Below are 56,684 nucleotides of genomic sequence, written 5' to 3'. Positions count from 1 at the left end.
CAAGGTCAACCTGCTGCACGCCATCGTTTCCTTCTTTTTCAACACGGTGCTTGTGGCAGCGGCGGTCAATGTCGCTGTCGCGCTCGGCCAGTAATCAGCTCAAAAAACCACGGGAATTGTCATGGAAACGCTATCGATCGCCAGGAGTTTTGAAGGCACGCAGGGAGTCTATCGCCATCGCAGCGATGCCTGCCAGTGCGACATGACCTTCGCGGTGTTTCTGCCGCCGCAGGCCAAGGATGGTCCGGTGCCGGTGCTGTGGTATCTCTCGGGTCTCACCTGCACCCACCAGAACGTCATGGACAAGGGTGAGTATCGCCGGGCGGCGGCCGAGCACGGCGTTGCCATCGTCTGCCCGGATACCAGTCCGCGCGGCGATCACGTGCCTGATGAAAAGGACAATTGGCAGTTCGGGTCAGGCGCCGGTTTTTATCTCGATGCGACCGAGGCGCCCTATGCCGACAACTACCGCATGGCGAGCTATATCGCGCAGGAACTGCCGGCGCTGATCGCCGCCAATTTTCCCGTCGATATGGCGCGGCAGGGTATTTTGGGCCATTCCATGGGCGGGCATGGCGCCATCACGCTGGCGCTGAAACACCCCGGACGTTACCGCTCCGTTTCCGCCTTTGCCCCCATCGCCCGGCCGGGTGTCGCGGGCTGGTCGCGTCCGGCCTTTGAAAAATATCTCGGCACCGACGAGACGGCGTGGCGTGCCTATGACAGCGTGCTGCTGATCGAGGATGGTCACAGGCTGCCGGAACTACTGGTGGATCAGGGCAAGGCTGATGGTTTTCTCGACGACGGCCTGCGGCCATGGCTCCTGGAAGAGGCGTGCCGGCAGGCCAATATTCCGCTGACGCTCAACATGCGCGATGGTTACGACCATTCCTATTTCTTCATTTCCACCTTCATGGCCGATCACGTCGCCTGGCATGCGGCGCGGCTCGGTTAGGCCACGGTCTTACGGGCGCAGCGTCCTTGCCATGCGCGGGTCGCCGGCAAAGATCGCGCGGCTGAAACCCAGCCGGATGTCCGGCTGGTCGCAGATGGCTTTGACGCCATAATCGGAAAACACCAGTCGCCACGTCGTCGTGTGCGTGGGGCGCGGCATGGCAAAGGCGCCGCAGGAGAGCAGCGCCAGATTGGCGCCGCCCGCGGGGTCGCGCACCGACTGGTAGCGGATGATCTCGATGCCCGCCTGATGCGCCGCGTCGGCCAGCGCAAGGCAGGCCGTATAGTCGGTCAGGTGCGCCCAATGCTCCGCATGCCGGGCAAAGGGCTGGGCCAGCAGATCGATACCGCGCTTCGTCGCATAGCGGCTCTCGAAAGCGGTGAATTCCAGTGCATTGCGCGGCCAGGGCGTCCCCGGGCTCTCGCTGAAGAACAAGAGCCGGTAGAATGCCGTCTCGGCGACGGCCGTTTCAACCACTTCGCTGGCATAGAACACGCCGGGGGAATAGCCCTCGCGCCGGAAGCGTGAATTGCCGGGATAGCGGCCATAGCGAAAGGGCGTTGCCAGGAGATAATCGAGCCGGGCGCAATCCGGCGGCAGGGGCGGCTTGGTCGCTTCGATCTCGTCCTCAAGCAAAGCCTGCTCGTCGAGCGTATCGACAAGTTTCATGGTGGAAACGCGGTGTTGCGCCTCAACGAGACGCCAGCAGGCGCCATGCCGGTCGCGCGCCTCAGATCGGAGCGCGTCGGGCGTCCAGATAGGCAAGGACATGGGCGAGACCGTCAATGGTTTTGATGCGGTTGAGCGGCTTGCCCCCCAGCATGCTGTTGTCGGTGCGGATCCACTGCCGGGCGACGCTGTCGTCACCGCCGACAATGGCGTCCAGCGAACGGTAGAGCCGGATGAAAAGCAGCGCCAGCTCATAACTCTTGCCGGTGAGCGGCGTGCCATCCTCGCTGCGCTTCAGGCGCGATATGCTGGGCTCCGACAGGCCGACCACGGTCGACAGTTCCTTGGCGGTCAGCCCGAGCAGTTCGGACGACCGCAGCAAAGCCTTGGAAACAACGGCGGTCTTGCTGGTGTGTTCCGGTGTGCGTTGGGTGAGTGCCGACATGTCTATACCTTTCATCTGAAAGGAATGTAGCTTTAATTTCAGATGAAATCAATAGGCAGAGATTTTGGTTGTCTGGAAGCCATTCCCTACCGCCTTGCCGAAACCGCCATGGGCAAGCCGCCATCGGGCTGCGTGGTCAGTTTCTGCACCGGCCATGGCTTTGCCGTGCCCACCGTATCGAAACGGTATCTGTGCAGCAGCGTTGCCAGCGCGATGATGGCCTCTTGCAGCGCAAAGCTGGCGCCGATGCACACGCGCGGTCCGGCGCCGAACGGCAGGTACTGGAAACGGTCGATTTTATCGCGGTTTTCCGGATGGAAGCGCGAGGGCACGAAGGCTTCGGGATTGTCCCAGTAGAGGCGATGGCGATGCACCGTCCATGGCATGACCAGAATGGCTGACCCCTTGGGAATATGCAGATCCTTGTACTGATCGTCCTCCACCGGCTCGCGATTGATCGAAGGCGCCGGCGGGTAGAGGCGCATGGCTTCCTCAAAGGCGGCCCGCGTGAAGGGCAGGGCATTCAGCCAGTCATGCGGCGCCGGCAGCGGGTCCTGCTGCATGAAGGCGTCGATTTCCTGCTCGATCAGATCGCGTTCCCATGGCGCCTGTGCCAGCAGATAGAGCGTCCAGCCCAATGCGCGTGCCGTGGTTTCATGCCCGGCGCCGATGAAGGTGATGATATTGTCTTCGATCTCGGCGCGCGACAGCCCGTCCGGCCCTTCCGCGCGCAGCAGCAGCGTCAGGAAATCGTTGGGGACGGCGTCGCCATCCCGGTCCATGCGCGCCTTGCGCAGGACGATCGTCTCGGCAACGATCTTGCGGAAGAAGGCCAGCGCCCTGCGGCCGCGGATCTGGGTGAAGCGCGGCAGCCAGCTCGGCGCACCGAGGAGGTCCAGCGGATCGACGCGCCCCATTGTCTCGAACAGGCGGTCGACTTCATGGGCGAATTCGTCGGGTTCACCGGCAATTTCGCCGGAAAACAGGGTTTCCGCCAGGATATCATAGGTGAGCATCGTCATGTCGCGGGACACATCGACGGTGCCTGCAACGCTTTCATAGCGTTCGGCAAAGCTTTCCGTGGTCCGCTTCATCGCTTCGGCAAAACCGTTGATGTGGCGCGGAGTAAAAACGGGCGCCATGGCCCTGCGCGAGCGTTTCCAGGTCTCGCCTTCGGCTGTCAGCAGCCCGTCGCGCAGGATCGGGCGCAGGATGCGCTGGCGCACCGCCGCCATCTTGTAATTCTTGGCATTGTCGACGAGGACGTGGCGGATCAGACCGGGATCATTGGCGATGATCGTGTGCTGGAAGGCCCAGTCGATGGATACCCATGGTTCGTTGTAGGACGGCTCTCCCCACAATTCGAGCGGATTGCGGTAAATGGTGCGGATCAGCTCGATCGTGCCGACCGGGCCCGTGCGCGGCACCGGTGCGGGGGGAATGAATGCGGTTCTGACAGTGTCCATGTGGCGGCCTCCAGACCCACGATGTGGGGATGTTGTTTCCCGATGTCCAGCCATCCAACCCCGATTCCTGCAATGTCCTGGCCCTTCGCCGGTTCGCCATCGGCTTATCGACCAATGGCTAATTGACGAGGTAGGGTCGGGCAGGGTGTACTCATCCCATGCACCGCCATTTTTGTGAGACAGTCGAAACGACTGGCCGAAAATCAGATTTGTTATCAGTTTTATCTCATTATATCAATAGCTTAAGTATTTTATCGATTTTTATTATGAGGTTGTGACCATGGCTTTCCGCCTGTACTGGCCCCTGCTGGCGGTGTTTCTCGTCTCCTGCAGTGGCGGCTCCGATTCCGAAAAATCCGCTTCAACCGCCTCGTCAGGAACTTTTACCGCCCCCAAGCCCGTGCAGCCGGTGCCCGGGAGTGCCGTCTTTGCCTATGAGCCTTACGATGCGGTTGAGCGCCTTGCCGTGAGCGAAACGCCCTCCAGCAAGGCGCAGACGATCAACCTCAAGGGGAGTGTGATTCCGTTCACCGCAACCGCCGGTCATATGATCGCCTATGACTGGGAAAGTGCCCCGCCGAAGCCGGTTGATCTGGCGCGACTCGATGCGCAAGCCGCCATTTTCTATACGGCCTATACGCGTGACGACCTGCCGCGCGAAACCCGCCCGGTCACCTTCGTGTTCAATGGCGGGCCGGGCGGCGCTTCTGCGGATCTGGACCTTGATTTTCTTGGACCGAAGAAAATCGATACGGTGTCACCGGAACTGAAGCTGCTCGATAATCCCGATACGCTGCTCGACAAAACCGATCTTGTGTTTGTCGATCCGGTTGGAACGGGTTATTCCGCAGCGATCCGGCCGTATGAAAACGCGGATTTCTGGGGCGTCGACAGCGACGCCAAGGTCCTGCGTGACTTTATCACCCGTTACATCAACCTCACCGGCCGGCAAAGCTCGCCGAAATATATTTACGGTGTATCCTATGGCGGTGTGCGTGCGCCGATCATCGGGCGCCGCCTCATCGAAAGCGGCAGTCGCGATTATACGGCTGGCCCGGACGGCAAGCCGGCCAATATCCTGGCCGGATTGATCCTGAACTCGCCGATGCTGGACTTTAAAACAGACTGCCGCCAATCCAACTTCTCCTGCGGGGGAGCGCTGCCGACCTACGCCATGATTGCCGCCTATCACGGCAAACCCGCCGGACGTCAGGATCTGACGACCGAGGATCTGAAAACGGCCGATCCAGCAACTGCGGCGTCAAAGATCGCGAGATTTCTGTCGGATGTCCGCACATTTGCCATCACCTTCAACAGCCTGTATCCGGCCGTATTCCCGGGCGTTTCGCAAGCGGCTTCTGAGCGAATCCAATGGGACGCCTACCTCAAGGCACCCAACTGGTCCGTTTCGGACGCAGGTCAACCCAATGCTGAAGATTTCCTCAATAGGCTCTACTCGCTTACCGGCATAGGCAAACCGTACCAGAAAGGGAATGTGTCCAAGGACAATCCCTGGATCGAAACGCCCAACCTCAATCCCATGCAATTCCTTGAAAAGTTCGATCCGGTGCAGGGTAAGCTTGTCATCAATGACGGACGGGAGTTTTTGTCCAGACAGGCAATCGATCCCTCGCTGGATCGGGCCGATATTTATTATGATTTCATAAAAACCTATCAGGCCGGTTTCATGAACTACAGGTCGACGTCGCCTTATCTGGGTCTCAACGGAGGCATCATCGATAACTGGAATTTTGAACCTGATCCAAGGCTGTCTGGTGCCGAAGGCAGGTTGGGAACCAGTCTTCCGGATATGGCTTTTTCCTTGACCTTGAACCCCAGCCTGAAGGTTCTCATCCAGCACGGCTATTACGACCTCAACACCGTGTTTCATCAGACGGAACTGAACATAACGCGCGCTGGCTTGGCGGCCAAGGTACCGGTCAAAACCTATGAGGGCGGTCACGGCGTTCCGTCCGGCAAGACCCGTTCCTATGAGCGTGTCATGCAGGATCTCGATGCATTCTATGCCCAGCCCCAGACGAACATGATTGCCGGATTGAATGCACCCCGCGTGGAAAGGGATGGCCATGAGTAAGTTTGCTTTGTCGATGGTCACGGTTTTGCTCGCTGTCAGCGCACAAGCACCGGGCTCCCATGCCGGGGATTCCATCAGTTTGACTCGGCCGGATCCGGACATGCGGGCGCGCGCGCTGCGCGCCATTCCTCCGCATGACCAGCCGGGACAGGGAAATCCGGAGCCGATCACGCCGGAGGGCGTGGACAGCGCCATCGACCGCCGTATCCGTTCTCTGTTCGACCGGGCGGCTGACCCTGCCACGCAGCGTGTCACCGTCGCTTCGGCGGAAAAAGCCGGTGTGGGCTATTTTTCCGATCATTTCCGGGAAATCGATCGCGATGAAACCGGCAGTCTCGACTTCGCCGAGGTCAAGGCGTTTTTCGACGCCCAGTCTCCCATTGCAAGGCCGGCGCCGACCGGAATCCAGATTATCAGGTAGCGTGCACCGCTGTGTTCCGGTCCGTGGCGTGCCGCCCGGAATGAATTGCGCGAGAAGGCGGGCCGGGCTCAGCCTTAATCTGTGCCATAGTGCAAGGTTCAGGCACGGATTTCCGCGTCGATCAGGCGTTTTTTAGCCATGATCCGTGGATAGCCTATAGGCTAAGAATTGGAAAAACGTACATTAACCACTATATCTAGGTTTGCAGCCGGGCATGATTCGCCCGGGTCCTTCACGCCAGTTCACGGCGCCAAGAAAAGATTGAATTTATATGAGTGATACACCTGAGATGACGACCGGAACTTCACCGGAATATGGTGCAGATTCTATCAAGGTTCTCAAGGGGTTGGATGCTGTCCGCAAACGCCCGGGTATGTATATCGGCGATACGGACGATGGTTCCGGCTTGCACCACATGGTCTATGAAGTCGTCGACAACGCCATTGACGAGGCGCTAGCCGGTCATGCGACGCGCGTCACTGTCACGCTCAATCCCGACGGGTCCTGCACCGTCACGGACAACGGACGCGGAATTCCCACGGATATGCACGAGGAAGGCGTCTCCGCAGCCGAGGTCATCATGACCCAACTGCACGCCGGCGGTAAGTTCGATCAGAACTCCTACAAGGTGTCGGGCGGTCTGCATGGCGTGGGTGTTTCCGTGGTCAACGCCCTGTCGGTCTGGCTGCGCCTCAAGATTCGCCGTCAGGGCAAAATCCATGAAATGAGTTTCACCCATGGCGTTGCCGATGCTCCGCTGCGGGAAATCGGCGAGTCCAATGGCGAGACCGGCACGGAAGTGTCGTTCCTGCCCTCGACCGACACATTCACCATGGTCGAGTTCGATTTCAAGACGCTGGAACATCGTCTGCGCGAACTGGCTTTCCTGAATTCCGGTGTTCGCATTCTTCTGGCTGACCGCCGCCATGCCGATCCGGTCGAGCTCGAGCTGTTTTATGAGGGCGGGCTGACGGCCTACGTCAAATACCTCGATCGCACCAAAAAGGAACTGGTCAGCGAACCGATCTATATTCGCGGTGAACGCGATGACACCACGGTGGAAGTCGCCATGTGGTGGAATGACAGCTATCACGAGAATGTTCTGTGCTTCACCAACAACATTCCGCAGCGCGATGGCGGGACGCATCTCGCCGGTTTCCGCGGTGCGCTGACGCGCCAGATGACGGGCTATGCCGAAAACACCGGGCAGGCGAAAAAGGCAAAGGTATCGCTGACCGGCGATGATTGCCGTGAAGGTCTGACCGCCGTTCTCTCCGTCAAGGTGCCGGACCCGAAATTCTCGTCGCAGACCAAGGACAAGCTCGTTTCATCCGAAGTGCGCGCGGTCGTCGAAAGTCTCGTCAACGAGGCCTTGTCGAGCTGGCTGGAAGAACATCCCGCCGAAGGCAAGGTTCTGGTGGAAAAGGTCATTCAGGCTGCATCCGCCCGTGAAGCTGCCCGCAAGGCGCGCGACATCACCCGCAAGAATTCGCTGAGCATCAGCTCGCTGCCCGGCAAGCTTGCCGATTGCCAGGAACGCGATCCGGCCAAGTCGGAAATCTTCATCGTCGAGGGCGATTCCGCCGGTGGTTCGGCCAAGGGCGGCCGCTCGCGCCAGAACCAGGCGATCCTGCCGCTGCGCGGCAAGATCCTGAACGTCGAGCGTGTCAAACTCGACCGCATGCTCTCCTCCGATCAGATCGGCACGCTGATCCTGGCGCTGGGAACCAGCATCGGCAAGGACGAGTTCAACCCGGACAAGCTGCGTTACCACAAGATCATCATCATGACCGACGCCGACGTCGACGGGGCGCATATTCGCACGCTGCTGCTGACATTCTTCTTCCGCCAGATGCCGGAACTGATCGAGCGCGGCCATATCTATATCGCCCAGCCGCCGCTTTATAAGGTGTCGCGCGGCAAATCCTCGCAATACATCAAGAATGAAGCGGCCTTCGAGGAGTTCCTGATTGATTCAGGCCTTGAAGAAGCATCGCTGGAGTTGACCGGCGGCGAAGTGCGGGCCGGTACCGATCTGCGGTCTGTCATCAATGATGCGCTGGCTGTCCGTCATCTGCTGCTGGGTCTCAACACCCGCTACGACCGTGCCGTCGTCGAGCAGGCGACCATTGCCGGCGCGCTCAATCCGGAAGCCATTTCCGATACGCCGCGTGCCGAGCTTTTGGTGAAGGAAGTCGCTGCCCGCCTCGACCTGATCGCCGAAGAGACCGAAAAAGGCTGGACCGGCCGGCTTGCAACCCCGGATGACGGTGTCGACGGCTATGTCCTGGAGCGTTCGCTGCGCGGCGTCAAGGAAACCGTGACGCTCGACATGGCCTTGATCGGTTCGGCCGATGCACGCCAGCTCGACCGCTATTCCCCGCGCCTGCAGGAAGTCTACGGCAAGCCGCCTGTCCTGCGCCGCAAGGAAAAGTCCGAATCCCTGGCCGGACCGATTGCCCTGCTCGAGGCGGTCTTTGCCACGGGCCGCAAGGGCCTGTCGCTGCAGCGTTACAAGGGACTGGGGGAAATGAACGCCGATCAATTGTGGGAAACCACGCTTGATCCCAATGCCCGTTCGCTGTTGCAGGTCAAGGTCAATGACGCGACGGACGCCGACAGCCTGTTCTCAAGGCTGATGGGCGATGATGTCGAGCCGCGCCGCGAGTTCATTCAGGACAATGCGCTCAGCGTTGCCAATCTGGACGTCTGATCCCGGACAATAGTCCCGGCTGCGGGCGTTGCCGTCAGGCCACCGCCCGCAGGTCAAAATCGGCGTGAATGATGTCGAACGGCACGCAAACCTTTGCATCCTCGGTACGTTCGACAAGACCCCAATGGATCAAGGCTGTTACATCGTCGTGAACCCGCTTCACATCGCGCCGGAGCGAGCGGGCAAGACCGCGAATGCTGGACGGACCTATCTTTTGCAAATGCTCGATCAGTTCCCAGCGTTTGGGCGTGATGATTGAAAACAGTTGGGCCGGCGAACTGAAAGTGAATGTCGCAACCGGATCGGCGCTTCCCTTGTTCCAGATGTTGGTAAATTCCTTGGCAGCGTCACGCATGACGGCGTTCGTATCGCTGCAGATCTGGATCGCTGCCCGTCTCATTGAGGTATTCTCCTGTCAATTTCCGAATAAAAATTGGTGATCAACGCCTCGACGGAGATGAAGCGATACGGATATTCCCGCCCATCGAGATGGCAGGGATCGCCTTTCCTCTCTCATTGTCGTATCCGACAATCCGCCTGCCGTGCCGACCCCAGAAAAGCCGGTATTTGTAAGGATGCACGCTTCCTTTGACCGGTATGGGAACGGACCAGATTATCATCTCCATGATGGAGCCATCAGCGAATATGCTCTTGTGCCGGTAGATCAGTTTGGCGCCGATGTTGTCAATCATGCCAACGCGCCCCCCCGTTGTCAATCATGCCAACGCTCTGGCAATATTTCACCTTCCTATGGGTAGCAAGTTGGCAATCCGCAGCCACGATCCACAGGTTGCAACCCGTCCGCATGGGCGGCCCGGCACAAATGGGGTTGCTCTTATACTTTTGTACAATTCCTATCTTGCCTGTTCCTCTGCGACATGATCTTTTGTCCAAGAAGAAGCACGCAGCACCGGACGTTGATGAAACGATTTATCGGTGGGCGTGCCTTGTTGGGTAACCTGAGTGGGAATTGAAATGCAGCCTGTCTTTGATGGTCACAACGATGTGCTTTACCGGTTGTGGAAACATTCAAAAGACGGCGCCGACCCGGTCCGCGAATTCATTGAAGGCACCACCTCAGGCCATATCGACAAGAGCCGCGCCCTGAAGGGCGGGCTCGTTGGCGGCCTGTGCGCCATCTATGTTCCGTCAGGCGATCTTGCCTTCAAGGCGCCCGATGCCAAGGGGCATTATTTTACGCCGCTCGCTGCGCCGCTCGAGCGTGCACCCTCCCTCGACATCTCCCTGGAAATGGCCTCGATTGCGCTGCGTCTGGAACAGGCCGGCGGATGGAAGCTGTGCCGTTCCACCGCCGATATCGAGGAGTCGGTGGCCAACGACCAGTTTGCCGCCGTTCTGCACATCGAGGGCTGCGAAGCGATCGATGCCGATCTGGCCGCACTCGAGGTTTTCTATGCGGCGGGGCTGCGCTCGCTCGGGCCGGTCTGGAGCCGCAACAATGTTTTCGCGCACGGCGTTCCCTTCGCCTATCCGTCAGACCCGGATACCGGTCCCGGTCTGACGGCGGCGGGCGAGGATCTGGTCAGGGCGTGCAACCGCCTCGGCATTCTCGTTGATCTTGCCCATATCACGGAAAAGGGCTTCTGGGATGTCGCCCGGATCAGCGATCAGCCGTTGGTTGCCAGCCATTCCAATGTTCACGCGCTCACGCCGATCGCACGCAATCTGACGGACAAGCAGTTCGATGCCATTCGCGAGCGCAAGGGGCTGGTTGGCCTGAACTATGCGGTCGCGATGCTGCGTCCGGACGCCCGCGAGAATGCCGATACGCCGCTCAGCGATATGGTTCGCCACATCGACTATATGGTCAATCGCATGGGAATCGACTGCGTGGCCCTTGGCTCGGATTTTGATGGTGCTAAAATCCCCAGCGAAATCACTGATGCGGCGGGCAATCAGGCGCTTGTCAAAGCGCTGGCGGACGCTGGATATTCAAATGAGGATCTTGCAAAGATTTGCTACGGAAACTGGATGCGTATCCTGCGGTCCGCTTGGCATGAAACGAACTGAAACAACACAAAAAACAGGGGTGACTATTATGTTGATCAACCAGTTAAACGCGAAATTCCGGCTGCTTGTCGGAAGTGCGGCGCTCTCCGCGCTCGTGATATCCGGCGTGCCTGCATGGGCCGCAACGCCAGCCGATACGCTGGTCGAAGCTTTTGCCATCGACGATGTGATTACACTTGATCCGGGCGAGGCCTTCGAGCTCACCATGGGCGAGATCAACGGCAATACCTATGACAAGCTGGTGCGCCTCGACATCAATGACCCCTCGAAGATCATTCCGGACGTTGCCGAGAGCTGGACGGTTTCCGACGATGGCCTGACCTATACGTTCAAGCTGAAGCCGGGCCTGAAATTTGCTTCCGGCAATCCACTGACGGCTGAAGACGTCGCCTATTCCTTCGAGCGCGCCATCAAGATCGACAAGAGCCCCGCCTTCATCCTCACCCAGTTCGGCCTGAAGCCGGACAATGTCACCGAAAAGGCCAAGGCAACGGATCCGAGCACCTTCGTTTTCACCGTCGACCAGCCCTATGCCCCGAGCTTCGTGCTCAACTGCCTGACATCGACGGTTGCATCCGTCGTCGACAAGAAGCTTGTCTCGCAGCATGTGGTCGACAATGACTACGGCAATGCCTGGATGAAGACCAATTATGCCGGTTCCGGCCCGATGAAGATCCGTGACTGGCGCGCCAACGAAATCCTCGTTCTGGAGCGCAACGACAATTATCACGGCACCAAGGCGCCGCTCAATCGCGTGATCTACCGCCATGTCAAGGAAAGCGCCACGCAGCGCCTGCTCCTGGAAAAGGGCGATATCGACGTTGCCCGCAATCTGGAGCCGAACGATCTGGAACAGGTGGTCAAGAACAGCGACATCAAGACGACCAGCGCAGCCAAGGGCACGATCTATTATTTCAGCCTCAACCAGAAGAATGCGAACCTGGCCAAGCCGGAAGTGCGTGAAGCGCTGAAATACCTCGTCGATTATGACGCCATCGGCGAAAAGCTGATCAAGGGCATCGGCGAAATCCACCAGACCTTCCTGCCGAAGGGCATTTTGGGCGAGCTGGACGAAAAGCCCTATTCCCTCAACGTGGCGAAGGCCAAGGAACTTCTGGCAAAGGCCGGCCTGAAGGATGGTTTCTCGGTGACGATGGATGTGCGTAACGGCCAGCCGGTGACGGGCATTGCCGAATCCGTGCAGCAGACCTTTGCCCAGGGCGGCGTGAAGCTGGAGATCATTCCCGGCGACGGCAAGCAGACGCTGACCAAATACCGCGCCCGCACCCATGATATCTATATCGGTCAGTGGGGCGTGGATTACTGGGATCCGAACTCCAATGCGGAAACCTTCACCAGCAATCCGGACAATGCCGATACGGGCACCAACAAGACGCTCGCATGGCGCAATGCCTGGGATGTGCCGGATCTGACCAAGGAAACCAAGTCGGCCCTGCTGGAACGCGATACTGCCAAGCGCGCCAAGACCTATGAGGATCTGCAGAAGAAGGTTCTGGCAACCAGCCCGTTCGTTCTCCTGTTCCAGCAGACGGAAGTTGCCGGTATCCGCTCGAATCTCAAGGGTTTCAAGCTCGGACCATCTTTCGATACCAATTACGTTTTCACCGTATCGAAATGATCAGGGCAAGCGCCCAAGGCTGAAATTATGACGACCACCGAAACACAACTGGAGGCCAGGCGTTCAGGCGCCTGGGCCTCCGGCCTTGCCATTGCTATTGGCCGCTTCGTGCTGATTGGCGCGATCACGTTCCTCGGCCTTCTCGCCGTGACCTTCTTTATCGGACGGGTCATTCCCATCGATCCCGCCCTGGCGATCGTCGGCGATCGGGCTCCGGCCCATGTGGTCGAGCGCGTGCGTGAGGAATATGGCCTGAACCTGCCGCTCTATGAGCAGTTTTTCATCTATGTGAAAGGCGCGCTGCAGGGTAATTTTGGCAATTCGGTCTTGACCTCCAATCCTGTCATGACCGACATCCGCCGGGTGTTTCCCGCCACCATGGAGCTTGCCACGTTCGGCACGCTCATCGGCACGCTTTTCGGCGTACCGCTTGGGGTCCTTGCCGCGGTCAAACGTGGCAGCCTGATCGACCAGATCGTGCGTCTTATCGGCCTTATCGGCTATTCCATGCCGATCTTCTGGCTTGGATTGCTGGCGTTGCTGGTCTTTTACGCCAAGCTTGGCTGGACTTCGGGGCCGGGCCGCATCGACGTCATCTATGAATACACCTTTACGCCCATCACCGGCTTTTATCTTCTCGACGCAGTGCTTCAAGGCAATTGGGACGCCTTCTGGAATATCTTCTCATTCATCATCCTGCCCGCTTCGCTGCTTGGTTATTTCTCGCTTGCCTATATCAGCCGCATGACCCGCAGTTTCATGCTCAATGAGCTGGAACAGGAATATATCGTTGCCGCCCGTGCCAAGGGCCTGTCGGAAACCCGCATCATCTGGGCCCACGCCTTGCGCAACGCCGCCGTGCCACTGGTGACGGTCATTGCCCTGTCCTATGCCAATTTGCTTGAAGGTTCAGTCCTGACCGAAACCGTCTTCTCGTGGCCGGGCCTCGGCCTGTACATCACCAATTCCCTGCAAAACGCGGATATGAACGCGGTCCTTGGCGGCACCATCATCATTGGCGCAGTGTTCATTGCCATCAATCTCCTGTCTGATCTTCTGTATCAGGCGCTTGACCCACGGACGCGCGCACGATGAGCCAGACAATCCATACACCGCCTCCACCCATGTCACGCCGTCAATGGCTGATGAGTGACCGTCCGCAATCGCGCTTGCAGGCAAGGCTTGGCCGCGCCTATCTGGTGTGGGGCCGCTTCGCCAGCAACCGGCTGGCGCTTGCCGGCCTTGCCATTATCGTCGCCCTGCTGGTGGTTGCAGCTTTGGCCAATGTTCTTGCGCCACATTCACCCGTTATCGGCGACCTGCGCAATGCGCGCCTGTTGCCACCCGGTGGTGATTATTGGCTCGGCACCGATGATCAGGGCCGTGATATTCTCTCACGCCTCATCTATGGCTCGCGCCTCACACTCTATGTCGTGATACTCGTAGCGATCATCGCAGCACCCATTGGCCTGATCGTCGGCACTGCCGCGGGTTATGCGGGAGGCTGGGTCGATTCCATCCTCATGCGCCTCACCGATATTTTTCTGGCCTTCCCAAAGCTTATTCTTGCGCTTGCGCTGGTCGCAGCCCTGGGACCTGGCATCGAAAATGCGGTCTTTGCCATCGCCGTGACGTCCTGGCCACCCTATGCGCGTATCGCGCGGGCCGAAACACTGACGATTCGCAATTCCGACTATATTGCAGCTGTCCGCCTGATGGGGGCCTCGCCGGTCCGCATCGTCCTGCGGCACATCATGCCGCTCTGCCTGTCGTCGCTGATTGTCCGTGTGACGTTGGATATGGCCGGTATCATCCTGATTGCCGCGGGTCTTGGCTTTCTTGGTCTCGGCGCTCAGCCGCCATTGCCGGAATGGGGGGCGATGATTGCGTCGGGCCGCCGTTTCATCATGGATCAGTGGTGGGTTGCCGCAGCACCGGGCTTTGCCATCCTGATCGTCAGCCTTGGCTTCAATCTGTTGGGCGATGGCCTGCGCGATGCGCTTGATCCGCGAGGCAACAACCAATGAGCACCCTTTTGACTGTCAAGGACCTGCGGGTCCAGTTTCCGACCCGGACGGGTGTGGTCGATGCCGTACGCGGCGTATCCTTTACGCTCGGCCGCGAACGTCTCGGTATCGTCGGCGAATCCGGTTCGGGCAAGTCCCAGACCGGGCGCGCCATCATGGGGCTGACACCGCCGCATGCGAAAATTACCGCGGAGACGTTGAATTTCGATGGCATCGACCTGCTGAAAGTCTCGGCTGCCGAACGGCGGTCGCTGCGCGGCAACCGGATTGCCATGATTTTGCAGGACCCGAAATATTCGCTCAATCCGGTCATGAGCATCGGGCGGCAGATCGTCGAGACGCTGCGCACCCACGAACGGGTCAGCAAATCCGAGGCGCGCAAGCGCGCGCTCGACATGCTGGCCGCCGTGCAGATCCGCGATCCCGAGCGCGTCTTTGATCTCCATCCGCACGAGGTTTCGGGCGGCATGGGGCAGCGCGCCATGATTGCCATGATGTTGATCACCGGCCCGGAACTGCTGATCGCCGATGAACCGACCTCGGCGCTCGACGTGACTGTCCAGCTGGATGTTCTTGCCATCCTCGACAATCTGGTGCGCGATCGCGGCATGGGGCTGATCTTCATTTCGCACGATCTGCGGCTGGTCTCGTCGTTCTGCGACCGGGTCATCGTCATGTATGCGGGCCATATCGTCGAGGAGATCGCCGCCAAGGACCTGCACAATGCCAAACATCCCTATACGCAGGGGCTTCTGAACTGCATGCCGAAAATTGGTGCCGATACCCATCCTCTCCCTGTCCTTGATCGCAAGCCGGAGTGGGCGGCATGACGACATCTCCTGCCAAAGCGCTTGTCGTCGACAAGCTTGAAGTCACGTTCGACCGTTTCCGTGCCTTGCGGGGTGTCAGCCTCGATGTGATGCCGGGTGAATCCTTCGGGCTCGTCGGTGAATCAGGCTCCGGAAAATCGACATTGCTGCGGGCGGTTGCCGGGCTTGCGCCGACCAGCGGCGGCTCGATCACCGTGAACGGCAAGCTGCTGGACAAGAAGCGCACCAAGGCGTTCTATCGTGAAGTGCAGATGGTGTTCCAGGACCCCTATGGTTCGCTGCACCCGCGCCAGACCGTCGACCGGCTTCTGCTGGAACCACTGGCGGTCCACGGATTTACCGACATTGAAAAGCGAATCCTGCGCGCGCTCGACGAGGTGGGTCTCGGCTCCAGCTTCCGCTTCCGCTACTCGCATCAGCTGTCCGGCGGCCAGCGCCAGCGTGTCGCTATCGCCCGGGCATTGATCCTGGAGCCGTCGATCCTGCTGCTCGATGAACCAACGTCGGCGCTCGATGCATCCGTACAGGCCGAAGTGCTGAACCTGCTGGAACAGATACGCCGCGACCGCAAGCTGACCTTCCTGATGGTCAGTCACGATCTGGCGGTGGTCACCCACATGTGCGACCGGCTGATGGTCATGCAGAGCGGTGCCGAGGTGGAGCGCCTTTCCGCCGCCGATCTTGCCGCCCGCAAGGTGACGCAGGCCTATACGCGCAATCTGCTCGTTGCCAGCGAGGGTTTTGTGCGGCCGGGCGCACCCGCTGCCTAGGTCGTGCTTTATCGGATTTTTACCATGGTGCACGACTTATCGCAGATTGAGACAATCTGAACGAATTTGCTAAGCAGGCATTTACGGCATGGCCTTCATGGTTCGCTCAACAACCGGAGCGGGCTATGAGCAAATTCAAACAATTCCTGAGAGACAAGCGTGGGGCCACGGCACTGACCTTCGGTCTGCTGCTTGTGCCGCTTATGGGCATGACCGGTCTTGCCCTTGACTATACCGTTGCCTCAAATGAAAGAGTCAATTTGCAGAACGCCGCTGACACAGCGGCGCTGGCCGGTGCGTCCGTCTTCACGGGTGGCAACGCACAGGCTGCCGAGGACAGGGCACGGGCCTTTTTGCGTGCCAACCTTGGGGACAAGGCCAGCGCGGTCAGTGTCAATTTCAGTGCAAAGGACCAGAAGGTTACCGTCAATCTGGGAGGGCAGACCAATACCCTCTTCATGTCGTTGCTGAACCAGAAGTCAGTCCAGATTGGTGTAACTTCAACTGCGCTGGCGCCGTTGAAACCGTCAGAAGCCAAGATCATTTTGAAGGACATGTACGGCATTTGGGCCAAAAAGGTTTCGATTGTCGTCACTCGCCCTGGTTCAAATAAGGAAGTGACGTTAGGCACCGTGTTGTATGAGGCCAAAGACAAGACTGCCCTCAATTGGCGAGGAACAGGGGTCAAAACTATGAGTCCGGCTGACGGTAACGTTGTGCTCGGCGACTACCAAACACTGTATATCAAGATGGAAGTCAAAAAGGACGGTTGTGATGTCGGCCGTTATAATTCCACAGCTAATACAAACACCGTTACGTGTAAAACTGCATCGAGCGGATATAAGAATTATGATGCAACATACCAAACCAACGATGGAAATACTGTGGATCATCTCTTCGTTGACGGTGTGCAGCTGAAGAAAAATGGTGATACAAAGTTAACGGATCTGCTCAGTTGCGATAAGCAATCTCACGAACATGCTTGGGAAGATGGCGGTGGCTGGGACCAGCAAGATCTTTTCTACACGGTTATTTCCGGGTGCAAAGCTGTTGATGGTGAGAATGTCCGACTGACCAACTAATGCCGGCAATCCTCAAGCGGCGCGATTGACTTTACGCCCCCGCCGCTCCATCATGACTTTATTCCGAGGGGGGCACTGTACAGTGCTGAGATAGCGTCGAGCTGGACCCTTGAACCTGATCCGGGTTATGCCGGCGTAGGAACGGGAATTGAGCATTCTTCACGCACTCTGCCTTGTCTTCGCACATATCCGGATCTCCACACGTTTGATGGAGTCCTGCAGATGCCGTTTTCGCTGAACCACCAATCGCCGAGTCTGTGACGGGCCGCCATGCGCATGCTCGTCCGCATCGCCGGAGCCCTGCTGGCTGTGCTTGCGTGCTGGCAGCTCGCTGTCTGGATGCTGCAGCCGCCGCGCTTCATCCTGCCTGGCCCCGGTTCTGTCATTGCCGCCCTGGTCGAGCAGCAGCATTATCTCCTGAGCAACGCCGCCATCACGGTGCTTGAGATCGTGCTCGGGCTGTTCTTCGGTGCCATCGCCGGAATCCTTGTTGCGCTTCTGGTGGCCGGCCTGCCGGGTTTCGGCCAGATCGTCTGGCCTCTCCTGCTTGTCCTGCAGGCGCTTCCGGTCTTTGCCATTGCGCCGCTTCTGGTTCTCTGGTTCGGCTTCGGCCTCGCATCGAAGGTCGTCATGGCCAGCCTGATCATCTTTTTCCCCGTCGCCTCGTCCTTTGCCGATGCACTGCGACGGACCAGTCAGGACTTGCTGGATGCCGCCGCCCTGACACAGGCCTCGCCGCTGGCGACACTGTTCCTCATCCGCGTGCCCAGCGCCTTGCCCGGCCTCGGTTCGGGCCTGCGTGTTGCGGCGGTCTTTGCCCCCATTGGCGCCGTGATCGGCGAATGGGTCGGTGCCTCGCGCGGACTTGGCTTCGTCATGCTGCAGGCCAATGCCCGCATGCAGACCGATACGCTGTTTGCCGCCCTCATCATCCTCGCCGTTCTGACCATCGTTCTGCGTTTCCTCGTCGATGCCTTCGCCGCACGTCTCACGCCCTGGGTGCAGGCATCATGACCGCCCCGTTTTCCCGTCCCGTTGATAAAGGAATGCCCATGTTTCGCCGCCGCGCGTTTGCCCCCGCCATCATCCTGCTAACCGCCTTGTCTCTCCTCGCATCTCCCGCCGCAGCGGCAGACAAGCTGTCTGTCCTGCTGGAATGGTTCGTCAATCCCGACCATGCGCCGCTGGTTATCGCCCGCGAAAAGGGCTTCTTCAGCGAAGCGGGACTGGACGTGGACCTGATCCCGCCGGCCGATCCGGCAGCGCCGCCGCGCCTCGTGGCGGCCAAGCAGGCGGACATCGCCATCGGCTATCAGCCCAACCTCTATCTCAGCCATGATGAAGGCCTGCCGCTGGTGCGTTTCGGCACACTGGTGGAGACGCCGCTCAACACGGTGACCGTCCTCGCCGATGGCCCGATCAAGAGCCTGAAGGACCTGAAGGGCAAAAAAGTCGGGTTTTCCGTGGCTGGTTTTGAGGATGCCATGCTCGGCGCGATGCTGAAATCCGAAGGCCTGAAGACGGGAGATGTCGAGCTGATCAATGTCAACTTCGCCCTGTCGGCATCGCTGATCGCCAATCAGGTGGATGCCACGGTGGGCGGCTACCGCAATTTCGAGCTGACGCAGATGGCGCAGGAAGGCCACAAGGGAACGGCATTCTTTCCCGAGGAGCATGGCGTTCCCGTTTATGACGAGCTGATCTTCCTGACCCATCCCGATCTGGCGAAAGACGACCGTTTGAAACGTTTCATCGGCGCCGTGGAAAAGGGAGCGATCTATCTGACCAACCATCCCGATGAGTCCTGGTCGCTGTTCGTCAAGGCCTATCCCGATCTCGACAATGCGCTGAACCGGCAGGCATGGATCGATACATTGCCGCGTTTTGCCAAGCGTCCGGCCGCCCTCGACCGCAGCCGTTACGAACGGCTCGGCGTGTTCATGCACGAGGCGGGGCTGATCAAGTCCGTACCCAAGGTGGATGACCTCGCCGTTGAACTGCAGTGAAACGATTTATTCGGAGAAAAAGACCATGCCAAAAGTAGATTTCCGCCTGAATGCCATTGTCGATGTCGATGCCATCGGCGGTGATGCCGATCTGGGTGCCCTGGCTTTGCAGGCCGCGCGGGGCGGCGCCACGATCATCCAGTATCGCGACAAGAACTCGCCGACGCGCAAGATGGTGGAGCGCGCCCGTGCCATCCATGCGGCCCTGCACGGCACAGGCATCCCCCTGCTTGTGAATGACCGCATCGACGTCGCGCTGGTGGCGGGTGTCGAGGGTGTGCATATAGGGCGCGAGGACATGCTGGTCGCCGACGCCCGCACGCTGCTTGGCCCCGATGCAATCATCGGCCTGACGGTGAAGAATGAAGCGGATGCGCAGGCGGCCATAAGCTCTGCCATCGACTATGCCTGCGTGGGCGGCCTGTTTGAAACCCCTGCCAAGCACAACCCCGACGGTCCGATCGGTTTTGACGGGTTTGCCCGGCTGGCCGCCATCATCCGCGCGGCAAAGCCCGACCTGCCGGTCGGCGCCATCGCGGGCATCGATCTCGGCCGGGTCGCCCCGGCTATTCGCGCGGGTGCCGATGGGGTTGCGGTGATTTCGGCGATCTTCCGTCAGGCGGATCCGCGCGCCGCCGCACAGGTGCTTCGCGATGCCGTCGACGAGGCGTTGAGGGCAACCGCATGACCGCCATTGCCCTGACCATCGCCGGTTCCGACAGCGGCGGCGGCGCCGGTATCCAGGCCGACATCAAGACGTTCTCGGCGCTCGGTGTCTATGGCACGAGCGTGCTGACCGCGATCACCGCACAGAACACCCGGGGCGTCACCGCCATCGAGAACCTGAGCCCGGCTATCATCCGCGCCCAGATCGATGCCGTTCTCTCGGATATCGCGGTCGGGGCGATCAAGATCGGCATGGTTTCCACGGTCGAAACCATTGACACCATCGCGGAAGCCTTGAACCGCTGGCAGCGCAAGGCAGTTGTCGATCCGGTGATGGTGGCAACATCGGGCGATCGGCTCTTGCAGCCGGAGGCGGTGGAGGCGCTGCGCCAACAGCTCCTGCCGCTGGCACTTGTGCTCACGCCCAATCTGCCGGAAGCCGCGTTGCTGACTGGCACCCGCGTAGCGGAAACCGAACGGGAGATGGCGCGGCAGGCGGAGCTGCTGCTGAAGCTTGGCCCGGCGGCGGTGCTGATCAAGGGCGGTCACGGGCATACAAGCCTCAGTACCGACCTCTTGTTCGACGGTGCGTCTATCACGCGCTTCGACGGACCGCGGCTCGCCACCACCCATGACCACGGCACGGGCTGCACCCTGGCGGCGGCGATTGCCAGCGGGCTGGCCAAGGGTCTTGATCTGCCGGCGGCAATCGGCGAGGCGAAAGCCTATCTGACGGCAGCCATGGCTGCCGCCGACGGGCTCAATGTGGGTCAGGGGCGCGGCCCGGTGCACCATTTTCATCGCTGGTGGGCGGCGTAGCTGCCGCCCCCGCATTGAGAATGCGCTGGTAGAACAGGCCGACGCCAACCAGCGACAGACCCAATCCGATGAAGGAGAGGGCCCGCAGGATGCCTTCAAGGTTCGACATGTCGAGCAGGAAGACCTTGGCGATCACAAGGAACACGATCGGAGCCGAGATCAGGCGCAATGGCCTGTTCTGCCGCCACGCGCCCAATCCGAAGAGGCCAAGGCCGAACAGCAGCCAGACGGCCGAGTAGGTGAACATTTCCATCGAATCCACGCCCTTCCACAGATGAATGCTGCTGCCCCAGAAGAATACCCGGATGGTGAGCGTCACCCATGTGAACAGCATGAGGCCGGACAGGATTGCCAGGGCCATGGCATAATGCCGGGGGCGGTTGGCCTGCGCCATGACCAGCGGCAAGCCGAACAGCTTTATCTGCGGTTCGCCGAAAGCGTTGAGCGCCACGAGGGCCGCCAGAAGGCCCGGCAACAGGTAGCCCATGAACAGGCTGTTGAAGATCAGGCCGCCGCCGACCGAGCCATCAAACAGCGGATTGAGGAGAATGAAATGCTGGGTGACGGCCACAAGGATGCCGATGTAACCGACAATGAGCGCGGCGATGCGGTAGAGCCAGTCCTGGCCGCCTCGGCTCAGCATCATCAGCGACAATGATCCGCCGAGTGCGATGAGCGTGTAGAGTGACTGCTCGCTCAACGTTACATCGCCGCCGCTGTCGAGCGTGCCCCCGTTCATCCAGTGGCGGACGAGGATATTGACGAGCACGAAGCCTGCCAGCACGGCAAGGGCCTGTGCAAGCCGGTAAGCGGTGTCCTTGATCCCTTTGGCCAGCACGAGCTGCGCAACGATCATGGCCGCGAAGAAACCGCCGTAATTGAGCAGGAGCTGGTTGAAGAACGGCGTGGTGGACAGGCGGTCGCTGCCGACGATCGTCGGATCGAAGAGAATATGCCCGAGGATGACAACGGCAAACACCGCCGGCGCAAAGCGCAGCACCGGTGCAAGGCGGGTCCGTGTGGCGAAGGCATAGACAACCGCCAGGGCGCAGGCGGCCAGAACGCGCCATTGCGGGTCGAACACCACGAAAAGGGCGAGCACAGCGAAACCGATGGATGCGGCGTCAAACAGCCATGCCGGGGATGCCGGCTTCACATCGTCCTTCCACAGGCGCGTCAGCCATGTCGCAGCGCCGAAGCCGGTGATTGCGAGCCCGACGGTGAGTATTTCTTCGGTTGCGGCAGGTGTGTTGCCGAAGATATAGAGCATCACTGTGATCATCACGAAGGGAATGGCGGTTCCCAGCGCCGCATAGGCAAGGCCGCGCACGATATCAGGCAACCGCGCAAGCACCGTTGCCGCAAGAACACCAATGGCGGTGAAGGCAAGTGCGATGACTATGGCAAAGCTGCGATATTTCGCCGGATCGTAGAGCGACAATCCCGAACTGTTGTAGCCGCTGTCCAGCAGATGATGCATATCCGCGAGGGAGAGCGGAACAAGCGCGATGAGGGCGGCTGGAACAAGGAAGGGCAGGGCCCGGCGTATCAGGAGCGGTGCCAATGCCGACACGGCAATAATGAGTGTTGCCAGGACCAGATAGCGCGACGATGCCAGTCCGAAAAGATCGTGCGAGACATAGCCAAGACCGAGAAGAACCACACCGGCGGCACCCGCTATGGTGATAGGATCGTACCAGGGTTCCTCGGTACGGTCGAACAGGGTGTAGCCGGCCGGCTTCAGATGGCTGAAGACGGAGAGGGCCAGCACGCTGACCGTCAACAAGCCAAGGGCCCCGCCATTCGGCATGGGGTCGAACCCGGTATAGGCCGCCCCCCAGAGCGCCGCGAGAAGTATCGCCGCGCCGCCGATCAACGGCCATGCCTTCGCCCGGGCGAGGACAACCGCGACGAGCGTGACGACCGACAGATAGGTCATGAAGCTGTAGGGTGCCGGTGCCTGTGCATTGACCAGTGCCGGTGTCAGGTAGGAGCCGATAAGGCCAAGGCCGGCAATCCACGGGCCGTGTTTGATGGCGAGGGCAAGGGTGGCAAGGCCGACGGCGCCCAATGCGAGAAAGGCGGTCGAACTGCCGATAAAGCCATAGATGCCGTGGGCGGCATAGACGACGGCAAAGAGGGCCGCTGATCCCGCGGCGGTGAGAACACCCGGGATATAGTCCGGGCCCTCGACGGACAGGCCAAGCGGCTTTTCCTTGCGGCGCAGATATTCACCCGCGCCAAGAAGCAGCAGGCCGAAAATCGCACCAAGACAGAGCCGGATACCAGGGCCGAGCAGTTCGTTCTCGATGGAATACTGGACGACGAAGATACCGCCAAGGAACAGCGCAACGCCGCCGATCCACACGGGCCAGTTGCGGCCAAGCGACCGCTCGAAATCGCCGTAGGTCTTCTTTGGCCGGGCTGCCGGTACGGATGGTGCCGGTGTTGCGCGGACGGTGACAGGCGTTGCCGACGGCTTGCCCGACATGATTTGCGCCACCTTTTTCGGGTCCAGCCGCGCTGATGCCATCATGGCCGGTATCGGTGTTCCCACGGGCTCGGCCGGGGGAACTGCGCGTGCCGGTGCCTCCGTCAAGGCCTCGTCGGCCCGGAAACGGCGAATCGGCTTTGCGGTATCGCTGGCTGCCGGTGCCGGTTGCGTTTTTTCCGCAATCTGCCGTCGCAATTCTTCGACCTGCTTGCGCAGCGCGGTTACTTGCTGACGCGCCGTGGCCGCTACAACCAGTGCGATGATCGACAGAATGATGGAAAGACCCATGTGTGTGCTCCAGATTGAGCACACAACGCCATGAATCGGCTCATTATTCAACTAGGCGTTGATAAGTGGGGTTTATAGCCCGTAAGGGCGATCAGCCGGAATGGCGATAAAGCCGGGACGCACGGGAGCCGGGTCCGGCGCATAGGCCACCGTCTGCACCGTCGCGGCCGGCTGGCTGATTGCGGGCACAGGTGCCATGGGCAGCGAAGCAATCTGCGTGGACTGGACAGGCGTGGTGCCGCCCTTCAGGCCGGTTTCATCCAGCATGCCCTTGCGCTTGGCCTGATAATAATAGCCGCTGGCATAGAGGCGAACAGCGCGGTCAAAATTGCGGTCGGCAACCTTGTAGGCACCGGCCAGGTATTTCACGCCGTATTTGAGGTTGGTTTCCGCATCGAGCAGGTCCTTTGGCGTGCCGTTGTGCCCCATGGCGCGGGCGGTGGACGGCAGAATCTGCATCAAGCCCCAATACTTGCCGTTGCGGGCTTCCGGACGGCCACGGCTTTCGCGGTGGACAACACGGCGCACCAGCGCTTCCGGCACCGCATAGGCGGCAGAATATTGTGAAATCAGATTGTCGACCCGCGGGCCGTAGGTCTCTTTCTTTGCCGGTGCGGCAATTTTAGCTGTCTCGGCCGGGGCAACCTGCGCCGTGGCATTGGCGGTTGCGAGGGCGGCCGGGTTGGCCGCGGGGCCGGCATAGGCCATCTGTACAGGCGCGCCGGTCACGGTCAGCGCGGTGGTGCGCGGTGCAGTCTCAGGAACAGGAATCGACGCTGTGCTGGTCGGCAATGTCGGGTTGGCCGTGGTGCAAGCTGCCAGGCTCAGTACCAGACCGAGGCAGGCGAGCGGGCGCAGCAATCGAATGTTTGAAACCATTGTCCACCAGTTCTGAGCGACCGTTTACGGCCTGTTAATCTCTTCTCATAGCCTGTTCGGCGGCTTCCCCGGCAATCACTTTCCGCAACACTCTGTAACAAATGCCGTTTCCACAGGTCTGCAGGGCGATTTTTGGACGCTCCCCGGCCGCTGGCGGCCGCTGCGGATGCTCCCGGTCCCGATCAATCCGCGCGTGTTGTTTGTCCGCCATTTTCTCGATACGATCGCCGTTATCACCATTTCGGGACGGATCACATGAAGACAATTGCTGCCACCCTTTTCGGCCCGGAGGATTTGCGTATGGCGGAACATACGCTCTCCGCGCTGAAGCCCAATATGGTGCGCATCCGCTTCGGCGCAGGCGGCATTTGCGGCTCGGACATGCACTATTTCCGTCATGCGAGGACCGGCGATTTCGTCGTGACATCGCCGCTGATCCTCGGTCACGAAGTGGCGGGGGAGGTGATGCAGCTGGGGTCTGAAGTCACGGGGCTGAGCATTGGCGACCGTGTCGCGGTCAACCCGTCGCGCTGGTGCGGCACCTGTGCCTACTGCCACGAGGGACGCGCCAACCTGTGCGAGAATATTTATTTCATGGGCTCGGCATCGAAGACGCCGCACATGCAGGGCGGCTTTGCCAGTTTTTTTGATGCAACGCCGGCGCAATGCGTGAAGGTGCCCAGGGATTTCCCGTTTCAGGCGGCGGCGCTGGCCGAACCGCTTGCGGTGTGCCTGCACGCGGTGCGGCGGGCGGGACACGTCAAAGGGCATTCAGCCATCATATTCGGTGCGGGTCCGATCGGGCTTCTCACCCTTCTGGCGCTGAAACATGCCGGTGCGGAATCCGTCGCGATGGTCGATCTCGCCGCCGCTCCGCTGAAATTCGCGCTTGAACTGGGTGCCGACCGGGTGTTCGACCTGTCGGAAGGCGAGGACAAGCTTGCCAAACTGGCAGTCGCGACGCCGTTCGATGTCGGCTTTGAAATTTCCGGAACGGCCGCTGGCCTTGCCTCGGCCATCCGCACCGTGCGGCGCGGCGGTACGGTTGTGCAGGTCGGCAACCTGCCCGGCGGCTCTATTCCGGTGCCCGCCAATGCGGTGATGGCGCGGGAACTCGACCTGAAAGGCACGTTCCGTTTCGGCGAAGAATTCTACGAAGCCGTTGAACTGATCGTCTCCGGAGAAATCGGCGTATTGCGGCTTGTCACGGGTGAATTCCCGCTTGAAGAGGCCCCCGAAGCCTTCGCCGTGGCGCTGGACAGATCGCGCAGTGTCAAGGTCGTTCTGACTGCCTGAGGGCCCGGCGACCATTTGCCGTCACGCCACAGCTTGGTCTGGCGGCGGAAATCCGCTAACAGGGTGGCAGAGCAGCGGATTATTAACAATGATGCGCTAAAAACCATTCATCTCCACCTTTGGAAATCAGACCGCTCAAAATGAACGTGCCGCGTGTTTTTTACCCTCTGTCATTGATGTCAAAATGTGTGGCATTGTTTGTTCTGGTTGTTGGCGTGGCGAGCGGTTGCACGACCACGTCGGCGCTGCAGCCGGTCGCAACGACCGTGCCCGCTTCCATCACGGAAAAGTCCGCGTCGATTGTCGTCGATGGCAGTACCGGTGCGGTGCTTTACCAGGCCAGTGCCGACCTTCCGCGCATCCCGGCCTCGCTGACCAAGATGATGACGTTGTATCTGACGTTCGAAGCGCTGGAATCCGGCCGTCTTACCAAGAACACGGTCATTCCCGTTTCCGCTCACGCCGCTTCCCAGGCGCCGAGCAAGCTTGGCTTCCGGCCCGGTCAGTCGATTGATGTGGATACGGCGATCAAGGCGATCGTGGTCAAGTCGGCCAATGACGTTGCCGTTGCGCTTGCCGAAGCCATTGGCGGCTCTGAACCGCAGTTCGCCGCATTGATGACGGCCAAGGCCCGGCAGCTCGGCATGAAGGGCACGACGTTCAACAATGCCTCGGGTCTGCCCGATCCCATGCAGGTCACCACCGCCCGCGATATGGCGCTGCTCGGCATGGCGCTGCGCCGGCATTTCCCGCAGCAATATTACTATTTTTCGCTGCATGACTTCATGTTCAACGGCAGGCTGGTGGAAGGCCACAACCGCGTCCTGGCAAAGCTCAACGGTGCCGATGGCATCAAGACAGGCTATGTCCGCGCCTCCGGCTTCAACATCGTCACATCGGTGAATGACAATGGCCGCAAGCTCGTTGCGGTGGTGATGGGCGGCGACACGGCAAGAGCGCGCGACCAGCAGGTCGTCGATCTGGTCCATAGCTATCTGCCCATGGCTGCCTCACGCTGACCCGCCTCATGCGGTCAGGACTTGCCATGCAGCGCGCAACCGTTGCATGGTTCCACGGAATGCGACTCAGAATTCAGCGCGTGCCATGGCGCTGATCGGAGGAAGATCGCCCGATGTGGTCCTATGTGCGCAATCTCCCCAGCAAGGCACGCGCCTGGATAACCGCTGGCCTCGGCACGTTTGCCGCGCTCGCAGTGGCCGTGGCCCTCGGAGTATTCGAAGCGCAGCCGCAGGCTGCCGTCAGCCAAATTCTTCCCGGACAGTCGCTTGATGCCGGCAAGTGGCGCATCAAGCCTCTGAAAGTATGGGTGACGGATCAGAAAATCCATGGTCTGACGCCGAAGGCGGATCAGAAGGCACTGGTGCTTGAGGTCGAGCTGATGAACCGGACAACGCGGTCGGACAAAAGCTACTACAGCACAGTCCATCTGCCTCCCGGAATTGGGGCAAAGGCGGAAAAACCGATGATCTATCTTGTGCGGGATGACGCGCTGATGCCGGCGCTCCAGCCGGGACTGCCGGAAAAAATGGCCTATGTCTGGCTGATGCCGGCAACGGCGATACCCGAAGGCCGGATAGATTTCAGCATCGAGGCGGAGAAGTTCAAACAACGCGATAATTTGTATGGCATGCCCGGATGGTTCAACGCATACACGGCAGCCAAGGCCAGTCTGGCTCTCGCCGGAGGACAGGGCTGATGCGCCCGCTCGGCAATATTCTGGTGGTCTGTCTTGCCGTCATTGTGCTGTATGCCATGCAGCAGACAAAGCCGCATTACGAGGATTTGACCGGCCCTATCCCCGCCTATGGCAAGATGCATGAAACGGTTCATACCCGGCTGGTCGACCTCAGGCTGGACCAGGTGGATTTTTCCCGCGAACTGGCGTTCACGCAGTACGGGCAGCGCAAGACACTGACGACATCGGGCCTTTGGGCTGTGGCGACAACGGAATTGGCGGCAACGACTGCATCGACAACGGTTGCTGCAGCGACATGGGTGGGCCCGACGGGCCTGCATTACGAAAAAACCGATCGGATCGGCACCCTGAGCAGCCAGATGCCGCCGATGCTTGATCCGGGCATGCCGAGGAAAGTTCGTTTTGTCTTCGAGATACTGCCGGATCAAGTGAATGGGGCAACGTTCACGCTTTCCAGCCGGATGGCGCCACGGCTCGATTCCGAGGCACGCATCGCCATCGATGATTTCAGAAAGTTCAACGACGGCCAACCGCTGATAGCGGACAGCTATGATCTTGCAAAACCCGTGCCTGTTTCAGGGAACTGATCGCATGACCCTTGCGCTTGACGAGACGCCGGATCTTTCGGAACGCCGCTGGCGCCGGCGCAGCCTGTGGGCGCTGATGCTGCTCATTCCTCTTGCGCTGTTCGTCGTGTCGTACAGCGATGTCAAGGAAATGGGAAAGAGCAACAATGTCGTGCCGATTGACGTCGCGGCTGGCCAGAGTGCCCGATACGGCGGCAGCGACTGGCAGTTTATCGAGCTGCGCACGGTCACCGAGGGCTTGAAACCGGGGGCATTGCCGAAAAATGCCGTTCCGGTCATTGCGCGTTTCATGGTCGAAATCGGCGATCCGGACCTGAAAAATCTCTGGCTGATGTGTTCGATCAGGCTTGTGGACGCAACCGGGCGATCCTGGTCGCCAGCTTCGGTGCCCGGCCTGCCGCGTCCCGCCGAGGGTATAGAAACCTGCACCTCGACCATCTTTGCCGGGGGCAGCCAGGGCATGCGGCGGGTGGTCGAGGAGACCTATCTTGTCCCCGCCAATGTCGTTGGGGAGCTGAGACCGACCATCGGCATGCGCAGCGAGCGGCCCTACTATCTGCGCTTTGCCCGTCCGCAATAGTTGGGCTAGCTGCTGGCAGCGACCGGTTCCGCCTCTGCTAGCTGCGGATTGCGCCGCATCGAGAATGCCGTTTCCATAATTGCGGCAAGAAAGCAGATGCGCAGCGGTTCGATCAGTATCCCGGTCGATGAATCCTGCAGGGGGCTGCCAAACAGGAAGCTGACACCGTTGGAAAGGGCTTGCCAGACGTCCAGCGCATGCGGGCCGATCAGCCGTGCGGTGCCCAGCCACATCCAGGCGGCGGCCCACTCAATGAAACGATATCCGAGGATCAGCGTGAGGATGAGGAGCAGTCCGGCGTTGAGGGTCAGCTTGACGCCGTTGGCGATGGGCAGGTAGCGCGAGCGGTAGCCGCCAATGAAATGCTCCACGAAGTCGCGCAGGAATTTCGGGATCGATTTGTAGCGCTCGCCGAACTGTTCGACGCGGCGGTGCAGATGCAGAAGTTCTTTTTCGTCGCGCACGTCGTAACCATAGACCAAGGCCACCATCACAAGCCAGATCACCGGTAACAGCGCATGGAAGAACAGGCCGATCGCGACGGTGCCGAACGCTTCGGGAACCTGCTCGACGGGTATGAGTGCTGCGGCGTGGGTCGATGCAACCGGCTCCGGCAGACCGGCAAGCAGGGATTTGGCGTAGGTCCAGAGATTGCCTTCGCTCAGGGCTTTCATCCAGCTGTCCTTCCAGCGGCTGATGATGTAGAGGCCGATGAAAACCCAGTTGGTCTCGCACACCACCATGATGATCTGCCAGATGGAACGGCCAGTCTTTTCCTTCATGGTTTTTGCCAGCTTGCGGATGACCCAGGAGATGGCAACGGACAGAAGCAGCCATTTCGAATCCAGCACATCAAGCACATTGCCGCCGCTTTCGCCGAAGGGCATCTGGTCGAGCGCGGCGCGTGAATACTGCCGCACCGTATTGCCCAGAAAGCCCCAGGCGGCGTAATAGGCAAAGAACGGGATGAGCGCGACAGAGACCATGGCGGCCAGTCTCGAAAATCCGCGGCGCGTGTCATCGTCCGGGTCCGCCGTCGCGACGTTTTCCTGTGCCGCGTTCAATGCCGGCAGGCCGGGCCGGACAATCTGGATCATGGAAACGGTTGTCACAAGCTGCGCAAGAGCCACCAGTGTCAGTAAGGCCAGTCCCGCATAGTGATTGATGTAGGCAGCGTCGACGGCCAGTTGCATCAGCACATGCGATGCAATGACCCCAAGCAGCAGGACGGCAAAAAGCTGTGGCCAGAACCTCAGCCACAGCCGGAATGTCAGCTTCAGGGGCAACATAATGTCGGCCAGCATGATCAATTCCCTGCGAATCTCATGCGGACTGTATCAAAATCGCGGGGCGTGTCACCCCGCGGGGAAAGGCTCTAGGTCGCAGCAAGAACCTGCGTTGCAGCGCGCCGGTCGAGCGCCTGGCTCCAGAGTGTCAGCCCAAGGGCGCCGACCACGAGAATGGCGCCGACCCATGGTGTCGCGCCAAGACCGAGGGGCGACGCCACGATGATGCCGCCGAGGAAGGCACCTCCGGCAATGCCAAGGTTGAATGCGGCGATGTTGAGTGCCGAGGCAACGTCGACCGTCTCCGGCGTGTGGATCTTCGCCAGCTGCACCACATAAAGCTGCAGGCCGGGGACATTGGAGAAGGACAGTGCACCGAGGGCGGCCAGCGTGACCAGCGACCAGACCGGCGAGACAGCCGTGAAAGTGAAGATGGCCAGCACAAGCGCCTGCAGAGCAAACATCACGACCAGCGCGCCAACCGGGTTGCCGTCGGCCACACGTCCGCCAACCATGTTGCCCACGGCAATCGACAGGCCGTACAGCACGAGGATGAGACTGACAGTCGAGCCTGCATAGCCGGTGATTTCCTGCAGCACCGGGGCAAGGAATGTGAACATAACGAAGGTCCCGCCATAGCCGAGCGCGGTCATGGCAAAGGCGAGCAGCAGGCGTCCGCTGCCCAGCACGCGAACCTGGTCGATCAGGCGTGCAGGAGCGGCCTTGGCGATGGTAGCAGGCAGAAGCACGGCAATGGCGATGAAGGCGATGACACCAAGGCCGGCAACCGCCCAGAATGTTGCACGCCAGCCCAGCTGCTGGCCGATGAAGGTACCAAGCGGAACGCCGGTGACGATGGCGACGGTCAAGCCGAGGAACATCATGGCGATGGCCGATGCGCGCTTGTTGGGTGCAACCAGATCGGCGGCGATGGTGGCACCAACCGAGAAGAACACGCCATGCGCGAAGGCGCTCAGCACGCGGGCGACGAGCAGCAGTTCATAGGTTGGCGAAAGCGCCGCAGCGGTATTGCCGACGATGAAAAGCGCCATCAGGCCGAGCAGGAGCGGCTTGCGCTCGATCTTGCCGGTGAGGGCGGTCAGAACCGGTGCGCCGAAGGTGACACCCAGCGCATAGACGCTGACGATGAGACCGGCGAGCGGCAGGGTGATGCCGAGATCGCCGGCAACGGTGGGCAGGAGGCCAACGATCACGAATTCTGTCGTGCCGATGGCATAGGCGCTGATTGTCAACGCCAGAAGTGCGAGAGGCATTGTCTTGTCCTTTGAATGGCAGGCGGGAATTCGGTCCGGCCCGCGAATGGAATGATGACGGATGGCAATCCGGTTGCGCTGAATATGGTCGAAGCGCATTCCATTGATAATCGTGTGATATCGCGGGATAATCATGAATTGAATTCATGGATCAGGGCGATGCACACGCAAGGCTTGTTATCGGCACCGGTTTCATGAAAACTTGTGTCAACCGAGGTCCCCATGACTCTTGCTCTGCCAGTCCTGTATTCTTTTCGCCGCTGTCCCTATGCCATGCGGGCCCGGCTCGCCATTCAGGCCGCGCACCAGGCCTGTGAGCTCCGGGAAATCGTATTGAGAGACAAGGCGCCGGAGTTTCTCGGTGTTTCGCCATCGGGAACGGTGCCGATGCTGCTGCTGCCCGATGGGACAGTGATTGATGAAAGCCTCGACATCATGCGCTGGGCCTTGAGCCAGCATGACCCGGAACATTGGCTTGAGGTGGATGATGGCGGCTGGATTGCCCGCAATGACGGACCGTTCAAGCGCAGCCTTGACCGCTACAAATACCCAACCCGCTTTGATAAAACCGATCCGCTGGCAGAACGCGAAAAAGTCGTGGCAATACTGGATGAATACGAGGAACGGCTGGCCTGGTCGCGCTGTCTCTTCCGGGCGACGCCGTCGCTTGCCGACATGGCGATCCTGCCGTTTGTCCGGCAGTTTGCCAGCGTGGATGCGGACTGGTGGAGCGGGCTTGCCCGGCCGCACGTGAAGCGGTGGCTGGATGAGTTCGTGTCATCCGGCCGGTTCGACGCGGTGATGCTGAAATATCCGAAATGGCAGGCAGGCGATGCCCCGACCCTTTTCGGCAAGGCCTGAGCATCGATTGCAACGGCTTCGAGCGGATGAAACGTTTCAATCCGCTTGAATGGCCTTTGCCGGCACGCTCTTGTTTTTCAGGTTCAGAAGGTTGCCCGAAAGGATGAGGGCTGCGCCGAGCGCCGTGTAGATATCGATCCGTTCCGCATAGATGAGCCAGCCCAGCACGGCCATGAGCGGCACGCGCAGAAAGTCCATCGGGATCACCACGGTGGCATCCGCATAGAGCAGGGCCTTCGCCATGCAGAAATGCGAGAATGTGCCGGTGAAGGCGATGATCACCACCCAGGGCCAGGCATGCAGGGTCGGCCACTGCCAGACATGCAGCGCCGGCAGCAATCCGATGGCTGACTGGATCACCAGCATCCAGAAGATGATTTTCACCACGCTTTCCGTGCGGGTCAGGGATTTGACCATGGTGAAGGAAATGCCGAACGTGAACGCCGCGCCGAGCACGATCAACTGTCCCATTTCGATCGTTCCGATGCCGGGGCGCACGATGATGACGACACCGATGATGCCGAGAAGGATCGTCAGCGTGCGCCAGAGATTGAACCGCTCGCCGAGAAAGGCGACGGCCATGACGGCCGTCCAGGCCGGTGTGGTGAATTCAATGGCGATCACCTGCGCCAGCGGGATCATGGACAGCGCCTGCAGCCAGGCGAACTGGCCGGCATAGTGGGCGGTATTGCGTCCGACGTGCTGCCAGATGCGGCCGGTCCGCATGGCGCGCACGCCGCCGGAAGACCGGATCAACGGATAGAGCATGGCCAGCCCGATCAGCGACCGCATTTCCATGATCTGGAAGACGTTGAGTTCCTTTGAGGCTTCCCGGCCGGAGATCGCCATCATGAGAATGGCGGCCAGCGACCCGGACATCCAGAACGCCGCCTTCAGGTTTGATGGCTTGAATTCCATGGCGGCCGCTATTTCGCGTAGACGCTGGCGAAATCCGCAAAGCCCTTCACTTCGATCGGGTTGCCCGAGGGATCACGGAAAAACATGGTCCATTGCTCGCCCGGTTCGCCCTTGAACCGCACCACGGGAGGCATGACGAAGTCGACCTTTGCGCGTTTGAGCCGGTCGGCAAGGGCATTCCAGTCTTCCAGCGGAAGAATGACGCCGAGATGCGGCATGGGCACCATGTGATCGCCCACCTTGCCGGTGTTGGTCGTTTCGAACGGCTTGCCGAGATGCAGCGAGATCTGATGACCGAAGAAATCGAAATCCACCCAGCTATCGGTGCTTCGCCCCTCGGCACAGCCAAGGATATCGCCATAGAAGCCGCGCGCCTTGTCGAGATCATGGACGTGGTAGGCAAGATGAAACAGCGAGCGCATGGGAAGAATCCTGAGAAACGGGGATGATGGCGAAGCTATCAGCAACTGAACCGGCAATGCAATGCACGGTGGTTCGAAATTGCGCGAAGCATCCGGTGCCGGCAGCACGTCCGGATATTGCAGCGTGTGGACTGCTGTTTGCATGGAACAAAAATAGCCAGCAAAGAGTTTTGCCACGCTACGATCGTTCTGATCCCGAAAACAGGAAATTTGCAATGTCCATTCTTATCAGCCTTTTGATCACCGTTCTGGTGATCTTTCTTGTGCTCTATCTCGTCCAGATGCTGCCGCTCGATGGCCGCGCCAAACAGATCGTCCAGGTGATCGTTGTGGTGATCGGGATTATCTCGCTGCTGCGCTATCTCGCAGTTTTCTAGGGATCGCTGCGGCGGGGCTCAACGCTCTGCCGCATCCTTGCTATATCTTTACCGCACCGAGCTGCCCCAGCATCCAGTCGCGGAACGCGCGGATTTTCGGGACATTCCGCCGGGCTTCCGGATAAACCAGCCAGTAGGCGTGCTCTGACGATCCCACAATATCGAAGGGTTGGATAAGCTGTCCTTGTTGCAGCTCGGGCTGGAAGAAGAACGGTGTCAGTATTCCCACGCCCTGTCCGGCCAGCACCGCCCGCCCTTCCAGATGCTGATCGCCCAGCCGATTGCGCAGGTCGCCGCGCAGGGCCGGCTTTTCGATACCCACCAGGCTGAACCAGATGTTCCACCAGGGGTCGCCGGGGTCGAGAATGGGCAGTTTGAGCAGGTCGGTCGGTGTCTTGACACCGCCGACCGAGGCGGCGAGTGCCGGTGACAGCATGGGCGTGAAATAGGCCTGGAAAAGCTTGTGACAGACCAGGCCGGGCCACTCCTTTGTGCCGCTGCGAATGCCGACATCCGCCTCCTGACGCACGAAATCCGTCATTTCGCGGCCGGATTTCAGCCGTACGGCCAGTGCCGGGTTCTCCATTTGAAACGAACCCAGCCGCGGAACCAGCCACGTGGCGGCAAAGGTCGGAATCGTCGCGATGGTCAGGATGCCGTCGGCGCTTTCGCGTGTCGTTGCAAAGGCGGCACGCAGGATTTCGAATGCCTCGGTCGTTGCCGGGGCCAGCCGCGCCCCGATTTCCGTCAGGACAACCTGACGCGGCAGCCGCAGAAACAGCGGCGATCCCACCCGCTCTTCCAGCAGTTTGATCTGATAGCTGACGGCGGCTTGCGTCATGCCGAGCTCCTCCGCCGCCTTGGTGAAATTGCCATGGCGGGCAGCGGCCTCGAAAACACGGATAGCGGCAAGGGGCGGAAGATTCATCGGCATGATCCATAAGCTGTCCTTATGGAAGATACTCGTCGTTTTGTTGGAAAACAAGCGCGAACAGGCGCATTGAATGCAGACCCAAGACATGAACGTCGCATACAAACCGGAGTTGAGGTCATGAACCCCTCACCATCGCACTGCACATCCATAGACAACCCCGGATCCCGCTGGGGTTGGTTCGCGACCCTTAGGCGGGCGCTGGTAAGGCCCACCGTGCCGATCACCGTCAATGCCGGGGATTTTTCCGATCACATGCTGCGCGACATCGGCATGAGGGACGGCCGTCCCGGGCGGGGGGACCTGTTCACATCGCACCCCGATCTGAAGAAGGATATTTTCAAAGGGTCCGTCTAAGCGTGCCGTTCAGGAATCAAAGTCGACTTCCAGCTGCTTCTCGAGGGCGACAAGGTCCGCGGGAAGCGGCATGCCCATGGCTTTCAGTTCGTTGAGATGCTCACGCAGAGTCTCGTGAATTTCATGGGCGTCTGCCGGCCGTTGCACCATCTCTTCAAGCAGGAGTGCGATCTGTGCCTTGATGTCTTCGAACGCCATGATTTTTCCTTTCAACGCAACCGCAAAGCCGGGTTTTTACACCTGCACACATGCTAGCAGATTATTGTGCGCCGGAATATTGCGTATCGGAAACCTTTTCCATCCACTCGACGGCATTGCCGTCCAATGCCTCCTGCATGGCGATGTGCGACATGGAATTTGCCGGACCCGCACCATGCCAGTGTTTTTCGCCGGGCGGAATCCAGACGACATCACCAGTCCTGATCTCGCGGATTTGCTCGCCCCAGACCTGCGCGAGGCCCGCACCGGAAACCACATAAAGGGTCTGTCCAAGCGGATGGGTGTGCCATGCGGTTCGGGCGCCCGGCTCGAAATGCACGACCACGGCGATCAGCCGCGCCGGGGAAGGGGTCTGGATGATCGGGTCCTGCCAGACTGTGCCGGTGAACCATTCTTCCGGCGCGCGGCGCGTCGGTATGGAGCCGCTTGATTTTATGTCCATTCGGTTTCTCCCCGGGTTTCGGCCGGATCGGCCGGAGGCTGGCTTTCAGGCAACGGCATCGTGCTTGCCGAGGCGATGACGGAGTCGAGAAAGCCGGGGAAGCGATTGTCGAGATCGGCACGGCGCAAGGTCAGAAACCGTTTCGTTCCATCGGGCCGCACATTGATCACGCCTGCCTCCCGCAGCTTGGCGACATGATAGCTCAGGGCTGTTTTGGAACCAAGCTGGGTAAATTGCCCGCATGTCATGGCGCGTTCGCCGTTGCGCGCGAGAATGGCGATGATGTTCAAACGCGTCTCGTCGCCAAGCGCTGTGAAGATGGCGGGAAGTGAAATCTCTTCAGCATCCGGATGAAACAGGGGATGGGTCATGCCCTCCTACGTAGCAAGTACGCGGGAAAAGTTCAATGTTCAATAATCGTTGAACTTTGTTCTTGACTTCACATGCCGGTGAGCTCAATAGTTCAAGGATCATTGAACAAAGGATATCTCCCATGGACATTCGCCTTGTCGGTCTGGCGTTGGGTACATTCGCCATTGGCATTGAGGGTTTTGTCGTCGCCAGCCTTCTGCCGCAGATTGCCGGGGATACCGGCGTGACGCTGGTTCAGGCCGGCTATCTCGTGGTCATGTTCGCGCTTGCCTATGCGCTGGGCGCGCCGGTTCTTGCGGCTCTTACCGGGTCTGCAGACCGCCGCGTTATCCTGGCAGGCAGTGCCACCACCTTCGTCATCGGGGCAATTCTGGCGGCATTTGCTCCGTCCTATGCGTTTCTCACGGCCGCCCGGCTGCTGATCGGCATGTCGGCGGGCCTATACGCGGCCACGGCGCAGGCAACGGCCGTCGCCATCTCTGAATCGCATCACCGGGCGCGGGCGATTTCCGTCATCGTCGGCGGGACCACGCTGGCGGTGGCCTTCGGTGCGCCGCTTGGCGCGCTGATCGCATCGTTTGCCGGCTGGCGCGGCACCTACATCTTCATTGCCCTGATCGGGGCGGCCGCGACAACCTTCGTCTGGTTTCTCCTGCCGCGCGGATTGCGCGCCGACCGCTTGACCCTGCGGCAGCGGCTCGGCGTGATCCGCCACCCCGGGCTCTTGCCAGCGCTTGTCACCATGCTGCTCTACATGGCCGGCGGCTTCATCGTTTTCACCTATATCGCCGCCATCGCGGTGCAGGGCACCGGCCTTTCCCGCGCGATGGTGCCGCTGGTGCTGCTGGCCTTTGGTCTTGGTGCTGCGCTTGGCAATGTTGTCGGCGGACAATTGTCGGATCGCTTCGGCCCGACGCGCACGGTGATCGCCGCCTCCTTCCTCAATGCCGCATCGCTGATGGCGATCAGCTGGATCATGCAATGGCCGCATGAAATCGCCGGTCCTGCGCTGATGACGATCATGGTTCTCTGGGGAATTGCCGCCTGGATGTTCCCGCCCGCGCAGGCCAGCCGGGTTCTGGCGATCGCCCCGGAAAGTGCGCCGCTCGCGCTGTCGCTCAATGGCTCGGCGCTCTATCTCGGCATTGCTTCGGGGTCGTTCATCGGCGGGCTGATCATCGCCAACCTGGGCCTTGAATATCTGGGATGGATCGGCGGCGCCTTCCCGCTGCTCGGGCTCGTCGTGATGCGGCTCGCCAGCGTCAACGCGCGCAAGACCGAACTTTCCGTCGCCTGATCCCCGGCGACCGAACAAAGGCTGGCCGAAACGAAACCCGTTCCGGCCAGCCTGGTGTTTATGAAGAAGATTTCAGGAGCGAAGCAATCTGCTGCGTGCTGGGCACCTGGCCGTTCGGCGTGAGCTGGTCGACCACGCCCGGCAAGATCTTCGACAGCTGCGCGAGAAGGTCTTGTTCACTCATCCCGGTTTGCTGGGCAATCTCGCTGATGGTTTTCTGGCCGAGCGCGCTGCCCAGATCGCCGGGTGCGATGGGCTTGTTTTCACCCGGCTGAAGCCAGGAATTTGCCGTCTCGCCATGGCCCGCATTGGTCAGGCTGTTCAGGAGACCGCCGAGCCCGCCGAGAAGCCCGCCGCCGGCTGCTGTATTGCCGTTGTCGGCCGTTTGTGGATTGTCGGGAGCCTGCGCGGGCTGGCTCGAGCCGCCGCTCAGCATTTTACCGACCAGAAGTGCTCCAAGCGCAATGATCAGCGGCTTCGATATATTTCCGCCTGGTACCGCATTATCGAAAATTCCCATCTCGATCTCCCTTCTATATTGCTCGGTTTCAGCTCAAATCCGTCGTTCTCCCCCGCAAAGATATTTGTTCATTCCGGGAGAAAGCACAACCATCTTGCTTTTATTCAATCTATGCGAAAACATGACGACATTAAGCCAATGGATAGGAAGGAATGTTCGCATGTCTGTTATCGGTTGGATTGTACTTGGACTTGTTGCTGGATTTATTGGCAGCAAGATCGTCAACAAGAGCGGTCAGGGCTTAATCCTTGACATCGTTCTGGGCATTGTCGGCGCTGTCGCCGGCGGCTTCATTTTCAGCTTGCTCGGTGCCACCGGCGTCACCGGCTTCAACATCTACAGTCTGATCGTCGCTGTTATCGGTTCCGTCGTCGTGCTCTGGCTCTATCACGCGATCACCGGCAACAGATCTGCTTGACCTGAAACCGCTTGCTTTTTGGAATGAACAGCGTGGCATCCGTGCCGCGCTGTGACTGTTATTGCAGGGCAAGGAAAACAAAACACCCACATGGTGCGGCGTCCATTCTCGCCTCAGTAGGACGCGATGATCAAGGCCGGGTCTGGCGCCGGTTATCAGCGCCTGTCATCCAACTTGCGGGCTTGCCACTCATTTCTTGGAACGATCCCGCCAATCCTGAAGGTGAATGAGACCACCCGCGTTGCGCCGGCATCGACGGAACATTTGAAATCCAGATTGTACCAGTTTGATCCGAGGCGAAACGCGGCGCCTGCACCGTTGAACGACGTCTTGGACGTGATCCCTCCCGCAGGGCCATTGGGAAGGATCGCATCCCGCGATGCAGTGCTGGGTTTTGAACTCAGCATCGCCAATGCCTCCGATGTACAGAGGCTTGCAAGGCGCTCTTCTGGCGAAAGCCTTGCGACGATCTGCGCTGTCCGTGGGTCAAGCCCCGAGTTCGGCAGGAATTTCTGGCTCATATTTGAGAATGGATTGGAGCTGGGTGCGGTTTTGGAACCGTTCGGTTTGGATGCCTGATCTGACTTCTTTGGCGTAGGCTCTGATTTCTGTTGCGGAGTGGGCATATTGTTGACCGCGTTGGTCGGAGCCGGCGACTGTTGCGTTGCCTGTCCCGCCGTTTCGCTGGGCATGGGCGCCGACTGCACATCAGGTCTCGGGGTTTCTGGCGCAGCCGGTTTGCTCTCCAGCGGCAGCGCGGCTGGAGCAGCGTCCATTTTCGCTTGTGCTGCGGGTGAGTCTTGCGGGGTTGATGCCGCGTCTTGAGTTGTACCGTCGGCGGGTGGCGCCGCTTCGGAATCGGCAGCATCTCTTTCTGATCTCGGGAGAAGCTTGAGAAGACGTTGCGAAGAGGCGGCCGCTGCGGCGGGGGCCGGGGCGGGCTGCGGTTTTGGCGCCTCTGCCTTCTCTTCCTTCTTTTCCGGTTCCGGCTTTGGCTGCGGTTCGGGTTCTGGCGGCGGAACGACCTTCACCTCCACGCTTTCCGGCTCCGGCGGTGTGGTTTTCCATTGGGGAAGCTGGAGAAATAGCAATGCCGCCACCAAAAGATGCAGGGCGAGGGACGTCAGGACGCCCCCTCCAACTTCGTCCCGCAGCTTTTTGGCGAACACTAGCATTGCTTAAACGATTATCGACCGCATGCCTGAAACCTAGGAGCTTGACCGGCCCGCAACAAGGGGGAAGGACGCAGGCCGGTTCCCTCTATTTCAACAGTGCGGCAATGGCCGGCTTGTCGGCCGCCAGTTCCAGCGCTGTCTTGCCACCTGCAGTCCTGGCAGATTTATCCGCTCCGTGCTTGAGCAGAGCCTGAACCACGGCAGGATCATCGCTGTAACTTGCCGCCATGTGCAGCGGCGTCATCTTGTCGTAGTCACCGACGAAGTTGACCTTCGCGCCCTTGGAAATCAGCAGATCGATGACGCTTGCCGGGCCGTAATAGGCTGCAGTGTGCAGGGGTGCCCAGCCCTCCTGGGTCTTCAGGTTCACATCGGCACCGCAGGCCAGCATCTTGGCGACAAGATCGGCTTTCTTGTCGCGGATCGCGATGCTGAAATGTGTGTCGCCGCCCATATCCCGCCCGTTCGGATCGAGTTTTTTGCACTGCGCGGCCGTGGGCGCCGCGCCGGCGCCGGAAACCGGAACAACCGCACTCAACGCCGTCAGAGCCAACCCGAACAGGGCCACATTTGAAAACAATCTCCGCACGCTGTCGTCCTCACCAATTTGGATTGCGTCCGTCATCCGCGACGGATCGATCCCTGCTTTCTACAGGGCTTCGCGTCCGCTGGGCAAGGGAGGAGCAGCGCATTCGGCAAAAGGCCCAAGCACGTCCCGCGGCTCATGTCGCGGGACGTGCTGGCGGTCAAGCGGGTCTACCGATTGCGCCGGATTCCGGCCGCACCACCGACCGCTGCGGCGAGGGCGCCGATCAGCATGGCGACAAAGGCTGCAAAACTGCCGCTTACGGCAATCTTTGCCGACTTGTCGGCGGCCTGCTTGGCCTGAGCCTTCAGTTCTTCAACCTTGGCCGTGGCTTTGGCCTTGAGGTCGTCGATCTTGGCAATAGCGGCATCGTATCGCTTGTTGGCTTCATCGGGCGAAATGCCCAGCTGTGCTGCAATGATGGCCGTCACGCGCTGTTTGGTTTCCTGCGATGTCTCTTCACCCAGCGCATGACTGGTCAACGCCGATACGACTTCCTTGCGGGCCTGTTCCGGCGTCAGGGATGTGGTCCCCGAGGGATCGCGGTTGAGCGCACCGTCTACCAGACGGTCGACCTCCGCGCCGGCCTGTTCCTTTGTAATGCCGCTGGCTTGAACAGCCTGCGGGATCATGTCCTTGGCGGTCGAGGCCGCGCCGGACATGGCCTGACCTGCTGTCGATCCGACCGAGGACGCGACGCTGCCGAGGACGCCGAAAGCCCCGCCGACGGCGGTGCCAAGCAGATAGAGTCCGATAGCCAGTCCCGCGGCCCAGACAACCAGACCGTGCAGCACACCGCTCCAGCGCGCGTACTGGCCGGAAAAATAGGCAGCGACGTAACCGCCGATAGCCAGGGCAATAATCATCGCAACGGCGCTCCAGATACCGCCGCCGATACCCAGGCCCTGCGCGGAAGCGCCGTCGCCGGTGGTGCTGACCGTGCTGAGGCCAATCCCCAGACCGAGGGCTGCGAACATCACCTGGACGGCGATGGTGAGAAGCGTTCCGCCAAAAATACCGCCCCATGCGAGGCGCTGTCGGTCAACCGCGATTGTATCCACTGTGTCCCGATCATACGAAACCATGGTGTGTCTCCATTCATCCTGTTCTTCAGATAAAATCCCTGCGGGGCTGCAAGCTCCCGGCGAGATCAGGATGGAAACACACCCGGATACCGTTGGTTCCAGATCGGTAGCCGGATATATTTTGCACGGGCGTGGGAACAAAAGCGGCGTACGTGTATGCCTGCGCGGTATGCGCAGGCTGCAAGGCAGGTGTACAGATGGTCTGGAAAGCGGCTGGCGTCAGGCCAGGCTGCGCGCCTCGCGAAACGTGATGAGCCTCTTGCGGCCTTCATCCCACAGGACCAGTTTCACGCAGCGCAGGCTCTGCAGAATGGTAATACGCCCGACATTGCTCAGTTCCGGATAGTCCCGCAGAACTTCCGGCAGCCGGTAATAGGGCACGCGGCTGGAAAGATGGTGGACATGGTGGATGCCGATATTGCCGGTCAGCCAGCGCAGGGGAAGCGGCAGGACGTAATGCGAGGAACCGTGCAGGGCGGCTTCCTGGAACTGCCAGTCAGCGCCTTGCGACCAATGGGTCTCCTCGAACTGGTGCTGGACGTAGAACAGCCAGATGCCTGCAGCCCCGGCAAGAACGACGATGGGCAGATGCACCATCAGGAAGGGAATGACACCCACCAGCCAGATCAGAACGGCCGCCAGCAGCGCAATGGCAAAATTCGTCGCCATGGTGGAGATCCAGGGCTGGGCGCCGGAGCGCATCATGCCGAACGGCAATCTCTGTTTGAAAATGAAAAGCCAGGCCGGCCCGATGCCGAACATGATCACCGGATGCCGGTACAGGCGGTAGCCCAGGCGGCCCCAGCGGGACAAGGCCCGGTATTCGGCGACGGTCAGGGTCGTGATATCGCCGACACCGCGCTCATCCAGGTTGCCGGCCGAAGCATGGTGCAGTGCATGCGCACGGCGCCAGTAATCATAGGGGGTCAAGGTAAGAACGCCGATCGCCCGGCCGGTCCAGTCGTCGGAATGCCGGTGGGCGAAGAAAGAACCATGGCCGCAATCATGCTGGATCATGAACAGGCGAAGCAGGAAGCCGGCTGCCGGAATGATGAACAGCAACCCCCACCAGAAACCGTAGTGGACGGCAGCCCAGCAGACCGCCCACAGGATTGCGAAGGGAATGACCGTCACCGCAAGCTCGAAAATGCTGCGGCCGCGGTGCGGTTTGCGATAATTCAAAAGGATTTTCGGCCAGGCTCGGCCGCCTAATCCAGCTTCGGAAATGGGAGAGGTGTTTTTCATCGTCTATCATAGGCTTGCGACATGGGGCGACACAAGAGAGCTTCCCGTTCTTTTGTCGTAATAGGCAGATTTATGTGTAAATCCGCTGCGTCATCACGGAAATCGAGGCAGAGCCGATTGGGTGCGACGTGACAGTCCCCATTTGGCTTCATGGTGGCCCTCCGTCCTGTATCGACAAACGACGTTTCAGGCTCAGGAGGCTGAAATATTTTGGGCGAATGGCGTCGGATTTGCACGGGCCTCAAGATATCGGGTGATTTCATTCAGGGGCATCGGCCGTCCAAACAGATATCCCTGCTGTACGAAACAGCCGCAACTGGTCAGCCTGAGCGCCTGGCTTTCCGTCTCGACGCCTTCGGCGATGACGCGGAGTTCCAGCGCCTGTGCGAGCTGAACAATTGCCTTGACCACGGCTTCGGCCTGCTGGTCAGCACTGATGTCTCTGGCAAAGGAACGATCGATCTTGATGACGTCCAATGGCAAGCGCCTAATGTAAGAAAGGCTCGAATAGCCCGTTCCAAAATCGTCAAGGGCAATTCGGATGCCGAGCGCGCGAAAGCGGGAAAGGCATTCCTGGGCCTGCTCGAAATCGATGAGCAGCAGGCTTTCCGTGATTTCCAGTTGAAGGGCGGAGGGAGGGAAGTGATGATGGGCCAACGTCGCGGCGATATGTTCGACAACCGAGGAGGAACGCAGGTGACGCGGCGACAGATTGATCGACACGTAATCGAGATGACCGTCGCGGATGAACGGGTGCATCTCCCGGCAACAGCGATCGATCATCGCCCGGCCAAGCTCGACGATCAACGAACTTTCTTCGGCCAGCGGAATAAACAGGCCGGGAAGAATGAGCCCCCGCTCGGCATGCTGCCACCGCGCGAGCGCCTCCACCCCAACGATTTCGTTGCTCTTGGTGGAGATGATTGGCTGGTACCATGGCTCGATCTCTCCCGCCGCCACCGCGGTGCGCAGTTCTGCTTCCAGGCCCTGGCGGCTCTGAAGCTCGCCCGCCATGGTGTCGTCGAACTCCGTCCATGTCGAGCGTCCAGCCGACTTCGAATGGTACAGGGCGAAATCGGCAAAGCGCTGCAGTGTTGGTGAATCCACGGCATTGCGGGGGAAGCTTGCAAAGCCGACCGAGCAGCTGACGATCAGCTGCAGGCGGCCGCAGTCGATCGGCCTGCTCATGACCTCCATGACGTCTGCCGCGATCTGGCGGGCGCGTTCGCTGTGAGCCGGTGTCACGCAGATGACGCCAAACTCGTCGCCGCCCAATCGTCCGGGCACCTCTCGCTCCCGGCAGATTGCGCGCAACCGAGCAGCAACTTCCAGCAGCACCGCATCGCCGACGGCATGACCGTAATTGTCATTGATCTCCTTGAACCGATCGAGATCGACAAACAGAAGCTGTACCATGCCGCTTTGAACGCGAGCCTCCCGGATAGCCGCTTCCAGATCGCGCGTGAAACTGACCCGGTTTGCGAGCGTGGTCAGAGGGTCGCGCTCGGCAAGGAACAGGGCCTGCTGGCGAGAAACCTCCAATTCGTGCGTGCGATCGAGGACGCGCATTTCAAGATCGTTCGCCAGCACCGTCAGGTGGTTGTTGGCGTTATACAATTCCAGCGACTTCGCCTCCAGCAGCCATTCCGCCTCTTCGCGGGCTCGGCGTTCCCGTTTGAGGCGCCGTTCGAGACGCGCAACGCGATCGCCGGGCGTGTCGGTTTCCAGCATTTAGGCTATCGCATCCGTCTTCTGGATTGAGAACCGGACGAATTTCTCGCCATCGTGTTCGTGCGCGCTTCGCTCTATAAGCACGGTCTCGCCATAGAGCTGAGCCGCGCCAAGAATGAGGCCCGAGGCAAGCGCCGCGAAGGGACGATTGCTGCGATAATCGAGGTGCATTGCCCCCGTCCCAAGGCGTTCGGCCCGGAATTCCGGCAGCTCGGCATCGGGGTAGAGTTTTCGTACCTCCACGTGGATATGGCTGTCGATGCTTTCGAGGAAATCAAACAGGGTGGCTGCGGTCTTGAAGAAGTCAGGGAATGAAGCCTTGAAACGTCCGATCAAATGTTGACCGAACAAATCCAACAATTCGTTTGGCGGCGTGTTGCTTTGCGCAGACAAGTTGGTGACAAGCGATTGCATCTCCTTGTGGTCGTAAGTACCCACCGCAGTATAGGCGCCACCACTCGGCAGGTCGGAAGCTTCGATGAGATCATCCACGGCATCCGCCCCGTAGATATGCTCTACGAAACCCAGCAATTCGGTGAATACCATGCCCTTCATGTTGTCCCCCCTACCTGACCATTGAATCATGTCGATTTCTAACGATAAACTGCAGGAGAAAATGCATAATTAATAATCTAATTAAGAATGAAAGAAAGTTTTCCACACAGTACTTTATGTGGGAACGCGTGGGATAAATATAGATGCTTTATTTAATTGGTTCTGCTTCAATGATCATGCGGTGACATCCGCGTGCGGGTTTCCGGTCGATCGAACCCGCCTGAAAACATGCAATGGCGACCGTGCGTCTGCATCGCACGCCATGTGACAGCACCCGCAGCCAATTAAATTTAGTAAAAACCTATACTTAGGTGTAGGTTACAACCGAGCGTCCTTGTGTCTTGCCATGCGCCAGATCGAGCAAGGCGTGCTCCACATCGTGAAGGGGGATCTCGTTTATGTGCATGAGCAAAGGTTTCTCTGCATGCATGCGCAGCAATTCCCGCATTTCGAGACGCGTGCCAACACTTGTTCCCGTAATGACAACACCCGTTCCCGTGAGCCACTCCTGACTGATGGGCACGGGTTGCGAAACCATTGCCGTGGCAACGATTCGCCCTCTCGGTTTGATGCCCGCGACCATCAGCGGCCATGTGGCTGCTGACGGAGCAAAATTGATGCAGGCGTGCATGCCGCCCATCGCCTTTAATGGCTCAACGGCGCTATCATCGGCCAACAGGGTTGCATGCGCGCCCATTTTCCGGGCGAGGGCAAGCTTATCCTCGGCAATATCCAGGGCGACAACGCGCACGCCGGCGCGAACGGCAATCTGGATGGCGTATAAGCCAAGGCCGCCGCACCCAAAGATTGCGCATTGCATGCCAGCTCTGAGGCCCGCGCGGCGGACGGCGGAAAACGCGGTTACACCCGCGCACATCAAAGGGGCAGTCGACACCGCATCGAGTTTGCCGGGTATCGAAACGGCATATTGCGCATTGACAATCACATATTCGGCAAAGCCGCCATTCACATCAAACCCATGCGCCCGCTGGCTCTGGCAAAACGCTTCCTGCCCGGCCAAGCACTCGTCGCAATGACCGCATGTGTCGTGCATCCATGGCACGCCAACGCGATCACCGACCCTGAAATTGCTCACGCCATCGCCCAAACCGGCAACCGTACCGATGCCTTCGTGCCCCAGGATCCGAGCGGGCGCATTGCCGCTGGCGGGCCGCACGCCGCCTTTCCAGATATGCAGATCGGTATGGCAGACCCCACATGCTTCCAACTTGACCAGGATCTGGCCATATTCCGGCTGCGGCACGGGGAGACATTCGAGCTTCAGCGGCCCGTTCGCGGTGCCGTCAAACAATGCCGCGCGCATCATTGGTTTTGTCGTTGCACTCATTTGACGAGGGCGTCCCTGACTTTGGCGAGCGCTGGCGTTCCGTCCAGTGCAGTCACACCGTTCAACCATTTCTCCAGATTTTCCGGCTTGGCATGGATCAAAGCGGTTGCAGCCGCTTCGGCGGTTGCGCCACCGTCAAGCATCATTTTCATGCCTGCATTCTCCTGATCCACATCAAAGATCAGATTCTCAAACAGTTTTGCCACGTTGGGACAGTCCGCGGCATAACCCGGACGCGCAAGAGTCCAGACGGTTGAGCCGCCGAAATCAGGCCCGAATTCTTCGTCGCCGCCTGTGAGATAATCCATCTTGAGATTGAGATTCATGGGGTGCGGCTGCCAGCCGAGAAAAACGATCCATTCCTTGCGTTCCACGGCACGTTTTACCTGCGCCAGCATGGCTTGCTCACTGGATTCAACGATTGTCCATCCTGAAAGGCCATGTGCGCCTTTTGCCACCATATCGAGCAACGGCTGGTTCGTTCCCGGTTCAATGCCATAAATCTTCTTGCTGAATTGATCCGGGAATTTGGCGAGATCGTCGAACGATCTTACGCCGGCAGCGGCGACATAGTCCGGCACAGCCAGAGTGTATTTTGCACCGGTCAGGTTGGTTGCAAGAACATCAACCCATTTCTTGTCGAAGAAATCTTTGAACTCGATATTCTGCGCAGGCCGCCAGTTGCCAAGAAAGACATCGATCTGCCCGCCCTTAAGACTGGCATAGCTTACACTGAGGCCAAGCAAACTGCTGGTCATCTTGTAATTCATGGCTTTCAAAAGAAGCGACGCAGTGGCCGTCGTCAGTTGAATATCGGTCCAACCGATATCGGCGGCTCTGACGGTTGCACAGGAAGGGGCGTCGGCCCTGGAAGTCGTGATGCCCGCCGCCATCAGGCCAGCAGCCAATGTTGCTGAAACGAGTTTTCTCATGCTGTTCCCCTTTGGATTTCTAACGTGAGTTGCAGCAGCATCGCAGTCGGGAATTATTTGTCAATTCAAAAAATTGTACGAGCATACAAAAATTTGAACGGTATAGTTGCATGGAGAATCCAATCAAGGTTTGGCGTGGCATGAAGCGATCGATTGAAGACATCAGGCGGCAGGAGTTGATCGAAGGTGCTTACCGGGCATTCCTGCAGTTCGGTATTGATGGTTTGACGACGGCACGTATCTGCAAAGAGGCGGGCATGTCGCCGGGTATTCTGTCCTATTATTTCAAGAGCAAGGACGAGGTTCTGTTCTGGATGGTGCGTCATGCCAACCGTGTCATCATGGATGAAGTGGTCAACCGCATGAAGCAGGCAACCACGCGGTGGGATCGTCTGATGGCGATCGTGGAAGGAAATTTTCCGGAAGACCTCTTTGAGCAGAATGTCGCCAATGCCTGGCTTTCATTCTACGTTGCAAGTGCAAAGGATGTGCAGCTTGAGCGTCTGCAGCGGCTCTTTCATCGACGGCTGGCATCCAATCTGAGCAGTTGTGTTTGTCATCTCGTTGAGGGGGAGCAAATCCGGCATTTCGTTGCGGCCGTAGCGATCCTCATTGATGGTACTTGGCTTCACAGGGCTGCTATCCACAGCAGGATGACGTCTGCGGAGGCCATTTCGCTCATAAAGTCTCAAATTGAGAGTACCCTTGGATCCGATGTGGTGACGGCTGCCAAAAACACGCCTGTTTCCCCGTAGGGTCGCAGGAGAAAAGCCTCAATCAGGTTCGTTCGAGCAAAACGCTCCGGGTGGTGCGGTTGAGCAACGCCACCTCACGGACAATGGTTCGTTTACGCTGACCAGCGGCATTTTCGCCGATGAAGCGTGGGCGGGGGTCGCCATTGCGTGTTTTCAGGCGAGTTCGATCGACCGGAAGCCCTGTCGCGCTCGTTCCTGTTTTCGCAACGGGACGGGAACGCTCCGCACGGTTGTTCAATCCTTTGCGATCTCGATTGGAAGCCGATGGTTCTGATAAGTCAGGGCTGCTGCTCCTCACCAGATATGGCGCACCGAAGAAGGTAAAGATGAGAACTTTGTTCTCTTTGCAGAGCGACATTAAAGCCCCCGTCGTCAATTCTCGGCCCTCACGCCGCGAACACGTCGCAAGCGGCATGAGTGTGGGTTAGAATAAGGATACGGCTCTCAGAGTTTGCCGCAGCATCTGCCGCATATTGCGCGCCTTGGTGGGTCTTTCCGCAGCCACCTGGTGCCTCTTGTTGATTTCCATATAGAGTTGACCCTCTTTGCCATTTCGCGCTGAGCCACCAAACCTATTGAAAGCTTATACTAGTCTGCGTGTTATCTCGATCATCCATGGTCAGTCGCGGATGGAAAAGTGGGTCAATTGATGGTGCAATCCAACAGACTAACGTATTCAGGCGACATCAGACGAATCTCATGTCCCGAAGAGACAGAAATCCACCCAAGGTGGTGAGCGTCGCAGCAGGCTTGTATCGCTATAACGCACGTCGGAAGTTTGGTGATAAACTCCATCAGAGTCTGCCGCTGCATCGTTCGACGCAAAAATCGCGCTTCCACGCTCGTCAACGCCAACAACGCTGTGGCTATTCTTCCCTCATAACGGAGACATCATACTCGATGTTCTCGGAAGGGCGGGCCATCCCATCATCGACACTATGCGCGTTATAGTTCATGTATATTGATGTCCAACTGAATGCTGGGGGCATCCATGGCACACCTCACGGATCACATCATTCTGCGCAGCGCGACCACTGATGATGCGAGCGCGCTCTCCAGCTTTGCAGCGCGGTGCTTTCAGGAGACCTTTGGTCCTGACAACAAGCCGAGCGACATGAAGGCATATCTTTCCAACGCTTTCAGTCCAGCGATTCAAGCTGCGGAGATTGCCGACGACGCGGCAATCGTAATCCTGGCTCTGGACGACAGAGCCACTACCGGCCAGCTGGCCGGTTATGCGCATCTCGTCACCCACGACACCGACATCCAGCTCAAGCGACTATACGTGGATGCATCGTGGCAGGGTTGTGGGCTCGCCACACGTTTCATGGATCGAATCTTTGAGGAATGCCGCTGGCGCGGAACGGATCGGCTTTGGCTCACTGTTTGGACGCAAAATCATCGAGCGATCGCGTTCTATGAGAAGATCGGCTTTCGTGTGTCGGGAGCGGAGACGTTCATGCTAGGCGAGGATGCGCAAACGGATCATGTCATGGAGATGGCGGTTCCACAGATCGTCACACGAATTTCAGACTGAGATACTATCACCGAGAATGGTCACTCGTTGCTGAAGGCTGCGATAGCAATCGCTCTCTGAAATCAGCGTTGGGATTGTCAGCTATTCAGCTATATTGAGAAGTTCCGCGGCAAGAGAAATGTCGGAGAAGGGCACCGGAGGCAGTAGAGAGTTTCCGTGGCGACCTGCTGCTTCGCAATCCGGAAGCAGGCACAGGAACGACGGCCGATTTATTCGAATGACCCCTAAAGAGAATTTCGGTCATCCGCGCCGTCAGCCTGGGGTTGATTGCGGCAGAGAGCGAAATGACACCCTAAGGTGTTGGCCATGTCTCCGGCCCCGGAAGGCCGATAGCGCACCCTCATTCCAACCGAAGACGTGCAATGGCCACTAGGACCAACTTTGGGTCATTCGGATACCCCGCGGCGGATGGATTTCCCGCGGCTCATACGTCGATTTACGGTGCTGTAACCGTTGCGTACTTGTTCGCAAAACCGGGTGGGTGAACAACTTTCTCCAGTTGAACGGTCGCGCTTGACCAGCAATTCAAAGGAGCCGGTGTGGGCACTTTCGCCGTAGTTGTTCGCCTGAGGTCTGCCCTATTTGCCTCCGTTGCCATGGCAATGCTTGTTTCTCCTGCTTTGGCTCAATCGCCAACGGTTCCCGAAATCAGCAAGGACATCCCCGAGGGTCCGGTTTCCGGGATGCGTCTACCTGAGGCCTATGTTCGTGATGTCGCCCGGCTCGCCTATCTTTGGGGCTGGCCGCTCGTCAACATGCATAACCGTCACCTCGTCTTTGAGAAAGTGCCTGAGAACGGCCTCGGCGATGGCGTCCTGCCGGTTGGGCCACTAAACCGTGTCACGATGCTGACCGACTACATCAAGCCAGAAGAACGTGCAGTCGCGACGCCGAACCAGGATGTGGTCTATGGCTTCGGGATCATGGCGCTGGAGAAGGAGCCTGTCGTCTTCCAGGTGCCCGACTTCGGAGATCGCTTCTGGGTCTACCAGCTTGGCAACCAGCGCACCGACACCATCGGCAGCATGGGCAAAATGTATGACAGCAAGCCTGGCTTCTACATGGTGGTCGGTCCCAAATGGAAGGGTGACGTGCCGTCCGGCATTAACGGCGTGTTCCGGTCGCCGACGAATCTCGCCTACATCATACCGCGTGCTTTCCTCGATGACACCAAGGAAGACCGCGCCGCCATCCAGCCCGCCATCAGCCAGATCATGTCCTACCCGCTCGGCGAGTTCGACGGGAAGATGAAGACCAAGGACTGGAGCAAAATTCCAAAGCTTGCCGACCCCGCAGGCGGCAAGCAGGGCGGCGGGGGCGAGACGCAGTGGGTGAAGCCGGAGGCATTCTTTGCCGAGCTGCCGCAGGTGATGAAGGAAGTGCCACCGCAGCCTGGCGAGGAGGCGCTATACGCCTGGTTCGGATCATTGTTATCCGCAGCATCAAAGGACCCGAAAGTCGCGGCAACGATGAAGCAGGCGGCTGTCGAAACCGACAAGAATCTGATGAAGACGATACACAGCTATTCCTATGCCGGCGTTCCGGTGGGTAATGGTTGGGTCTCTCCGATGAACGGTGCCGAGTTCGGGACCGACTATTTCAGCCGCGCTGCCGCTGCCAAGGCGAATATCTTCGTCAATCCCCGCAAAGAGTCGGCTTACTTCGGACAGGAATATGACATGAAGGGCAAGCGGCTGAGTGGAGCGAATAGCTACGCCGTCACCTTCCCCAAGGATGAGCTTCCGCCCGTCGACGGCTTCTGGTCCATGACGCTCTACGACGAGGATCACTTCTTCGCGCCCAACAAGATCAACCGCTTTTCGCTCGGCACCAAGAACAAGGACCTCGTCTTCGGCCCGGATGGTTCGCTGACCATCTACGTGCAGAATAGTCAGCCCACGGGCGAAAAGGCGAGGAACTGGTTGCCCGCGCCCAAGGGCAATTTCGAGCTGTTTTTAAGGGCCTACTGGCCGAAGGCTGCCATCATGGAGAACAAATGGTCGCCCCCACCTGTCACTAAGACGAACTGAAGCCGTCGCGATCCTCGGACATAGCGCGAGAGGCGGACTGCGATATTGCAATTTTTTGGAATCAGGAGCGGAAACATGAATAGACGAGCAGGCCTCATTTGTACGGCCGCGGCCGCGCTGCTGACTATGTCAACGGTTGCGATTGCAGAGACCACGGCGGTCCCGGAACAGATAACGACACCGGACCGAAGCGATAGCAGTCTTGGGCCCCTCGACTTCAAGGATGGCGTTCCGACGCTCGCCACCTCGCAGAAGATGTACGACTACCTCGACTTCTCGCGGGGTGTCGATACGTTCCTGAATGCCTTCGGCGGCGTTTCAATGTATGCGATCAGGCAAGGATTCCGCGACGCGGGCGTTCCCGACAATGCCGTGCTGATCTTCTCGAAATTGATGGACTCCAAATCACTGTTCCTGACAGCAAACAACGACACGATCTACTTCTGGAGTTACGTCGATTTAAGCAAGGGACCGCTGGTCGTGGAAACACCACCCAACACTCTCGGTATCTTCGACGACATGTGGTTCCGATACATCTCGGATTTCGGACTTGCGGGACCCGATCGTGGGGCTGGCGCGAAATACCTCCTGCTGCCGCCCGGTTATAAGGGCCCGCTTCCCGAGGGCGGATATTTCATCGGCCATTCTCGCACGAATGGCGTCGGTGTGATCGGACGTGCATTCCTCGACGACAATGACCCGGCACCCGCGGCAGCCCGCATCAAATCCGGCCTGAAAATCTACCCGTACGTTCCCGGCAGTTACGGCTCCAGCATCAGCAGTTTTCTGACGGGCAAAGGCCCGCTCGGACAGATCGCCGACCCAACCACGCCGCAGTTCGTTGAGGGGACGGGCAAGGTCATGAATACCATCCCACCAAACGACGCTTCTTACTACGATATGCTGAATGCCCTTGTTCAAAGTGAGTCTGCAGACGCGCTTGATCCTGAGATCGCAGGGCAGTTTGCCGCAATCGGCATCGTAAAGGGCAAGGAGTTCAAGCCGGACGAGCGCATGCGTAAGATTCTGGTGGATGCCGCGGCGGTCGGAAACGCGGCCAGCCGCACCGTGGGTATCGCTCCAAAGCCGGAGCTGGGCTTCAGCTACTATCCTGACAGCAAGTCAAATTGGAGCAATCCGCTGTTCGCAGGCGGTTATGACTTCATGGCACCGCCTCCGGAGGTGACGAAGGACGGTGTGAAGCCGTATCCTGTAACCGGCGGTCGGACGCTGGACGGGCGCACGTCGTTCTTCTACCTGGCCACTGTCATCACGCCGGCCATGGTGATGCGGCTCACCAACGTTGGCTCGCAATATCTTGGCACCTTCTATGACAGCGACACCAAGCCGCTCGACGGCGCGAAGACCTACAGGCTCGACTTGCCAAAGGATATCCCTGCCGCCAAGTTCTGGTCGGTGACGCTCTACGACAACCAGACGCGATCCATGCTTCAAACAGGGCAACCATATCCGCGTGCGGGCAGTCAAGCCTATCCGACTTCGGCTGCAGTCGCGAACGCCGATGGCAGCACCAGTATCTACTTCTCGCCGGAAAAGCCGAAAGATGTCGCCGATGGAAACTGGATACAGACGGTGTCCGGAAAGGGATGGTTTCCTCTTCTCAGACTTTACAGTCCACTTCAGCCCTTCTTCGACAAGACATGGCGGCCAGGGGAAATCCATATCGTCCATTGAATCTGGGCACCCCAAACACGTGGCCTAAATCTCAACAAGGTGGAAAGCAGTGACGTTTATGGCTGACGGGTGATCGGGTCATGCTTGCCGGATATCAGGCCGATACTGATCATGTGTCAACCTGACATCACCATAAGTATAAATTGAAAGGCGCCTCGCATCTTGCGTTGCTGATTCATAAATCTCAGGTATTTTCGAGTAAAACTGAAGTATATTTGTTGATTTACTGATAGATTTCATAGTTGTTTTTGAGGTGAATTTAGAGGTGGAAATATAAGGTATGCGCGAGATTAGAAGTTGCAGATATCAGCAAACTAATCCGGGGGGGATAACGCAATGACGACTACAAGCCTGAGCACAATCATCTCACCACAAAAGGCCAGCAACTGGCGCGCGCCACTCAAGCTGTTTGGGAGTACATTCCGCAGTTTCAGTCGTGTATTACTGTCGACTACCGCGCTCATCCCAGTGCGTTTGGAAAGGCAATGCCGGCATGGTGAACACCGTGTTGTCCCCTTGAATGTAGGCGTGCTCGCAAAAGTCAGGATATTGCTGGACCGATTCTCCCCGCTACTTCTTTTATCCTCATGGCTTCTTCTGCCGGTCGCTTGGGCAGAAGCGCAGACGGTACTTCCATCCGGAACAAATGAAGTAGTGTTGACCGGCTATCCCACAGGCAATCCATTTACCATCGCGAGCGGAACGACCATCTCTCCTACATCCAACAGGTCTGCGATATTCGGAGATTCCTCACAAATTTGGACTCTAAATACAGATGGTACCATTGCCAATAACACGATCGGCTACGTCAGCGGCGTTCAATTCGACAATGGAGGCAGCGTCGCCAATGGCATGTCCAACCCATATGCGCAAATCTCCGCTTACGGCAACGGCATCCTCATAGGAGGGGCGAATCCCGCTACGGTCAACAATGGGGGGAGAATCCTTGGTGGATTCGTAGCAGGCGGAGCAGCCATCAGTTTTCTGAACGGTGGAACAATCACGAACCTGTCTACCGGGGTCATTTCTGCGGGTGTTGCAGGCAACCCTGCGGTTAGGATTGCCGGGTCCTCGGGTTCCGTCGATAATTCTGGTTTGATCTCGGCAGATGCGAACGGGTACGGCACATATATGACGGCTGGCGGTAGCGTCATCAACCGGGCAGGGGCGACTATCACCGCCGGTGCGAGCGGAAATGGCGGTTATGGTGTTTGGTTCTCGGGCGGCTCCGGGTCGGTGGAGAATTCCGGAACAGTCAGCGGAGGGCAGTACGGCATCTATGGAGGCAATGCTTTAACGGTCACCAATCAGGCAACGGCAACGATCAGCGGCAATTTTTCTGGTGTCGCCACTTCCGATATCGCGGCGATATCGAATGCCGGCACGATCAGCGGTGGTGTTTATGGCATCGTTGCCGGAGTGCCGAATTCAGGCAAAGGTTTCACCCTTGCCAACAGCGGTTTGATCGCGGGCTCGAATGCCGGGGTAAGCTTAAGCACGGGTTCAAATGCCACGGTCGCTATATCCATACTGAATTTGGCTGGGGGCAAGATTCGTGCGACGGGAGCCGGCAGTTACGGAATAACCACCTTGCATGGGTCAACTGTGGTCACCAACCAAGCGGGTGCGACGATTGCGGGTTCGGGAGCGGCGATCGCTGGAATGGACCTGTTCACCGATCTGGTTGTGCAAAATGCAGGAAGCATTTCTGGCGGCACGGCTGCAGGCATCTGGTCTTACGGAGGCGGCGAGATTACCAACCAAGCGGGCGCAACGATTACCGGCGCCGGTGGCGTTGCGTATGTTCGCAGCCGTTACAATACCGGCAATATTTTGACCAATGCAGGGGCGATTGACGCGACATCATTCACTTTTGTGGCTGGCAACGGTGCGACTGCCGGTGCAGGCGCAGGCGTTTATATCGGGGGCGTGTACAAGCCGGTTGGAGCTCAAGTCAACAACCTGGTTGGTGGATCCATCGCTGGCACTGTCTACGGCATCTACAGTGGTGGCGCGTTCAGCCCGGACGATGCAGGACCCGTCACGGTAACGAACGCAGGCGCGATTTCGGGCATCACTGGTATATCCTTTAATAGTGCCGTAGGCACGGTCGTCAACACGGGCACAATTACCGGCTATGGTGGAACGGCAATTCAATTTGATCAGGGCGGGGCTTTCCCCAACAGCGTCACGCTTGGGACTGGATCTGTGCTGAACGGTAATGTTCTTGGCGGCGCGGGTAATGATGCTCTCATCCTGCAGGGTTCAAACAGTGAGAACGCGGGCAAATTCGTCAACTTCGAGACGTTGTCGATGCAAGGCGTCGATTGGACGCTTTCTGGAGCGGGAATCTTTTCAACTGGCTCAGAGATCGCGAACGGCATATTGCGCGTCCTGGGCACGCTGACAAGTCCCGCATTGACGGTGCAGTCCGCAGGTACGCTTGCTGGAACAGGAACGGTTGTAGGCAACGTGGAAAACTTTGGAACGGTGTCACCCGGGAACTCGATCGGCACCCTGACAGTTGTTGGAAATTATGTAGGGCAGAACGGTATTTTAGCAATTGAGAGTGTGCTTGCGGCGGACAATTCGCCCGCCGACGTGCTGGCCATAAGCGGTGGCAAGGCTACGGGAACGACCAATATGGTCGTAACGAATCTTGGCGGTCAGGGCGACCTTACGACCGGCAATGGCATCTTGGTCGTTGACGCGTTGAACGGAGCCACCACCGCACCGTCCGCATTTTCGCTAAGAGCTCCCGCGGTGGCCGGTCCATATGAGTACAGTCTGTTTCGTGGCAGCGCAGACACCAGCGGGCTGCAAAGCTGGTACTTACGTTCAGATCTTACGCCCGTGCCTCCAACACCCCCGGTGCCTCCTTTGCCGCCGGAACCGCCAGTCCCGCCATCACCAACGCCGCATTACCGCCAGGAGGTCTCGCTTTATGCGGCCATCCAGCCAATGGCAGCGATCTACGGTCGTCATCTCATCGACAGTCTGCATGAGCGCGTCGGTGAGGAGGAGCAGCTGCAAGGTAGTAGCGCACTCGGCGGCGTTCCAAGTTCGGGCGGCGGCGGATGGGGACGCTTTATCGGCCATTGGGGGCATCGCGATGGCGATGCACAAGGCATCTATGGCGGCGCGCCCGAATTCAGCTATGGCTTTGGTGCCCTACAGACGGGTCTCGACGTGTACCGCAAGGAAAACTCCAACGGCACCCGTGATCATGCCGGGCTTTACTTCGCTTTCGGCCACGGCGAGGTTGAAGTCACCCACACGATTCCTGCCCTTGGTGCAAAATTCAAGGCGGGTAACGATAACTTCGACGCCATCACGCTTGGCGGTTACTGGACGAGATTCGGCGAAAACAATTGGTACCTCGATGGTGTCGTTCAGGGTACATGGTACGATGTCGTTACCCATTCCTTGCGTGATACACTGATTGGTTTTCCTGACCAAGACGTGTCGGGCTTCGGGCTCGCCATGTCGCTGGAAGGCGGCTACCCGTTCGATATAGGCGGGAACTGGAAGCTCGAGCCACAGGCCCAAGTAATATACCAGAACATCAATTTCGATTCCTTCAATGACAGCGCGGCAAATGTCAGTTTTGATCGCTACAATTCGCTGCTCGGGCGTGTCGGAACCAGACTTTCTCGCACTTGGACTTCCGAAGTTGATCCGCGTCTGCAGCGGACGTTCTGGGGACAGATCAATGTCTGGCACGAGTTTCTTGGTGACACCACGACATCACTATCTTCCGCAAGCGGCCCGGTCGCGTTCAGCGCCAGTCTTGATGAAACATTCATCGAGTTTAGTGTGGGTGGCACCCGCCAGCTAACCC

56 protein-coding genes and 1 riboswitch (2 of these 57 only partly in view) are annotated in these 56,684 nt (G+C 59.1%); of the genes, 31 read left to right on the top strand and 25 right to left on the bottom strand.

Translation table 11 applies throughout. The annotated features are described in order from the left end of the window. Together J1W56_RS05145 and fghA are read left to right on the top strand one after the other, a co-directional pair. Positions 1 to 94 carry the end of a DUF1345 domain-containing protein gene (locus tag J1W56_RS05145; RefSeq protein WP_223612213.1) on the top strand. It extends 557 nt beyond the left edge of the window, so 94 of the gene's 651 nt are visible here — the last part of the coding sequence; its start codon lies off the left edge, out of view; it ends in the stop codon at positions 92 to 94. A gap of 27 nt (positions 95 to 121) precedes the next feature. Next, positions 122 to 955: an S-formylglutathione hydrolase gene (fghA, locus tag J1W56_RS05140; RefSeq protein ID WP_223612212.1), complete on the top strand. Its 834-nt coding sequence runs from the start codon at positions 122 to 124 to the stop codon at positions 953 to 955. Positions 956 to 964: 9 nt separating this feature from the next. Here fghA and J1W56_RS05135 read toward each other — a convergent pair whose 3' ends face one another. The 3 genes from J1W56_RS05135 to J1W56_RS05125 form a co-directional block, all read right to left on the bottom strand. Next, a complete protein-coding gene (locus J1W56_RS05135) occupies positions 965 to 1,726 on the bottom strand; it encodes an RES family NAD+ phosphorylase (protein ID WP_223612211.1) in 762 nt (253 codons plus the stop codon). Beyond that, a complete protein-coding gene (locus J1W56_RS05130) occupies positions 1,686 to 2,069 on the bottom strand; it encodes an MbcA/ParS/Xre antitoxin family protein (protein ID WP_223612210.1) in 384 nt (127 codons plus the stop codon). Before J1W56_RS05130 ends, J1W56_RS05135 begins: the two co-directional genes overlap by 41 nt. Before the next feature lie 86 nt (positions 2,070 to 2,155). Then, on the bottom strand, positions 2,156 to 3,535 hold the full coding sequence (locus J1W56_RS05125; RefSeq protein WP_223612209.1) for a cytochrome P450: 1,380 nt from the start codon (positions 3,533 to 3,535) through the stop codon (positions 2,156 to 2,158). A gap of 280 nt (positions 3,536 to 3,815) precedes the next feature. Between J1W56_RS05125 and J1W56_RS05120 the strand changes: the two genes are divergently transcribed. The 3 genes from J1W56_RS05120 (at position 3,816) to gyrB (ending at position 8,764) form a co-directional block, all read left to right on the top strand. Beyond that, positions 3,816 to 5,630: a S10 family serine carboxypeptidase-like protein gene (locus J1W56_RS05120; protein WP_223612208.1), complete on the top strand. Its 1,815-nt coding sequence runs from the start codon at positions 3,816 to 3,818 to the stop codon at positions 5,628 to 5,630. Beyond that, positions 5,623 to 6,051, top strand: a complete 429-nt coding sequence (locus J1W56_RS05115) for a hypothetical protein (protein ID WP_223612207.1) — start codon at positions 5,623 to 5,625, stop codon at positions 6,049 to 6,051. The genes J1W56_RS05120 and J1W56_RS05115 overlap by 8 nt, the downstream gene beginning before the upstream one ends. Positions 6,052 to 6,322: 271 nt before the next feature. Then, entirely contained in the window at positions 6,323 to 8,764 is a 2,442-nt protein-coding gene (gyrB, locus tag J1W56_RS05110) for a DNA topoisomerase (ATP-hydrolyzing) subunit B (protein WP_223612206.1), read from the top strand. A gap of 34 nt (positions 8,765 to 8,798) precedes the next feature. Here the strand turns inward: gyrB and J1W56_RS05105 are convergent, their stop codons facing one another. Both J1W56_RS05105 and J1W56_RS05100 read right to left on the bottom strand, forming a co-directional pair. Next, entirely contained in the window at positions 8,799 to 9,164 is a 366-nt protein-coding gene (locus tag J1W56_RS05105; RefSeq protein WP_223612205.1) for an HVO_A0114 family putative DNA-binding protein, read from the bottom strand. A gap of 40 nt (positions 9,165 to 9,204) precedes the next feature. Continuing rightward, on the bottom strand, positions 9,205 to 9,456 hold the full coding sequence (locus tag J1W56_RS05100; protein ID WP_223612204.1) for a toxin-antitoxin system TumE family protein: 252 nt from the start codon (positions 9,454 to 9,456) through the stop codon (positions 9,205 to 9,207). Between the two features lie 283 nt (positions 9,457 to 9,739). Between J1W56_RS05100 and J1W56_RS05095 the strand changes: the two genes are divergently transcribed. The 11 genes from J1W56_RS05095 (at position 9,740) to thiD (ending at position 20,634) form a co-directional block, all read left to right on the top strand. Next, complete coding sequence (locus J1W56_RS05095) at positions 9,740 to 10,795, top strand: dipeptidase (RefSeq protein ID WP_223612203.1); 1,056 nt, start codon at positions 9,740 to 9,742, stop codon at positions 10,793 to 10,795. Between the two features lie 28 nt (positions 10,796 to 10,823). Then, positions 10,824 to 12,434: an ABC transporter substrate-binding protein gene (locus J1W56_RS05090; protein ID WP_404927951.1), complete on the top strand. Its 1,611-nt coding sequence runs from the start codon at positions 10,824 to 10,826 to the stop codon at positions 12,432 to 12,434. 27 nt (positions 12,435 to 12,461) lie between these two features. Then, positions 12,462 to 13,529, top strand: coding sequence for an ABC transporter permease (locus tag J1W56_RS05085; protein ID WP_223612202.1), 1,068 nt, complete (start codon positions 12,462 to 12,464; stop codon positions 13,527 to 13,529). Then, positions 13,526 to 14,461 carry a nickel transporter permease gene (nikC, locus tag J1W56_RS05080; protein ID WP_223612201.1) on the top strand — a complete coding sequence of 312 codons (936 nt, stop codon included), beginning with the start codon at positions 13,526 to 13,528 and terminating at the stop codon, positions 14,459 to 14,461. Before J1W56_RS05085 ends, nikC begins: the two co-directional genes overlap by 4 nt. Next, positions 14,458 to 15,291, top strand: a complete 834-nt coding sequence (locus J1W56_RS05075; protein ID WP_223612200.1) for an ABC transporter ATP-binding protein — start codon at positions 14,458 to 14,460, stop codon at positions 15,289 to 15,291. Before nikC ends, J1W56_RS05075 begins: the two co-directional genes overlap by 4 nt. Continuing rightward, positions 15,288 to 16,061, top strand: a complete 774-nt coding sequence (locus tag J1W56_RS05070; protein ID WP_223612199.1) for an ABC transporter ATP-binding protein — start codon at positions 15,288 to 15,290, stop codon at positions 16,059 to 16,061. The genes J1W56_RS05075 and J1W56_RS05070 overlap by 4 nt, the downstream gene beginning before the upstream one ends. 125 nt (positions 16,062 to 16,186) lie before the next feature. Then, positions 16,187 to 17,143: a TadE/TadG family type IV pilus assembly protein gene (locus J1W56_RS05065; protein ID WP_223612198.1), complete on the top strand. Its 957-nt coding sequence runs from the start codon at positions 16,187 to 16,189 to the stop codon at positions 17,141 to 17,143. A gap of 56 nt (positions 17,144 to 17,199) precedes the next feature. Beyond that, a riboswitch (TPP riboswitch) is annotated at positions 17,200 to 17,302 on the top strand. A 111-nt stretch (positions 17,303 to 17,413) separates the two neighbouring features. Further along, a complete protein-coding gene (locus J1W56_RS05060) occupies positions 17,414 to 18,157 on the top strand; it encodes an ABC transporter permease (RefSeq protein WP_223612197.1) in 744 nt (247 codons plus the stop codon). A gap of 38 nt (positions 18,158 to 18,195) precedes the next feature. After that, positions 18,196 to 19,149, top strand: a complete 954-nt coding sequence (locus J1W56_RS05055) for an ABC transporter substrate-binding protein (protein ID WP_223612196.1) — start codon at positions 18,196 to 18,198, stop codon at positions 19,147 to 19,149. Between the two features lie 25 nt (positions 19,150 to 19,174). Beyond that, complete coding sequence (thiE, locus tag J1W56_RS05050) at positions 19,175 to 19,837, top strand: thiamine phosphate synthase (RefSeq protein WP_223612195.1); 663 nt, start codon at positions 19,175 to 19,177, stop codon at positions 19,835 to 19,837. After that, positions 19,834 to 20,634 (top strand): bifunctional hydroxymethylpyrimidine kinase/phosphomethylpyrimidine kinase, encoded by an 801-nt coding sequence (gene thiD / locus J1W56_RS05045; RefSeq protein ID WP_223612194.1) that lies wholly within the window; start codon positions 19,834 to 19,836, stop codon positions 20,632 to 20,634. Before thiE ends, thiD begins: the two co-directional genes overlap by 4 nt. Here the strand turns inward: thiD and J1W56_RS05040 are convergent. Then, complete coding sequence (locus J1W56_RS05040; RefSeq protein WP_223612193.1) at positions 20,576 to 23,416, bottom strand: DUF2339 domain-containing protein; 2,841 nt, start codon at positions 23,414 to 23,416, stop codon at positions 20,576 to 20,578. The genes thiD and J1W56_RS05040 overlap by 59 nt on opposite strands. 72 nt (positions 23,417 to 23,488) lie before the next feature. Then, positions 23,489 to 24,295 carry a lytic transglycosylase domain-containing protein gene (locus J1W56_RS26060; RefSeq protein WP_319025516.1) on the bottom strand — a complete coding sequence of 269 codons (807 nt, stop codon included), beginning with the start codon at positions 24,293 to 24,295 and terminating at the stop codon, positions 23,489 to 23,491. 255 nt (positions 24,296 to 24,550) lie between these two features. Between J1W56_RS26060 and J1W56_RS05030 the strand changes: the two genes are divergently transcribed. The 5 genes from J1W56_RS05030 to J1W56_RS05010 all read left to right on the top strand — a co-directional run bounded on the left by J1W56_RS05030 (position 24,551) and on the right by J1W56_RS05010 (position 28,475). Then, complete coding sequence (locus J1W56_RS05030; RefSeq protein WP_223612192.1) at positions 24,551 to 25,591, top strand: L-idonate 5-dehydrogenase; 1,041 nt, start codon at positions 24,551 to 24,553, stop codon at positions 25,589 to 25,591. Positions 25,592 to 25,731: 140 nt separating this feature from the next. After that, on the top strand, positions 25,732 to 26,610 hold the full coding sequence (locus J1W56_RS05025; RefSeq protein ID WP_223612191.1) for a D-alanyl-D-alanine carboxypeptidase family protein: 879 nt from the start codon (positions 25,732 to 25,734) through the stop codon (positions 26,608 to 26,610). Between the two features lie 113 nt (positions 26,611 to 26,723). After that, a complete protein-coding gene (locus J1W56_RS05020) occupies positions 26,724 to 27,308 on the top strand; it encodes a hypothetical protein (RefSeq protein WP_223612190.1) in 585 nt (194 codons plus the stop codon). After that, a complete protein-coding gene (locus J1W56_RS05015; protein ID WP_223612189.1) occupies positions 27,308 to 27,895 on the top strand; it encodes a hypothetical protein in 588 nt (195 codons plus the stop codon). The genes J1W56_RS05020 and J1W56_RS05015 overlap by 1 nt, the downstream gene beginning before the upstream one ends. 4 nt (positions 27,896 to 27,899) lie before the next feature. Then, a complete protein-coding gene (locus tag J1W56_RS05010; RefSeq protein WP_223612188.1) occupies positions 27,900 to 28,475 on the top strand; it encodes a hypothetical protein in 576 nt (191 codons plus the stop codon). A 5-nt stretch (positions 28,476 to 28,480) separates the two neighbouring features. On the opposite strand, the gene J1W56_RS05005 is transcribed toward J1W56_RS05010, so the two are convergent. After that, positions 28,481 to 29,779, bottom strand: a complete 1,299-nt coding sequence (locus tag J1W56_RS05005) for a hypothetical protein (RefSeq protein WP_223612187.1) — start codon at positions 29,777 to 29,779, stop codon at positions 28,481 to 28,483. A 71-nt stretch (positions 29,780 to 29,850) separates the two neighbouring features. Continuing rightward, positions 29,851 to 31,035 (bottom strand): MFS transporter, encoded by a 1,185-nt coding sequence (locus J1W56_RS05000; protein WP_223612417.1) that lies wholly within the window; start codon positions 31,033 to 31,035, stop codon positions 29,851 to 29,853. Positions 31,036 to 31,257: 222 nt separating this feature from the next. Between J1W56_RS05000 and J1W56_RS04995 the strand changes: the two genes are divergently transcribed. Then, the gene (locus tag J1W56_RS04995; RefSeq protein ID WP_223612186.1) at positions 31,258 to 31,896 is read left to right on the top strand and encodes a glutathione S-transferase; all 639 of its coding nucleotides are present in this window, start codon (positions 31,258 to 31,260) and stop codon (positions 31,894 to 31,896) included. A gap of 36 nt (positions 31,897 to 31,932) precedes the next feature. On the opposite strand, the gene J1W56_RS04990 is transcribed toward J1W56_RS04995, so the two are convergent. After that, positions 31,933 to 32,814, bottom strand: coding sequence for a DMT family transporter (locus J1W56_RS04990; RefSeq protein WP_223612185.1), 882 nt, complete (start codon positions 32,812 to 32,814; stop codon positions 31,933 to 31,935). 8 nt (positions 32,815 to 32,822) lie between these two features. Further along, entirely contained in the window at positions 32,823 to 33,236 is a 414-nt protein-coding gene (locus J1W56_RS04985; RefSeq protein ID WP_223612184.1) for a VOC family protein, read from the bottom strand. 215 nt (positions 33,237 to 33,451) lie between these two features. Between J1W56_RS04985 and J1W56_RS04980 the strand changes: the two genes are divergently transcribed. Further along, positions 33,452 to 33,613 carry a Thivi_2564 family membrane protein gene (locus J1W56_RS04980; RefSeq protein WP_182548090.1) on the top strand — a complete coding sequence of 54 codons (162 nt, stop codon included), beginning with the start codon at positions 33,452 to 33,454 and terminating at the stop codon, positions 33,611 to 33,613. A 40-nt stretch (positions 33,614 to 33,653) separates the two neighbouring features. Here J1W56_RS04980 and J1W56_RS04975 read toward each other — a convergent pair whose 3' ends face one another. Continuing rightward, entirely contained in the window at positions 33,654 to 34,547 is an 894-nt protein-coding gene (locus tag J1W56_RS04975; RefSeq protein WP_223612183.1) for a LysR substrate-binding domain-containing protein, read from the bottom strand. Positions 34,548 to 34,760: 213 nt separating this feature from the next. Here J1W56_RS04975 and J1W56_RS04970 point away from each other — a divergent pair, with 213 nt between their 5' ends. Beyond that, positions 34,761 to 34,901, top strand: coding sequence for a hypothetical protein (locus J1W56_RS04970; RefSeq protein ID WP_223612182.1), 141 nt, complete (start codon positions 34,761 to 34,763; stop codon positions 34,899 to 34,901). Between the two features lie 9 nt (positions 34,902 to 34,910). On the opposite strand, the gene J1W56_RS04965 is transcribed toward J1W56_RS04970, so the two are convergent. The 3 genes from J1W56_RS04965 to J1W56_RS04955 form a co-directional block, all read right to left on the bottom strand. Continuing rightward, positions 34,911 to 35,099: a hypothetical protein gene (locus tag J1W56_RS04965; protein ID WP_223612181.1), complete on the bottom strand. Its 189-nt coding sequence runs from the start codon at positions 35,097 to 35,099 to the stop codon at positions 34,911 to 34,913. Positions 35,100 to 35,160: 61 nt separating this feature from the next. Beyond that, a complete protein-coding gene (locus J1W56_RS04960) occupies positions 35,161 to 35,562 on the bottom strand; it encodes a (R)-mandelonitrile lyase (protein WP_223612180.1) in 402 nt (133 codons plus the stop codon). After that, entirely contained in the window at positions 35,553 to 35,933 is a 381-nt protein-coding gene (locus J1W56_RS04955) for an ArsR/SmtB family transcription factor (RefSeq protein ID WP_223612179.1), read from the bottom strand. Before J1W56_RS04955 ends, J1W56_RS04960 begins: the two co-directional genes overlap by 10 nt. Before the next feature lie 122 nt (positions 35,934 to 36,055). Between J1W56_RS04955 and J1W56_RS04950 the strand changes: the two genes are divergently transcribed. After that, entirely contained in the window at positions 36,056 to 37,231 is a 1,176-nt protein-coding gene (locus tag J1W56_RS04950; protein WP_223612178.1) for an MFS transporter, read from the top strand. Positions 37,232 to 37,289: 58 nt separating this feature from the next. Here J1W56_RS04950 and J1W56_RS04945 read toward each other — a convergent pair whose 3' ends face one another. Beyond that, positions 37,290 to 37,751: a YidB family protein gene (locus J1W56_RS04945; protein ID WP_105737885.1), complete on the bottom strand. Its 462-nt coding sequence runs from the start codon at positions 37,749 to 37,751 to the stop codon at positions 37,290 to 37,292. Positions 37,752 to 37,911: 160 nt separating this feature from the next. On the opposite strand from J1W56_RS04945, the gene J1W56_RS04940 reads away from it, so the two are divergent. Beyond that, positions 37,912 to 38,169, top strand: coding sequence for a GlsB/YeaQ/YmgE family stress response membrane protein (locus J1W56_RS04940; protein ID WP_223612177.1), 258 nt, complete (start codon positions 37,912 to 37,914; stop codon positions 38,167 to 38,169). A gap of 155 nt (positions 38,170 to 38,324) precedes the next feature. Here J1W56_RS04940 and J1W56_RS26055 read toward each other — a convergent pair whose 3' ends face one another. From J1W56_RS26055 to choX, 8 genes are all read right to left on the bottom strand, one after another. Further along, positions 38,325 to 39,338 (bottom strand): DUF930 domain-containing protein, encoded by a 1,014-nt coding sequence (locus tag J1W56_RS26055; RefSeq protein ID WP_223612176.1) that lies wholly within the window; start codon positions 39,336 to 39,338, stop codon positions 38,325 to 38,327. A gap of 91 nt (positions 39,339 to 39,429) precedes the next feature. Beyond that, positions 39,430 to 39,933: an ankyrin repeat domain-containing protein gene (locus J1W56_RS04930; RefSeq protein WP_223612175.1), complete on the bottom strand. Its 504-nt coding sequence runs from the start codon at positions 39,931 to 39,933 to the stop codon at positions 39,430 to 39,432. A 167-nt stretch (positions 39,934 to 40,100) separates the two neighbouring features. Then, positions 40,101 to 41,015 carry a hypothetical protein gene (locus tag J1W56_RS04925; RefSeq protein WP_223612174.1) on the bottom strand — a complete coding sequence of 305 codons (915 nt, stop codon included), beginning with the start codon at positions 41,013 to 41,015 and terminating at the stop codon, positions 40,101 to 40,103. Positions 41,016 to 41,234: 219 nt separating this feature from the next. Continuing rightward, positions 41,235 to 42,260 carry a fatty acid desaturase gene (locus J1W56_RS04920; RefSeq protein WP_223612173.1) on the bottom strand — a complete coding sequence of 342 codons (1,026 nt, stop codon included), beginning with the start codon at positions 42,258 to 42,260 and terminating at the stop codon, positions 41,235 to 41,237. A 192-nt stretch (positions 42,261 to 42,452) separates the two neighbouring features. Continuing rightward, entirely contained in the window at positions 42,453 to 43,991 is a 1,539-nt protein-coding gene (locus J1W56_RS04915) for a putative bifunctional diguanylate cyclase/phosphodiesterase (protein ID WP_223612172.1), read from the bottom strand. Continuing rightward, a complete protein-coding gene (locus J1W56_RS04910; protein WP_223612171.1) occupies positions 43,992 to 44,546 on the bottom strand; it encodes a heme NO-binding domain-containing protein in 555 nt (184 codons plus the stop codon). A 307-nt stretch (positions 44,547 to 44,853) separates the two neighbouring features. Next, a complete protein-coding gene (locus J1W56_RS04905) occupies positions 44,854 to 45,894 on the bottom strand; it encodes an alcohol dehydrogenase catalytic domain-containing protein (RefSeq protein WP_223612170.1) in 1,041 nt (346 codons plus the stop codon). Next, positions 45,891 to 46,826, bottom strand: coding sequence for a choline ABC transporter substrate-binding protein (gene choX, locus J1W56_RS04900; protein WP_223612169.1), 936 nt, complete (start codon positions 46,824 to 46,826; stop codon positions 45,891 to 45,893). The genes J1W56_RS04905 and choX overlap by 4 nt, the downstream gene beginning before the upstream one ends. Positions 46,827 to 46,936: 110 nt before the next feature. Between choX and betI the strand changes: the two genes are divergently transcribed. Continuing rightward, entirely contained in the window at positions 46,937 to 47,581 is a 645-nt protein-coding gene (gene betI, locus J1W56_RS04895; protein ID WP_223612168.1) for a transcriptional regulator BetI, read from the top strand. Positions 47,582 to 47,603: 22 nt separating this feature from the next. Here the strand turns inward: betI and J1W56_RS04890 are convergent, their stop codons facing one another. Further along, a complete protein-coding gene (locus J1W56_RS04890; protein WP_223612167.1) occupies positions 47,604 to 47,939 on the bottom strand; it encodes a hypothetical protein in 336 nt (111 codons plus the stop codon). Between the two features lie 633 nt (positions 47,940 to 48,572). Between J1W56_RS04890 and J1W56_RS04885 the strand changes: the two genes are divergently transcribed. The 4 genes from J1W56_RS04885 to J1W56_RS04870 form a co-directional block, all read left to right on the top strand. Continuing rightward, entirely contained in the window at positions 48,573 to 49,118 is a 546-nt protein-coding gene (locus J1W56_RS04885; RefSeq protein ID WP_223612166.1) for a GNAT family N-acetyltransferase, read from the top strand. Between the two features lie 539 nt (positions 49,119 to 49,657). After that, positions 49,658 to 51,148, top strand: coding sequence for a DUF1254 domain-containing protein (locus J1W56_RS04880; RefSeq protein ID WP_223612165.1), 1,491 nt, complete (start codon positions 49,658 to 49,660; stop codon positions 51,146 to 51,148). Between the two features lie 75 nt (positions 51,149 to 51,223). Continuing rightward, on the top strand, positions 51,224 to 52,843 hold the full coding sequence (locus tag J1W56_RS04875; protein ID WP_223612164.1) for a DUF1254 domain-containing protein: 1,620 nt from the start codon (positions 51,224 to 51,226) through the stop codon (positions 52,841 to 52,843). 336 nt (positions 52,844 to 53,179) lie between these two features. Continuing rightward, on the top strand, positions 53,180 to 56,684 hold the 5' portion of the coding sequence (locus tag J1W56_RS04870) for an autotransporter outer membrane beta-barrel domain-containing protein (protein WP_223612163.1). The gene runs 98 nt beyond the window's last position; the window shows 3,505 of its 3,603 coding nt (coding positions 1-3,505); it begins with the start codon at positions 53,180 to 53,182; its stop codon lies off the right edge, out of view.

This window comes from Phyllobacterium calauticae (genome assembly GCF_019991125.1).
GTDB lineage: Bacteria > Pseudomonadota > Alphaproteobacteria > Rhizobiales > Rhizobiaceae > Phyllobacterium > Phyllobacterium calauticae.
The sequence above is the reverse complement of the archived record's forward strand: the minus strand, read 5'-3'. Positions and strand labels throughout refer to the sequence as shown.

Bases quoted from the DNA above. Each gene is read 5' to 3' on its own strand.
- fghA (WP_223612212.1), top strand. From the start codon at position 122: ATGGAAACGCTATCGATCGCCAGGAGTTTTGAAGGCACGCAGGGAGTC.
- J1W56_RS05135 (WP_223612211.1), bottom strand. From the start codon at position 1,726: ATGTCCTTGCCTATCTGGACGCCCGACGCGCTCCGATCTGAGGCGCGC.
- J1W56_RS05130 (WP_223612210.1), bottom strand. From the start codon at position 2,069: ATGTCGGCACTCACCCAACGCACACCGGAACACACCAGCAAGACCGCC.
- J1W56_RS05125 (WP_223612209.1), bottom strand. From the start codon at position 3,535: ATGGACACTGTCAGAACCGCATTCATTCCCCCCGCACCGGTGCCGCGC.
- J1W56_RS05120 (WP_223612208.1), top strand. From the start codon at position 3,816: ATGGCTTTCCGCCTGTACTGGCCCCTGCTGGCGGTGTTTCTCGTCTCC.
- J1W56_RS05115 (WP_223612207.1), top strand. From the start codon at position 5,623: ATGAGTAAGTTTGCTTTGTCGATGGTCACGGTTTTGCTCGCTGTCAGC.
- gyrB (WP_223612206.1), top strand. From the start codon at position 6,323: ATGAGTGATACACCTGAGATGACGACCGGAACTTCACCGGAATATGGT.
- J1W56_RS05105 (WP_223612205.1), bottom strand. From the start codon at position 9,164: ATGAGACGGGCAGCGATCCAGATCTGCAGCGATACGAACGCCGTCATG.
- J1W56_RS05100 (WP_223612204.1), bottom strand. From the start codon at position 9,456: ATGATTGACAACATCGGCGCCAAACTGATCTACCGGCACAAGAGCATA.
- J1W56_RS05095 (WP_223612203.1), top strand. From the start codon at position 9,740: ATGCAGCCTGTCTTTGATGGTCACAACGATGTGCTTTACCGGTTGTGG.
- J1W56_RS05090 (WP_404927951.1), top strand. From the start codon at position 10,824: ATGTTGATCAACCAGTTAAACGCGAAATTCCGGCTGCTTGTCGGAAGT.
- J1W56_RS05085 (WP_223612202.1), top strand. From the start codon at position 12,462: ATGACGACCACCGAAACACAACTGGAGGCCAGGCGTTCAGGCGCCTGG.
- nikC (WP_223612201.1), top strand. From the start codon at position 13,526: ATGAGCCAGACAATCCATACACCGCCTCCACCCATGTCACGCCGTCAA.
- J1W56_RS05075 (WP_223612200.1), top strand. From the start codon at position 14,458: ATGAGCACCCTTTTGACTGTCAAGGACCTGCGGGTCCAGTTTCCGACC.
- J1W56_RS05070 (WP_223612199.1), top strand. From the start codon at position 15,288: ATGACGACATCTCCTGCCAAAGCGCTTGTCGTCGACAAGCTTGAAGTC.
- J1W56_RS05065 (WP_223612198.1), top strand. From the start codon at position 16,187: ATGAGCAAATTCAAACAATTCCTGAGAGACAAGCGTGGGGCCACGGCA.
- J1W56_RS05060 (WP_223612197.1), top strand. From the start codon at position 17,414: ATGCGCATGCTCGTCCGCATCGCCGGAGCCCTGCTGGCTGTGCTTGCG.
- J1W56_RS05055 (WP_223612196.1), top strand. From the start codon at position 18,196: ATGTTTCGCCGCCGCGCGTTTGCCCCCGCCATCATCCTGCTAACCGCC.
- thiE (WP_223612195.1), top strand. From the start codon at position 19,175: ATGCCAAAAGTAGATTTCCGCCTGAATGCCATTGTCGATGTCGATGCC.
- thiD (WP_223612194.1), top strand. From the start codon at position 19,834: ATGACCGCCATTGCCCTGACCATCGCCGGTTCCGACAGCGGCGGCGGC.
- J1W56_RS05040 (WP_223612193.1), bottom strand. From the start codon at position 23,416: ATGGGTCTTTCCATCATTCTGTCGATCATCGCACTGGTTGTAGCGGCC.
- J1W56_RS26060 (WP_319025516.1), bottom strand. From the start codon at position 24,295: ATGGTTTCAAACATTCGATTGCTGCGCCCGCTCGCCTGCCTCGGTCTG.
- J1W56_RS05030 (WP_223612192.1), top strand. From the start codon at position 24,551: ATGAAGACAATTGCTGCCACCCTTTTCGGCCCGGAGGATTTGCGTATG.
- J1W56_RS05025 (WP_223612191.1), top strand. From the start codon at position 25,732: ATGAACGTGCCGCGTGTTTTTTACCCTCTGTCATTGATGTCAAAATGT.
- J1W56_RS05020 (WP_223612190.1), top strand. From the start codon at position 26,724: ATGTGGTCCTATGTGCGCAATCTCCCCAGCAAGGCACGCGCCTGGATA.
- J1W56_RS05015 (WP_223612189.1), top strand. From the start codon at position 27,308: ATGCGCCCGCTCGGCAATATTCTGGTGGTCTGTCTTGCCGTCATTGTG.
- J1W56_RS05010 (WP_223612188.1), top strand. From the start codon at position 27,900: ATGACCCTTGCGCTTGACGAGACGCCGGATCTTTCGGAACGCCGCTGG.
- J1W56_RS05005 (WP_223612187.1), bottom strand. From the start codon at position 29,779: ATGCTGGCCGACATTATGTTGCCCCTGAAGCTGACATTCCGGCTGTGG.
- J1W56_RS05000 (WP_223612417.1), bottom strand. From the start codon at position 31,035: ATGCCTCTCGCACTTCTGGCGTTGACAATCAGCGCCTATGCCATCGGC.
- J1W56_RS04995 (WP_223612186.1), top strand. From the start codon at position 31,258: ATGACTCTTGCTCTGCCAGTCCTGTATTCTTTTCGCCGCTGTCCCTAT.
- J1W56_RS04990 (WP_223612185.1), bottom strand. From the start codon at position 32,814: ATGGAATTCAAGCCATCAAACCTGAAGGCGGCGTTCTGGATGTCCGGG.
- J1W56_RS04985 (WP_223612184.1), bottom strand. From the start codon at position 33,236: ATGCGCTCGCTGTTTCATCTTGCCTACCACGTCCATGATCTCGACAAG.
- J1W56_RS04980 (WP_182548090.1), top strand. From the start codon at position 33,452: ATGTCCATTCTTATCAGCCTTTTGATCACCGTTCTGGTGATCTTTCTT.
- J1W56_RS04975 (WP_223612183.1), bottom strand. From the start codon at position 34,547: ATGCCGATGAATCTTCCGCCCCTTGCCGCTATCCGTGTTTTCGAGGCC.
- J1W56_RS04965 (WP_223612181.1), bottom strand. From the start codon at position 35,099: ATGGCGTTCGAAGACATCAAGGCACAGATCGCACTCCTGCTTGAAGAG.
- J1W56_RS04960 (WP_223612180.1), bottom strand. From the start codon at position 35,562: ATGGACATAAAATCAAGCGGCTCCATACCGACGCGCCGCGCGCCGGAA.
- J1W56_RS04955 (WP_223612179.1), bottom strand. From the start codon at position 35,933: ATGACCCATCCCCTGTTTCATCCGGATGCTGAAGAGATTTCACTTCCC.
- J1W56_RS04950 (WP_223612178.1), top strand. From the start codon at position 36,056: ATGGACATTCGCCTTGTCGGTCTGGCGTTGGGTACATTCGCCATTGGC.
- J1W56_RS04945 (WP_105737885.1), bottom strand. From the start codon at position 37,751: ATGGGAATTTTCGATAATGCGGTACCAGGCGGAAATATATCGAAGCCG.
- J1W56_RS04940 (WP_223612177.1), top strand. From the start codon at position 37,912: ATGTCTGTTATCGGTTGGATTGTACTTGGACTTGTTGCTGGATTTATT.
- J1W56_RS04925 (WP_223612174.1), bottom strand. From the start codon at position 41,015: ATGGTTTCGTATGATCGGGACACAGTGGATACAATCGCGGTTGACCGA.
- J1W56_RS04920 (WP_223612173.1), bottom strand. From the start codon at position 42,260: ATGAAAAACACCTCTCCCATTTCCGAAGCTGGATTAGGCGGCCGAGCC.
- J1W56_RS04915 (WP_223612172.1), bottom strand. From the start codon at position 43,991: ATGCTGGAAACCGACACGCCCGGCGATCGCGTTGCGCGTCTCGAACGG.
- J1W56_RS04910 (WP_223612171.1), bottom strand. From the start codon at position 44,546: ATGAAGGGCATGGTATTCACCGAATTGCTGGGTTTCGTAGAGCATATC.
- J1W56_RS04905 (WP_223612170.1), bottom strand. From the start codon at position 45,894: ATGAGTGCAACGACAAAACCAATGATGCGCGCGGCATTGTTTGACGGC.
- choX (WP_223612169.1), bottom strand. From the start codon at position 46,826: ATGAGAAAACTCGTTTCAGCAACATTGGCTGCTGGCCTGATGGCGGCG.
- betI (WP_223612168.1), top strand. From the start codon at position 46,937: ATGGAGAATCCAATCAAGGTTTGGCGTGGCATGAAGCGATCGATTGAA.
- J1W56_RS04890 (WP_223612167.1), bottom strand. From the start codon at position 47,939: ATGTCGCTCTGCAAAGAGAACAAAGTTCTCATCTTTACCTTCTTCGGT.
- J1W56_RS04885 (WP_223612166.1), top strand. From the start codon at position 48,573: ATGGCACACCTCACGGATCACATCATTCTGCGCAGCGCGACCACTGAT.
- J1W56_RS04875 (WP_223612164.1), top strand. From the start codon at position 51,224: ATGAATAGACGAGCAGGCCTCATTTGTACGGCCGCGGCCGCGCTGCTG.